Origin of the sequence: Pseudohongiella sp. SYSU M77423 (assembly GCF_029911965.1) — a bacterium.
GTDB lineage: Bacteria > Pseudomonadota > Gammaproteobacteria > Pseudomonadales > Pseudohongiellaceae > Pseudohongiella.
Genome location: NZ_JARYTH010000002.1, coordinates 609,483 through 667,153, shown reverse-complemented (window position 1 = coordinate 667,153; position 57,671 = coordinate 609,483). Strand labels below are relative to the sequence as shown.

The 57,671-nt window shown below is 56.4% G+C and carries 50 protein-coding genes and 1 tRNA gene (1 of these 51 only partly in view); 36 read left to right on the top strand and 15 right to left on the bottom strand.

The genetic code is table 11. The features are described from left to right. The 4 genes in view from bamB to QGM61_RS06855 are tightly spaced (at most 47 nt apart) and all read left to right on the top strand, a layout consistent with a single transcriptional unit that may run on beyond the window. On the top strand, positions 1-415 hold the 3' portion of the coding sequence (gene bamB / locus QGM61_RS06870; protein WP_237133694.1) for an outer membrane protein assembly factor BamB. Its footprint begins 734 nt before the window's first position; only the last 415 of its 1,149 coding nucleotides appear in the window; the start codon falls outside the window, past its left edge; its stop codon occupies positions 413-415. A gap of 47 nt (positions 416-462) precedes the next feature. Further along, positions 463-1,923 carry a ribosome biogenesis GTPase Der gene (gene der, locus QGM61_RS06865; RefSeq protein WP_237133695.1) on the top strand — a complete coding sequence of 487 codons (1,461 nt, stop codon included), beginning with the start codon at positions 463-465 and terminating at the stop codon, positions 1,921-1,923. Between the two features lie 33 nt (positions 1,924-1,956). Further along, positions 1,957-3,228: an alpha/beta hydrolase gene (locus QGM61_RS06860; protein ID WP_281132435.1), complete on the top strand. Its 1,272-nt coding sequence runs from the start codon at positions 1,957-1,959 to the stop codon at positions 3,226-3,228. Positions 3,229-3,261: 33 nt separating this feature from the next. Then, positions 3,262-4,281: an MBL fold metallo-hydrolase gene (locus tag QGM61_RS06855; RefSeq protein ID WP_281132434.1), complete on the top strand. Its 1,020-nt coding sequence runs from the start codon at positions 3,262-3,264 to the stop codon at positions 4,279-4,281. On the opposite strand, the gene QGM61_RS06850 is transcribed toward QGM61_RS06855, so the two are convergent. Further along, on the bottom strand, positions 4,278-4,718 hold the full coding sequence (locus QGM61_RS06850; RefSeq protein ID WP_281132433.1) for a DoxX family protein: 441 nt from the start codon (positions 4,716-4,718) through the stop codon (positions 4,278-4,280). The genes QGM61_RS06855 and QGM61_RS06850 overlap by 4 nt on opposite strands. A gap of 153 nt (positions 4,719-4,871) precedes the next feature. On the opposite strand from QGM61_RS06850, the gene rodA reads away from it, so the two are divergent. Together rodA and QGM61_RS06840 are read left to right on the top strand one after the other, a co-directional pair. After that, on the top strand, positions 4,872-6,017 hold the full coding sequence (gene rodA, locus QGM61_RS06845) for a rod shape-determining protein RodA (protein ID WP_281132432.1): 1,146 nt from the start codon (positions 4,872-4,874) through the stop codon (positions 6,015-6,017). 96 nt (positions 6,018-6,113) lie between these two features. Continuing rightward, on the top strand, positions 6,114-7,781 hold the full coding sequence (locus tag QGM61_RS06840; RefSeq protein ID WP_281132431.1) for a methyl-accepting chemotaxis protein: 1,668 nt from the start codon (positions 6,114-6,116) through the stop codon (positions 7,779-7,781). Between the two features lie 12 nt (positions 7,782-7,793). Here QGM61_RS06840 and QGM61_RS06835 read toward each other — a convergent pair whose 3' ends face one another. Together QGM61_RS06835 and xseA are read right to left on the bottom strand one after the other, a co-directional pair. After that, complete coding sequence (locus QGM61_RS06835; RefSeq protein WP_281132430.1) at positions 7,794-8,489, bottom strand: DsbA family protein; 696 nt, start codon at positions 8,487-8,489, stop codon at positions 7,794-7,796. Continuing rightward, positions 8,482-9,747 (bottom strand): exodeoxyribonuclease VII large subunit, encoded by a 1,266-nt coding sequence (gene xseA / locus QGM61_RS06830; RefSeq protein ID WP_281132429.1) that lies wholly within the window; start codon positions 9,745-9,747, stop codon positions 8,482-8,484. Before xseA ends, QGM61_RS06835 begins: the two co-directional genes overlap by 8 nt. Before the next feature lie 64 nt (positions 9,748-9,811). On the opposite strand from xseA, the gene guaB reads away from it, so the two are divergent. Together guaB and guaA are read left to right on the top strand one after the other, a co-directional pair. Next, positions 9,812-11,281, top strand: a complete 1,470-nt coding sequence (guaB, locus tag QGM61_RS06825) for an IMP dehydrogenase (RefSeq protein WP_237133704.1) — start codon at positions 9,812-9,814, stop codon at positions 11,279-11,281. 105 nt (positions 11,282-11,386) lie between these two features. Further along, positions 11,387-12,967: a glutamine-hydrolyzing GMP synthase gene (gene guaA, locus QGM61_RS06820; protein WP_281132428.1), complete on the top strand. Its 1,581-nt coding sequence runs from the start codon at positions 11,387-11,389 to the stop codon at positions 12,965-12,967. A gap of 95 nt (positions 12,968-13,062) precedes the next feature. Here the strand turns inward: guaA and QGM61_RS06815 are convergent, their stop codons facing one another. Next, entirely contained in the window at positions 13,063-13,503 is a 441-nt protein-coding gene (locus QGM61_RS06815) for a TerB family tellurite resistance protein (protein WP_237133706.1), read from the bottom strand. A 242-nt stretch (positions 13,504-13,745) separates the two neighbouring features. Between QGM61_RS06815 and QGM61_RS06810 the strand changes: the two genes are divergently transcribed. From QGM61_RS06810 to QGM61_RS06790, 5 genes are all read left to right on the top strand, one after another. Beyond that, positions 13,746-14,150: a hypothetical protein gene (locus QGM61_RS06810; RefSeq protein ID WP_281132427.1), complete on the top strand. Its 405-nt coding sequence runs from the start codon at positions 13,746-13,748 to the stop codon at positions 14,148-14,150. Between the two features lie 111 nt (positions 14,151-14,261). Next, positions 14,262-14,795, top strand: a complete 534-nt coding sequence (locus QGM61_RS06805) for a hypothetical protein (protein WP_281132426.1) — start codon at positions 14,262-14,264, stop codon at positions 14,793-14,795. Positions 14,796-14,958: 163 nt separating this feature from the next. Continuing rightward, positions 14,959-15,537 carry a YceI family protein gene (locus QGM61_RS06800; RefSeq protein ID WP_281132425.1) on the top strand — a complete coding sequence of 193 codons (579 nt, stop codon included), beginning with the start codon at positions 14,959-14,961 and terminating at the stop codon, positions 15,535-15,537. Positions 15,538-15,966: 429 nt separating this feature from the next. Continuing rightward, on the top strand, positions 15,967-18,099 hold the full coding sequence (locus QGM61_RS06795; RefSeq protein ID WP_281132424.1) for a TonB-dependent siderophore receptor: 2,133 nt from the start codon (positions 15,967-15,969) through the stop codon (positions 18,097-18,099). A 40-nt stretch (positions 18,100-18,139) separates the two neighbouring features. Further along, entirely contained in the window at positions 18,140-19,255 is a 1,116-nt protein-coding gene (locus QGM61_RS06790; RefSeq protein ID WP_237133710.1) for a PepSY-associated TM helix domain-containing protein, read from the top strand. Between the two features lie 15 nt (positions 19,256-19,270). Here the strand turns inward: QGM61_RS06790 and QGM61_RS06785 are convergent, their stop codons facing one another. From QGM61_RS06785 to QGM61_RS06775, 3 genes are all read right to left on the bottom strand, one after another. Next, positions 19,271-21,250 (bottom strand): hypothetical protein, encoded by a 1,980-nt coding sequence (locus QGM61_RS06785; RefSeq protein WP_237134635.1) that lies wholly within the window; start codon positions 21,248-21,250, stop codon positions 19,271-19,273. 42 nt (positions 21,251-21,292) lie between these two features. After that, positions 21,293-22,516 carry a carboxylate--amine ligase gene (locus tag QGM61_RS06780; RefSeq protein WP_237133711.1) on the bottom strand — a complete coding sequence of 408 codons (1,224 nt, stop codon included), beginning with the start codon at positions 22,514-22,516 and terminating at the stop codon, positions 21,293-21,295. A 149-nt stretch (positions 22,517-22,665) separates the two neighbouring features. Then, positions 22,666-22,983 carry a DUF3817 domain-containing protein gene (locus QGM61_RS06775; RefSeq protein ID WP_237133712.1) on the bottom strand — a complete coding sequence of 106 codons (318 nt, stop codon included), beginning with the start codon at positions 22,981-22,983 and terminating at the stop codon, positions 22,666-22,668. A gap of 184 nt (positions 22,984-23,167) precedes the next feature. Between QGM61_RS06775 and ilvD the strand changes: the two genes are divergently transcribed. Beyond that, positions 23,168-25,024, top strand: a complete 1,857-nt coding sequence (gene ilvD, locus QGM61_RS06770; RefSeq protein WP_281132423.1) for a dihydroxy-acid dehydratase — start codon at positions 23,168-23,170, stop codon at positions 25,022-25,024. Between the two features lie 76 nt (positions 25,025-25,100). After that, positions 25,101-25,919 carry a class I SAM-dependent methyltransferase gene (locus QGM61_RS06765; protein ID WP_281132422.1) on the top strand — a complete coding sequence of 273 codons (819 nt, stop codon included), beginning with the start codon at positions 25,101-25,103 and terminating at the stop codon, positions 25,917-25,919. Between the two features lie 88 nt (positions 25,920-26,007). Here QGM61_RS06765 and QGM61_RS06760 read toward each other — a convergent pair whose 3' ends face one another. Further along, positions 26,008-26,775: a MauE/DoxX family redox-associated membrane protein gene (locus QGM61_RS06760; protein WP_281132421.1), complete on the bottom strand. Its 768-nt coding sequence runs from the start codon at positions 26,773-26,775 to the stop codon at positions 26,008-26,010. Between the two features lie 130 nt (positions 26,776-26,905). Between QGM61_RS06760 and QGM61_RS06755 the strand changes: the two genes are divergently transcribed. The 4 genes from QGM61_RS06755 (at position 26,906) to QGM61_RS06740 (ending at position 33,149) form a co-directional block, all read left to right on the top strand. Continuing rightward, the gene (locus tag QGM61_RS06755; RefSeq protein WP_281132420.1) at positions 26,906-28,225 is read left to right on the top strand and encodes a DUF2254 domain-containing protein; all 1,320 of its coding nucleotides are present in this window, start codon (positions 26,906-26,908) and stop codon (positions 28,223-28,225) included. Positions 28,226-28,254: 29 nt separating this feature from the next. Beyond that, positions 28,255-28,764, top strand: coding sequence for a tRNA adenosine(34) deaminase TadA (gene tadA / locus QGM61_RS06750; protein ID WP_281132419.1), 510 nt, complete (start codon positions 28,255-28,257; stop codon positions 28,762-28,764). 153 nt (positions 28,765-28,917) lie between these two features. Further along, positions 28,918-32,838, top strand: a complete 3,921-nt coding sequence (gene purL / locus QGM61_RS06745) for a phosphoribosylformylglycinamidine synthase (RefSeq protein WP_281132418.1) — start codon at positions 28,918-28,920, stop codon at positions 32,836-32,838. Further along, positions 32,838-33,149 (top strand): YqfO family protein, encoded by a 312-nt coding sequence (locus QGM61_RS06740; RefSeq protein WP_281132417.1) that lies wholly within the window; start codon positions 32,838-32,840, stop codon positions 33,147-33,149. Before purL ends, QGM61_RS06740 begins: the two co-directional genes overlap by 1 nt. Before the next feature lie 306 nt (positions 33,150-33,455). Here QGM61_RS06740 and QGM61_RS06735 read toward each other — a convergent pair whose 3' ends face one another. From QGM61_RS06735 to pspA, 5 genes are read right to left on the bottom strand one after another with little or no spacing between them, the layout of a single operon-like run. Continuing rightward, the gene (locus tag QGM61_RS06735) at positions 33,456-34,034 is read right to left on the bottom strand and encodes an NUDIX hydrolase (protein ID WP_281132416.1); all 579 of its coding nucleotides are present in this window, start codon (positions 34,032-34,034) and stop codon (positions 33,456-33,458) included. 43 nt (positions 34,035-34,077) lie between these two features. After that, positions 34,078-34,443, bottom strand: a complete 366-nt coding sequence (locus QGM61_RS06730) for a DUF3135 domain-containing protein (RefSeq protein ID WP_281132415.1) — start codon at positions 34,441-34,443, stop codon at positions 34,078-34,080. A 6-nt stretch (positions 34,444-34,449) separates the two neighbouring features. Beyond that, complete coding sequence (locus tag QGM61_RS06725) at positions 34,450-35,196, bottom strand: PspC domain-containing protein (RefSeq protein ID WP_281132414.1); 747 nt, start codon at positions 35,194-35,196, stop codon at positions 34,450-34,452. After that, positions 35,180-35,416 carry an envelope stress response membrane protein PspB gene (gene pspB, locus QGM61_RS06720; RefSeq protein ID WP_237133722.1) on the bottom strand — a complete coding sequence of 79 codons (237 nt, stop codon included), beginning with the start codon at positions 35,414-35,416 and terminating at the stop codon, positions 35,180-35,182. Before pspB ends, QGM61_RS06725 begins: the two co-directional genes overlap by 17 nt. Before the next feature lie 12 nt (positions 35,417-35,428). Beyond that, positions 35,429-36,088: a phage shock protein PspA gene (gene pspA, locus QGM61_RS06715; protein WP_237133723.1), complete on the bottom strand. Its 660-nt coding sequence runs from the start codon at positions 36,086-36,088 to the stop codon at positions 35,429-35,431. Between the two features lie 249 nt (positions 36,089-36,337). On the opposite strand from pspA, the gene pspF reads away from it, so the two are divergent. Both pspF and QGM61_RS06705 read left to right on the top strand, forming a co-directional pair. Then, positions 36,338-37,393 (top strand): phage shock protein operon transcriptional activator, encoded by a 1,056-nt coding sequence (pspF, locus tag QGM61_RS06710; RefSeq protein ID WP_317622147.1) that lies wholly within the window; start codon positions 36,338-36,340, stop codon positions 37,391-37,393. Positions 37,394-37,442: 49 nt separating this feature from the next. Next, a complete protein-coding gene (locus QGM61_RS06705) occupies positions 37,443-38,225 on the top strand; it encodes a 4'-phosphopantetheinyl transferase family protein (RefSeq protein WP_281132413.1) in 783 nt (260 codons plus the stop codon). Between the two features lie 11 nt (positions 38,226-38,236). Here the strand turns inward: QGM61_RS06705 and QGM61_RS06700 are convergent, their stop codons facing one another. After that, positions 38,237-39,526: an HlyC/CorC family transporter gene (locus tag QGM61_RS06700; RefSeq protein ID WP_281132412.1), complete on the bottom strand. Its 1,290-nt coding sequence runs from the start codon at positions 39,524-39,526 to the stop codon at positions 38,237-38,239. A 6-nt stretch (positions 39,527-39,532) separates the two neighbouring features. Next, the gene (locus tag QGM61_RS06695) at positions 39,533-40,339 is read right to left on the bottom strand and encodes an inner membrane protein YpjD (protein WP_281132411.1); all 807 of its coding nucleotides are present in this window, start codon (positions 40,337-40,339) and stop codon (positions 39,533-39,535) included. Positions 40,340-40,567: 228 nt separating this feature from the next. Between QGM61_RS06695 and ffh the strand changes: the two genes are divergently transcribed. From ffh to QGM61_RS06620, 15 genes are all read left to right on the top strand, one after another. Beyond that, positions 40,568-41,950, top strand: a complete 1,383-nt coding sequence (gene ffh / locus QGM61_RS06690; protein ID WP_237133727.1) for a signal recognition particle protein — start codon at positions 40,568-40,570, stop codon at positions 41,948-41,950. Between the two features lie 149 nt (positions 41,951-42,099). Further along, entirely contained in the window at positions 42,100-42,360 is a 261-nt protein-coding gene (gene rpsP / locus QGM61_RS06685; protein ID WP_237133728.1) for a 30S ribosomal protein S16, read from the top strand. Between the two features lie 14 nt (positions 42,361-42,374). Then, positions 42,375-42,911 (top strand): ribosome maturation factor RimM, encoded by a 537-nt coding sequence (gene rimM, locus QGM61_RS06680; RefSeq protein ID WP_281132410.1) that lies wholly within the window; start codon positions 42,375-42,377, stop codon positions 42,909-42,911. A gap of 24 nt (positions 42,912-42,935) precedes the next feature. Then, on the top strand, positions 42,936-43,691 hold the full coding sequence (gene trmD, locus QGM61_RS06675) for a tRNA (guanosine(37)-N1)-methyltransferase TrmD (RefSeq protein WP_237133730.1): 756 nt from the start codon (positions 42,936-42,938) through the stop codon (positions 43,689-43,691). Positions 43,692-43,733: 42 nt separating this feature from the next. Then, complete coding sequence (gene rplS / locus QGM61_RS06670; RefSeq protein ID WP_237133731.1) at positions 43,734-44,099, top strand: 50S ribosomal protein L19; 366 nt, start codon at positions 43,734-43,736, stop codon at positions 44,097-44,099. Positions 44,100-44,269: 170 nt separating this feature from the next. Next, positions 44,270-45,046 (top strand): DsbC family protein, encoded by a 777-nt coding sequence (locus QGM61_RS06665; protein ID WP_237133732.1) that lies wholly within the window; start codon positions 44,270-44,272, stop codon positions 45,044-45,046. A 121-nt stretch (positions 45,047-45,167) separates the two neighbouring features. Further along, a complete protein-coding gene (locus tag QGM61_RS06660) occupies positions 45,168-46,484 on the top strand; it encodes a homoserine dehydrogenase (RefSeq protein ID WP_411268756.1) in 1,317 nt (438 codons plus the stop codon). A 1-nt stretch (position 46,485) separates the two neighbouring features. Next, positions 46,486-47,877: a threonine synthase gene (thrC, locus tag QGM61_RS06655; RefSeq protein ID WP_281132408.1), complete on the top strand. Its 1,392-nt coding sequence runs from the start codon at positions 46,486-46,488 to the stop codon at positions 47,875-47,877. Between the two features lie 49 nt (positions 47,878-47,926). After that, positions 47,927-49,654, top strand: a complete 1,728-nt coding sequence (recJ, locus tag QGM61_RS06650) for a single-stranded-DNA-specific exonuclease RecJ (RefSeq protein WP_281132407.1) — start codon at positions 47,927-47,929, stop codon at positions 49,652-49,654. A gap of 127 nt (positions 49,655-49,781) precedes the next feature. Then, the gene (locus QGM61_RS06645; RefSeq protein ID WP_281132406.1) at positions 49,782-51,956 is read left to right on the top strand and encodes a protein-disulfide reductase DsbD family protein; all 2,175 of its coding nucleotides are present in this window, start codon (positions 49,782-49,784) and stop codon (positions 51,954-51,956) included. A 69-nt stretch (positions 51,957-52,025) separates the two neighbouring features. Then, positions 52,026-53,114, top strand: a complete 1,089-nt coding sequence (locus tag QGM61_RS06640) for an AI-2E family transporter (protein ID WP_281132405.1) — start codon at positions 52,026-52,028, stop codon at positions 53,112-53,114. Positions 53,115-53,194: 80 nt separating this feature from the next. After that, on the top strand, positions 53,195-55,804 hold the full coding sequence (gene alaS, locus QGM61_RS06635) for an alanine--tRNA ligase (RefSeq protein ID WP_281132404.1): 2,610 nt from the start codon (positions 53,195-53,197) through the stop codon (positions 55,802-55,804). Between the two features lie 76 nt (positions 55,805-55,880). After that, positions 55,881-57,116, top strand: a complete 1,236-nt coding sequence (locus QGM61_RS06630) for an aspartate kinase (RefSeq protein ID WP_281132403.1) — start codon at positions 55,881-55,883, stop codon at positions 57,114-57,116. Between the two features lie 188 nt (positions 57,117-57,304). Then, positions 57,305-57,508, top strand: a complete 204-nt coding sequence (csrA, locus tag QGM61_RS06625) for a carbon storage regulator CsrA (RefSeq protein ID WP_237133740.1) — start codon at positions 57,305-57,307, stop codon at positions 57,506-57,508. A 59-nt stretch (positions 57,509-57,567) separates the two neighbouring features. Beyond that, positions 57,568-57,658: transfer RNA gene (locus QGM61_RS06620), tRNA-Ser, on the top strand. Positions 57,659-57,671 lie beyond the last annotated feature (13 nt).

Below are 57,671 nucleotides of genomic sequence, written 5' to 3'. Positions count from 1 at the left end.
TATCGTGTATGTCAGCAGCTTTCAGGGTAACCTGATGGGACTGGATGTACAGACAGGTCGTATCGTCTGGGGTATGGCAGGCTCCAGTTACAATGCACTGGCACTGGGCCTCGGCAATATTTACTGGGTCGATGCCAACAGCCATGTGTTTGCCGTACAGAACAATTCCGAGCGAACTGTCTGGGAAAACGACGATTTGCGACTGCGCAAAGTGAACAGCCCGGTAACGTTCAACAACTACCTGGCGGTCGGTGACTTTGAGGGTTACCTGCACGTGCTGTCACAGATCGATGGCCAGATAGTTGCCCGTACACGCATTGATCGATCAGGTATTCGCGGCGAAATTATCTCCGAAGGCCGCAACCTTTACGTATTTACAAACAGCGGGCGTCTTAGCGCCTTACGCCTGCCTTGATTCCAGGGCCTGTGTCTGACAGGCCCTGACTTGCATCTGGAAATCTTATGAAGCCCGTTATCGCCCTGGTGGGTCGCCCCAATGTGGGTAAGTCCACGCTGTTCAATCGACTGACTCGCAGTCGTGATGCCCTGGTTGCCGATTTTCCCGGGCTTACCCGTGATCGCAAGTACGGTGAGGGTAAAGGCGCCAGTAAACCCTATATAGTTATCGACACCGGTGGTCTGGAAGGTGGCGAGCAGGGCATCGATTTTGCCATGGCATCGCAGTCACTGCTGGCCATGGAAGAGGCCGATGTTGTGCTGTTGCTGGTGGACGGACGGGCAGGGCTGAATCCGGCTGATATTCAGATCGTCGAGCACCTGCGCAAACTCGACAAGCCAGCTTGCCTGGTGGTCAACAAGGTCGACGGCATTGACGAGAACGTAGCCCTTGGGGATTTCTACGGGCTTGGCATGGAGCAGATATATCCGGTCACTGCCTCACAGGGGCGCGGTGTCAGCAAGCTGATCGAATCGGTGCTGGAGCGTTTTCCTGAGCCTCTGTCTGAAGAAGAGCGCGTCGAAGAAGGCATCCGCATTGCCATTGCCGGACGTCCCAATGTCGGCAAGTCCACGCTGGTCAACCGCATGCTGGGTGAGGAGCGGGTGGTCGTGTTCGACATGCCTGGCACTACACGTGACAGTATTTACATTCCTTTCGAACGGCACGGTAAACGTTATACGCTGATTGATACGGCGGGTATCCGTCGCCGTGGCAGAACGCACGAAACGGTGGAAAAGTTTTCAGTCGTTAAATCGCTGACAGCTATTCAGGATGCCAATGTCGTCGTACTGGTTATTGATGCGCGAGACGGCATCGTCGAGCAGGATCTGCATTTGCTCGGTTACGTGCTGGACGCCGGGCGGGCCCTGGTGATCGCCCTGAATAAATGGGACGGCATGGACACCGAGCAGAAGGAACGCATCAAGAGTGACATCCGGCGCCGTTTCTCCTTCGTGGATTTTGCCGCCATTCATTTCATCTCTGCCCTGCATGGCACTGGAGTTGGCGATCTGTACAAGTCCATTGAAAAAGCCTACGAGTCCGCGAAACGGCAATTAAGCACCAACCAGCTGACCCGGATTCTGCAGGATGCGGTAACCGATCATGCACCGCCAATGGTCAATGGTCGTCGCATCAAAATGAAATACGCCCATGCGGGTGGTCAGAATCCGCCGATCATCGTGATTCACGGCAAGCAGACCGACAAGCTGCCTGACCATTACAAGCGCTATCTGGAGAAAACATTCCGGGAAGTGCTGAAGCTGGAGGGCACACCTGTTCGCATCGAACTGCGCAGTGATGCCAATCCATATACACAGCACGAGCAGGGTATGACCCCGCAGCAGGTTGCCCAGAAACGCCGAATTGCCAAAAACCGCGCGCAGGGCGGAACACACGCGGATGAACGCAAGACTCCGCGCCGTCGACCTGCTGGTCCCGGCGGTGGTCGAAAGAGCTCCTGATATCAAAACCCTGACGTGCGGCTGGAGCAACGCATGCCTATCAGTAAAACAGCCCGTCTGAACCTGTCAGCTGTCATATTGCTGACACTGGTCGCCTGTAGTGAGGACCCGGCGCATTTGCAGCCGACCGGCTTTTCTGTGTCGGCGCCTGAGCTTGCTACACCCTTTGATCAATACCTGGAACAAAGCCGCACACAGGTCAGTTCTGCGCTGCAGCGAACCTTTACTGAAGATCAGCTTCCGTTTGGCGAGACTTATTCGCTGGCTGAGGTGGCAGCAATGCGCAGTCCCTACCAGCTGGAGAGCCGCTCCGGCTGCGCGCCCGGACAACGCCCGATAGGGTTTTTGCTGTTGCACGGGCTCAGTGATTCACCCTATTTGCTGTCCGCGATGGCCCGCGATCTGGTCGCAGCCGATAATTGCGCCGTAGCGCGTGCGCTGCTGCTGCCCGGTCACGGGACGGCACCTGGCGATCTGGCACAGGCCACCCGGCGCGACTGGCAGCAGGCGGCACGTTATGGCGTCGAATCGTTTGCAGGCGAGGTTGATTCCTTGACTGTGGTGGGGTATTCAGCAGGCGCCACGCTGGCGATCGATCTCCTCAATCGACAACGTGAATCCGGCAATGTCATTGATCAGCAGGTCGACTCGTTGATCCTGATGTCACCAGCGCTGGGGCTGCCGGGATTTACGGTGCGGCTATCTCCGTATCTGGGCTGGCTTGTCCGTTGGACGGGCATTGAACAGGAACGCGATGCGGCCAAGTATGAATCCTTTTCCGTGCCTGCTGGCGGCCAATTCTATCGGCTTCTGCAGGAACTTGAGTGGCAGCAATGGCAGCCCCTCGACGTCCCCGTGATGATGGTCGTCAGCGATGCCGACGAAACCGTGAGTGTGCCGGATGCGGCGCAGTTTTTCTGTCAGCAGCTCAGTCCTGAATCGCGGCAGCTGCTGTGGTATGACTCGGCCGCCCTGCAGGCACCCGACTGCAGCGGTGTTACTCGAGTTGATGTCAGTGCTAATGACTATCGTGTGCGAAGCCTGTCACATGTGGGTCTGACGCTGCCGCCAGACGATCCACACTATGGTTTTCAGGGTTATTACCGCCAGTGTCTGCACTACGCGGCTGAGTCCGAACAGCGACAGCAATGCCAGCAGGATGATGACAGCAGCATCTTTGCCGAGCGGCATCTGCTCGAATCGCTGGGCATCGAACAGCCGGGTACCCTGCTGCGTCGAACCACCTTTAACCCGTTTTATGATGATATGATGAGTCGAATCCTGCGTTTCCTTGGTCAGGAATAACAGGAAACAGCAATAAACACGGGATAAAACGACATGAGTCAGTCCAGCGTCTGGCACGATTGCGGTTTCAAGATTGCCTGTATCGATACCGGGCTGTTCCGTGACGGTCTGGCAGCCTGCTATCTCATCGAACATGATGGCGAAGCAGCACTGGTGGATACCGGCACTCGCAACAGTCTGCCCAGAATCATGCAGACACTGGCTGATCACAATATCTCACCGGAGCAGGTGCGCTGGATTATGCCCACGCACGTACATCTGGATCATGCCGGTGGTGCCGGTGCGCTGATGGATGAAATGCCAGAGGCGACGCTGGTCGTTCATGAGCGCGGTGCCCGCCATATGATAACGCCGGAGAAACTGCAGGCCGGATCAATGGCCGTGTACGGCGAAGAGGCCTACGATGCCGCGTTTGGTCAGCTGGTCCCGGTGCCCGCGCAGCGAGTCTGTATTGCCGCGGATGGTGACAGTTTTGACCTTGGCTCGCGGCGATTGCAGACGCTGAACACGGCTGGCCATGCGCGCCACCATTACGTGGTATGGGATGAACACAGCAGTGGACTGTTCACCGGCGACACATTCGGCGTCAGCTATCCGGAGCTGAACACTGGCCGTGGCAGCCGTTTTATCTTTCCACCCAGTACACCAGTGCAGTTTGACCCGGCTGCCTGGCATGAATCACTGAACCGCCTGATGACCTTACCTGTCGAGCGGGTATTCCTGACGCATTTTGGGATGCACGAACAGCCCGCCGAGCTGGCAGCGCTATTGCACGAACAAATAGATGTCTATGCCAATCTGGCGCGTCAGATCGGCGCCGAATTCAGTCGCAGGCTTGATGAGGTGGATAGCGATGCTGAGGCGCTGGCCGATGCCATGCAGCGCCGCCTTCAGTCGCGTCTCATGCAGCACAGTCTGGATGAACTGGCGGCCCGTCAGTGCACGGTACCGCCGTCCGTCATCCGCCAGAAGCTGGCAGGCGATATGCAGCTCAATGCGCAGGGACTACTGCACTGGCTGGCGCAGTCAGTTCCTCACGGCTCTGGCGGCTAACGCTGGCCGCGGATCAGAGAGTCGACGCTGAGCTTGCCAGGTCCGAAAGCAAACAGAACAAAAAAGACCACGAAGTACATCGCCGCCAGTTCACCATTGTTCAGCGTCGGAAACCAGGCCGGATGGGCTGTCGCATAGGCCATGATCATCAGCAGGGCACACAGTCCTGCCGACAGACGACTGAACAGGCCCAGCACCAGCAGTGCGCCGCCGAATACCTCAATCACGCCGGCGATCCATAGCATGTTGACCATCAGGTCGATGCCGAAAAAGTCCATGCCGCCAAGCACTGGCTGCGCATTGTCGCCAAACAGTTTTGGCCAGCCATGAGTCATGAACATCAATGCCGCCAGTATCCGCATGATGGTCCACGACAGGGTCTGACAGTTATCTGCGATTGCATTAAAAAGTCTTTCCAGAGATTTGCCAATTGCCATTGTTCAGGTTCCTTGAGAGCTTGTTGTAGTCGCTGTTACTGAAGTCAACGGTGGGACATGCATGTCCCGTCCTGCTCGCAGCGAGCATAGACTTAATCCCGGCAATGGGCTACCCTTTTTCGATTGATTGACGCCTCAGGATTATCGACACGCATGGCCGAGCTGCTGCGCCGCTTTACCAATCCCCGATTTGATCTCAGCCCTCAGGAACGCACGCTGGCATGGCGTCTGCACCTGGATCTGCCGTTGCTGACCGCATTGCTGATGCTCAGCCTGCTGGGCATGGTCGTGCTGTATAGCGCCTCGGGTGAAGATATGGGTTCGGTAGTCAGGCAGGGCGTTCGTCTGGGCGTCGGCTTCACGGCATTGCTGATCATTGCGCAGTTGCCGCCCCGCACCTTCCACTACTGGGCAGTTCCGCTATTTGCTGCGGGCGTTGTGCTGCTGATTCTGGTGCTGTTTTTTGGTTCGATACGCAATGGCGCCCAGCGCTGGCTGGCCATCCCCGGGCTGGGCCTGTTTCAGCCCTCGGAGATCATGAAACTGGGCCTGCCCATCATGGTGGCCTGGTACTTCAGCAAACGCAGCCTGCCACCGCGCTATACCGATATCCTGATCGCGCTGGTAATTGTCGGTATACCCAGTGCGCTGATCGCCAACCAGCCCGACCTGGGAACAGCAATTCTGGTTGGCATGGCTGGCATCATTGTGCTGTTCTTCGCCGGTATATCCTGGCGTATCGTCTCATCGGCAGTAATCGCCGCCATGGTGGCAGCTCCATTGATGTATATGTTTGTCCTCGAACCGTATCAGCGCCGCCGCGTCGATACCCTGTTCAATCCTGAAGCTGACCCGCTGGGCGCCGGCTGGAACATTATCCAGTCAAAGATAGCCATCGGCTCTGGCGGGCTGTTTGGCAAAGGCTGGCTCAACGGCACCCAGTCACGGCTCGACTTTTTGCCGGAATCATCAACCGACTTCATCCTGGCGGTCATCGGTGAAGAGTTTGGATTCCTGGGTATCGCCATTTTGCTGGCGCTTTACATGTTCATTGTCGGGCGTAGCATGTTTATTGCCTGGCAGGCCCGCGAAACCTTCTCCAGATTGCTGGGCATCAGCCTGGGACTGACCTTCTGTATCTATGTAGTAGTGAACATGGGTATGGTGTCCGGCCTGTTGCCGGTGGTTGGTGTTCCGCTGCCGCTGGTGAGCTATGGTGGTACCTCTGCGGTGACGCTGCTGGTCGGATTCGGCATTCTGATGTCTATTCATACCCATCGCCGCCTGCTGCCTCCCTGATACTTCTTCAGGCGCTCGATTTTTCTCAAGTTTTTGTTCCCGTCTGCCGTTATGTAATTGTGACAACGATTAATTGCAGGGGAGCAAGGTGTCGTTATGATTTCGAATGTAAAGCTGCCAGCCATGCCCGTTCTGGGGCTGATGGCGATTCAGTTCGTGTTGTTTGTGTCAGGTATTTTGCTGTTTGAAGGTGGAGCTATGTGGCTGGTGCTGGCACTGGCGACACTGGGTCTGGCGCTGACCGGCATGCTGATGAGACCGGGCAGCACAGCGGTATCCGACGAATTGCTGCAGGTGTTGCGAACCGTGAACGAGGCACAGGGTGATCTGTCTCTGCGCATGCGTGAATCGGGTGATGCGCGCAGCGTTGAGACAGCGAAACTGTTCAACCAGTTTATGGAGCGATTGCGCGCTGCGCTGGAAGATCTGCGCAACCACAGTATTCGGGTAACGCTGACCTCTGCTCAGGGGCGCAAGATTGCCGAGCAGGCCAGTGTCGATGCCGGCAAGCAGGAAGACTATTCCGAGATCATCTATAACTCCAGCGAAGAAACGGCAACGGCGATCGAGCAGCTGTCCCGCTGGACAAGTAATATTGCCGATCTGAACTCGCGCAATCTGACCACTGCCAAGCAGGCTGTCGGCGAATTGCAGCAGGCGAATCGTCAGATCAGCGGCGTCGGCGACATGATGCAGCAGTTCCATGGCACCGTGGCGCAGCTGGAAAGCACATCAGAAAATATTCGTGTCATCCTTAGTACCGTTCAGGGCTTTGCTGCGCAGACCAACATGCTGGCGCTAAACGCTGCCATCGAAGCGGCCAGGGCAGGTGAACAGGGTCGAGGATTTGCAGTCGTGGCCGATGAAGTGCGGGACCTGGCCGTAAAAGTTCGGGGTTCGGCCGATGAAATTGGTGCCCTGCTTGAAGACATGATTGCCGTTGTGTCCCAGACCTCTACTGGCACCGAAAAAATGATCAGCGAGACAGCGCTGGCACGAACTTCAATCGACAAATCCGCCAATGACTTCCATCAGATGATGGACGGCTTTGAATCGAGTCAGGCTGACCTGCTGCAGGCCAGCTCCGCCGCGGGGCAACTATCCGTCAACAACAACGACATTCGTAGCCGCAGCCATGAAATACGTGATCTGGGTCATCGCATCCGCAAGGACATGGAACAGAACAACGCGCAGACACATGAACTGCTCGATTCTACCGACAAAGCGCTGCACAAATTATGTCAGTTCCGGATAGGGCGAGGTGAACTTGAGGAAGTGCTGGAGATTCTGGAACATCGACGTGACCAGATTGAACCGGCGCTGGCCACCCTGCAGCGCAGTGGCGTAGATATGTTTGACCGTGATCACAAGCCGATTGACGGCACCAATCCGATCAAATATGACGTTTCCTATGCCAGAGCTTTTCAGAAAGCATGTCAGCATTTTATCGATCAGTGGGCGAGTGAACAGGACGGTTCGCTTTACTGTCTGCCATTGGACAGCAAGGGCTATGTGGCGATTCACCGCAGTGAGCTGTCCCAGGAGCCGACAGGCGATCCGAAAATCGATCTGGCCAAGAGCCGGCATATGCGTTTCTTCCAGAATCGCGATATTCCGTACATGGGTCGTTTCCGTCTGCAGAGCTACCTGCGCGACACCGGCGAGGTGATGTTCAACCTGTCCGTGCCGATACATATTGATGGCAAGTACTGGGGCGGCCTGTTCCTGGGATTGCCGGCCGCCCGTCTGGGTCTGGATCTGTAATTTGCGTCAGCCTTACTCGCTGGCGCTGTTGACCAGGGCAATCATGTCGACCGGGTTTTGTGGTACCGGCACCTGGCGCCCATTCACAAACAGCGACGGCGTTGATCGCACACCTGCCCGGGTACCGCCGCGCTGATCATTGCGCACTTTCTGCAATAGCGTATCGTCCTGCATATCCTGGTGAGCCTGTTCGACATTCAGATCAAGCTGCTCCAGGTACCCATCAAATTCCGCCTCAACAGAAGCCAGGCCTGACCAGTAGGCCTGATTCATGAACAGCAGGTCATACATTTCCCAGAACTTGCCCTGGCGTCCGGCAGCCTCAGAGTAGAGTGCCGCAGTCCAGGCAAATGGATGCGTGGTGGTCAGTGGATAGTGCCGGAACACCAACTGTACATCGCTGGCAATTCGTGGCCAGGCCTGACTCATGACACGGTGCTCGGTGGCGCAGGCAGGACACTGAAAGTCTGCGTAGACCACCAGCGTGGTGTCGGCCTCAGGGTTGCCACGCACATGGTCTGTCGGTCCGATTTCATCTGGCGGATAGACTTCACCCTGGCCCATCAAACCGTACAACACGCCAATCAATATCAGAGGCACGAGGATAACCAGTGCCAGACGGGTCAGGTTCTTCTGCAGGGCTGCTTTTTTCTCGGCCGCCTGTTGTTTTTGTTCGCGAATCAGCCGCTGCTGTTCCCGTTTATTCATTGAGTCCTCCGTTGTCGGTATTGCGATTGACCGCTCTGGTTTCACTGATGATTTCGCCGTCTGCCAGTCGGGTTGTCAGCACGTCCCCCACAGAAACTGCTGCGACACTGGTGATCAGCGACCCGTCGTCCCGACGCGTGATGCTATAACCTCTTTGCAGGGTCTGCAATGGACTGATGGCGTCCAGATTGCGCGCCAGCATGTGCAGTGAGGTACGCTTTTGCTGCAGGAGTCGACTGATCGAGCGGCCCAGGCGATGCTCGAGCTGATCCAGACGCTGCGCCTGATCCTGCAGGCGCCGCCCGGGGTGCTGTAGACGTCGTTGCAGCCATTCCAGTTGCTGCTGGCGCTGGCTTATTTGCCCCTGCATGGTCCGCACCAGGCGGGACTGAAGATTCTGTAAGCGCTGCAGCAGCGCCTGCTGGTCGGGGCTGAGCAGTTCAGCAGCAGCCGATGGTGTCGGTGCGCGCACGTCAGCAACAAAGTCAGCAATACTGACATCGGTTTCGTGGCCAACGGCGCTGACCACGGGCAGCTCACTGCTGGCTATCGCTCTTGCCACGGCTTCGTCATTAAACGCCTGCAGGTCTTCCAGTGATCCGCCGCCGCGCGCCAGCGTAATCACATCCAGACCCAGCTCCATGGCCAGACGATTCGCATCGGCAATTGCCCTGATGATGGCAGCGGGGGCATCCTGGCCCTGCACAGGGACAGGGAACACGGTTACCTGCATGGCCGGGTAGCGGCGCTGGAACACGCTGAGAATATCGCGGATGACAGCGCCGGTCGGGGAGGTGATGACGGCAACGTGACGACAGGGTTCCGGCAGCGGGCGTTTGCGGGCACTGGCGAACAGGCCTTCCGCGTTGAGTTTGGCCTTGAGGGCATCAAAGGCTTTTTGCAGCGCGCCGGCGCCGGCATCCTGCAGTGACTCCAGAATCAGCTGATAGTCGCCACGCCCCTCGTACAGACTGACCTTGCCCTTGACGATGACCTGCATGCCATTGCTCGGCCGGAAGCGAACGCCAATATTGCGGTTGCGAAACATGGCACAACGCACCTGGGCCTGGCCGTCTTTAAGCGTAAGATACCAGTGTCCGGATGACGGCACTGACAGATTGGAGATCTCGCCTTCGACCATGACGGCCGGGAAACACTCTTCCAGCAGGCCACGCGCCAGCCGGTTGAGAGTGCTGACACTGAGCACGGTGTTATCCAGGGAAGCGGTCGGGGAGGCGTCAAAAGAGTCATTGATCATTGCCGCAGTTTACCTCAGGGACTGTGATCTGTATAATCGCGTTTTTGTGGATAGGTGAAAACTTATGTTACGCATTGCTGAAGAAGCGCTGACATTCGACGATGTACTGCTTCTGCCCGCCCACTCCTCTGTGCTCCCCAAATCGGTCAGTCTGAAAACACGATTGACGGCCAATATCGCACTGAACATTCCCCTGATGTCGGCGGCCATGGATACCGTGACCGAGGCGCGTCTGGCTATTGCCATGGCGCAGGAGGGTGGTATTGGTGTGATTCACAAGAACATGAGCATCGAGCAACAGGCCCGCGAAGTGAAGCAGGTCAAGAAGTTCGAGAGCGGCGTGGTCAAGGATCCGATTACCATTGCACCTGACGCCTCCATCAACGACCTGATCGCCCTGATGCGTGAGAATGACATCTCCGGCATGCCGGTCGTTACAGGGCGTCAGCTGGTGGGTATTGTCACCAGCCGTGATGTCCGGTTCGAGTCGAATCTGGAAGCGCGTGTTGACTCCATCATGACACCCAAGCCCAGTCTGGTGACGGTGAAGGAAGATGCCAGCCATGATCAGATAAAGGAGCTGCTGCATCAACACCGCATTGAAAAGATTCTGGTCGTCAATGACGAGTTCGAATTGCGCGGGCTGATTACGCTGAAAGATATCCGCAAGTCGGAAGATTTCCCCAACGCCTCCAAGGATCAGCAGGGCCGCCTGCGCGTAGCTGCTGCTGTGGGTACCAGTGCCGACACCGAAGATCGTGTCAGTGCCCTGGTCGAGGCAGGTGTGGATGTGATTGTCGTGGATACCGCGCACGGTCACTCCAAAGGCGTCATCGACATGGTGCGGCGCATCAAGGGTCTGTATCCGGAAGTTGGTGTCATTGGCGGTAACATCGCCACGGCCCAGGCTGCCCGTGATCTGGCTGCAGCCGGCGCAGATGCTGTCAAGGTCGGTATCGGTCCCGGTTCCATCTGTACCACCCGTATAGTCACTGGCGTGGGTGTTCCCCAGATTTCTGCCGTGTCCAATGTAGTGGATGCGCTGAAAGATACCGATGTCTGTGTTATCTCTGACGGTGGTATCCGTTTCTCTGGTGACATCGCCAAGGTCATCGCTGCTGGCGCTCATGTTGTCATGATCGGCAGTCTGCTGGCTGGCACCGAAGAGGCGCCAGGTGAAGTTGAACTCTATCAGGGTCGCAGCTACAAGGCCTATCGTGGTATGGGCTCACTGGGCGCCATGTCGCAGAGCCAGGGTTCCAGCGACCGTTACTTCCAGGATGCCGCCTCAGGTGTTGAGAAGCTGGTACCGGAAGGCATTGAGGGTCGGGTACCCTACAAAGGCACGATGTCCGGCATTGTTCATCAGTTGATGGGCGGCCTGCGTTCAAGCATGGGGTATACCGGCAGCGCCGATATCGACACCATGCGCACCAAGCCTGAATTCGTGAAAATCACGGCCTCGGGCATGCAGGAAAGCCACGTGCACGATGTCAGCATCACCAAGGAAGCACCCAACTACCGCGTGAGCTAGAGCGGTCGCGATTCTAATGAACGCTTGTATTTCATCACCGTCGTCAGAGCCCTGGCGGCGGTGTTTTACTTATCAGGCAATGCCAATTCAGGAAATCCAGTTGTCATGACCCAGCAAAACATTCACAGCCAGAAAATCCTCATTCTTGACTTTGGATCACAGTACACGCAGTTGATAGCCCGCCGCGTTCGTGAGCTGGGTGTGTATTGTGAGATATGGGACCATCAGTGCACTGAGGAAGAGGTGCGCAATTTTGCCGCGCAGGGCATCATCCTGTCCGGAGGTCCGGAAACAGCAACTCTGGCCGACTCTCCGCAGGCCGCAAAATACCTGTTTACATTAAACGTACCGTTGCTGGGTATCTGCTACGGCATGCAGACCATGGCCGAACAGCTGGGCGGCAAGGTCGAGGCGTCGGACAAGTCCGAGTTTGGTTACGCCGAAGTCAATCTGCCAGCTCCCGGTGCGTTGTTTGACGGCATCGAGGACCGCATCCTGACCGATGGCACGGCTCAACTTGATGTGTGGATGAGCCACGGCGACAAGGTTGTCAAACTGCCGCCGGACTTTGTGGTAACAGCCGAAACCAGCAGCGCGCCGATTGCCGGCATGGCGAACGAAGAGAAGCGCTTCTATGGCGTTCAGTTCCACCCGGAAGTGACGCACACCTCGCAGGGTAAGCGTATTCTGGAACGCTTTGTGCGTCAGATCTGTGGCTGTGATGCGCTGTGGACCTCTGCCAATATTATTGAAGATGCCATCCGCACTGTACGTGAACAGGTAGGCAGCGATCATGTGCTGCTGGGTCTGTCGGGTGGTGTGGATTCATCGGTTGTTGCTGCGCTGCTGCATCAGGCCATCGGTGACCAGCTGACTTGTGTATTTGTCGACAATGGCCTGCTGCGCCTGAATGAAGGTGACCAGGTTATGGCCACCTTCGCCGAAAACATGGGTGTCAAAGTCATCCGTGTGGATGCTGAGGAACAGTTCCTCAGCCGTCTGGCTGGCGTGGATGATCCCGAGAAGAAGCGCAAGATCATCGGCAACACTTTTATCGACGTATTTGATGCAGAAGCGGCCAAGATCCCCAATGTGAAGTGGCTGGCGCAGGGCACCATTTATCCGGATGTCATCGAGTCCGCCGGGTCACGCACTGGCAAGGCCCACGTGATCAAATCTCATCACAATGTCGGTGGCCTGCCCGAAGACATGGCGCTGAAACTGGTCGAGCCCCTGCGTGAACTGTTCAAGGACGAAGTTCGCCAGATCGGCCTTGAACTGGGTCTGCCCTACGACATGGTTTACCGCCACCCGTTCCCCGGCCCGGGCCTGGGTGTCCGTGTGCTTGGCGAAGTCAAACACGAGTACTGCGAAGTGTTGCGCCGGGCCGACGCAATTTTCATCGAAGAGCTGCACAAAGCTGACTGGTACCACAAGACCAGTCAGGCCTTTGCCGTGTTCCTGCCGGTCAAATCAGTGGGCGTGGTTGGCGACGGTCGTCGTTATTCCTGGGTCATTGGCCTGCGTGCAGTCGAAACCATCGACTTCATGACAGCCCGTTGGGCGCACCTGCCCTATGAGCTGCTGGAAACAGTCAGCAACCGCATCATCAATGAAATCGCGGATGTCTCGCGGGTGACTTATGACGTGTCGTCCAAGCCGCCGGCGACGATTGAGTGGGAGTAGGGGCAGGGCAGGCGACTTGATTAATAGCGGCCATAAACCGCTATTAATCGGTGCCTTGTTGTTCAGGGCTCAGGTTCAAGCCTTGTTCATGCTGCTCAGAGGTCGTCAGCAGAGAGCAGGCCAGCGATTTCCGCCGGGGTAGCGCGAAGGGCCATGACGACCTGATTGAAGAAATCTACTTCACCGTAGCGGATCTCATCGTCACTGCGGATGACATCAGCCAGTGAGCTGATAATCGCCACGCGTTCACTTTCGGTCAGTTTCTTGGTGGCCTTGGACAGATAGCGTACCAGGGGCTGCGATTCAAAAAGCTCTGAAGAGGCTGCGGTGAGGATGTCGGCGCGGCTGAATTCCTCGCCGATCTGTTCTTTGAGCACCGATTTCACTTTTGCTATCTCTACAGACTCGATGTTGGAGTCAACACGAATAGCCCGCGCCAGGACCATGAGCAGGACTTCCTGAAAGAGTTCTTGCTTTTGACTGGAACTTCCATTACTGATCAGGTTGCGAATGGAATCAAAATTGATAATGCTCATGCTGGCTCCGTCTGGATCTTGTTTTTAATTAATTAAGTACCTTCTGACATGGGGCTTGCCTGCTCCATGGAAAACAGCAGACTAATAAGAATCTGCGCTGCTGTCCATATTAAGCCTTTCTTGAAAAGCGTTCCAGTTGGGAGTTGAGCGCAATTTTTTACACTTCATCCCGCAGCCCATACTAATTCCTCTGCCACAGTTGTAGAGTCTTGCTTCCAATACCGAATTGTTTAGGGGGATGTATGTTAAGAAGAAGCATGGCAGTCCGGCTAAATCACGTGCTGGCCGCACTGGGATTGGTAGCCTTGTCCCACACGGCCTCGGCCGCAGATGTACTTGGTGTCACCTGCCAGACGCCGCCACCGGTGCATTGCGCCGACGGTGACTGTGCCAGCAAAACGGCAGTGCCTGGCAATGTCATCGAGACTGACAGCGGCAGGGAATACTTTCTCGATTATCCATGCGACCTGCAGCCAGGGGAAGAAGTCACGTTCATCCTGAATATTCATGGTGCCGGTTCCATCGGCAACTGGCAGCGCCATTACTTCCCGGCCATGGACTACAAAGATTCCCATCGTCTTGTGGTAGCCACGCCTACTGCCGCTGGTTCGGCAAACATGGGTGGCGGCAGTGGCGTGCGGGTATAGGCACCACAAACGGATGATGCTCACCTGCAGGCCATCACCGAGCAGGTCATTGAAGCCTTTGGCGCCGAGAACATCCGCGCCTTCTGGCTGGCCGGCCACAGCCAGGGCGGTATGACCTCGCGTCGCCTTGTCTGCACCGACTTCTTTGCGGACAAAGTCGACGGCATGCTCAGTCTGTCGGGTGGCCGTATCGGCCAGGCACCCTTTGTGGATAACTTTGGACCTCCGATGGCAGACGGTACACCTCCACCTTCACGCCCACGTGGAATGGCGGAAGAGACGCTGCCCAACTGCGACTTCTCCCATATTTTTGCGATTGGAGAGTATGAGATTGAATCGCTGCCCGACAGCTCGCCCTGGGCACAGCGCTATCAGTGTGATGCCCGTGAGCAAACGCAGGTCATTGATACCGAACCAGGCTGGGTCTATGACAGCGGACGCGCTGGCTTCCCTGTATGGGGCATGGAGGCACGTCCAGGGACAGCGGCTGTTTACGAATACCCGAATTGCGAGGATGGCCGGGTGGTTGCCGATGTGGTGCGGCTGGACAAAGGTCACACCGAAGGGCTCGAGCCAAATGTCACTGAGCGCATTGTTGAGCTGATTGTTTCAGCCAGTGGTGGCAAGATCCAGTCATCGCAATAACTGCTCTCTGACACCGGCGCGGCTGATGTCTGTTCGGCACCAGCCGCGCCAGACCGTTCAGATTCTCCTTTTTGCCGAAACCGCTCGTGTCCGCAGGTCGTAATAAGGTAACCTTCGCCATGCGAATGATACCCAAATGACCTTAATGCAGAAGGAGAACACCATGCTTCGTCAATCGCTCTCGGCTATCGTACTGTTGGCCGGATTGCTTATTGGCTCCTCAGCCATGGCCCAGTGGACACTGGACAACGACCAGTCCAGGCTGAGCTTTGTAACCATCAAGGCCGACCATGTCGCCGAAGTTCACACCTTTGATCGGCTCGCCGGCAGCATCAATGCCTCGGGCGAAGTCAGCATTACCATCGAGCTGGCCAGCATCAATTCCCTGATCCCTATCCGTGACGAGCGCATGCAGGCCATGCTGTTCGAAACCAATCTGTTCCCTGAAGCCATGGTCAGTGGCTCGGTTGATATCGCCGATCTGCGCGCGATGGAGCCGGGTGAATCCCGCGCCTTGACGCTGGATGTGTCGCTTGATCTGCGTGGCGACGCCCGTGACTATCCAGCGGAAATTCTGGTGACGCGAACCCAGAACGGTGTTGTGGCTTCAACACTGAAACCAATTCTGGTGACAGCGGATAATCATACCCTGGCTGCCGGTGTTGAAGCTCTGCGCGAAATCGCAGGTCTGCCCAGCATTTCCCGGGCAGTGCCGGTGAGCTTTACCGTCGTATTTGAATAAGCTGCTTTAATCCGGAGTTTCCTCCGCAGCAGGACTGCTGCGGAGGCGATACATCCATTGTGCTTGCCGATAGCGCTAGTACCATCCCTGTTCATGAATCAGTCCGATCGCGGTCGTGCAGGGTTGTCACCAGATCGGAATCAAACACCCGAGACGTTAAGAACGTTTCATGACGACCTCCTTCATTTCTTTTCGCTTCCTGGCTTGGATTTCAGCCGCCACTCGCCGCAACCATGCGACGGCAGGTGGAGGATTTTCTGACACGCTTGCTTTGGTTAGCAGGGAACAGGCGGCCAAGTTTCCTGGGCTCAGCGCATTTGCTTGTGAAAATACAAATGAGAATGATTCGCTTTACAGTTAATGTTTGTGCTGCTATATTTCGCGACATTCTTGTTCATGTATTAATCGTTACTCAGGTGTGTCGCCTCAATGAAAACTATCTCTGCCAACCGAACTGCAGCTCTCATTCCTTTGCTCAGCGGATTTTCCCTGCTGCCCCTTCACTCGGCCATAGCGGCTCAGGATGAGCCTGCATTCCAGGAAGAAATCATCATCACCAGCATCCGTGCCGACCGTAACAGCCGCGGCGCCACCGGTCTGGATCTGGATGTGGCAGAGACGCCGCAGTCACTGACCATTCTGGATACCGAGACGCTGGAGAGCTTTGGTCTGGAAGACATCAACAGCATGCTGAAGCTGACGACTGGCGTGAATGTGGATTCATCCGAGACAGATCGTACCTATTACAACGCGCGTGGATTCGATATCACCAGCATGCACGTGGATGGCGTCGGTATGCCGTTTGGTGAACTGGTGGTGGGTGATATTGATACCGCAATCTATGAAAAAGTCGAAATCATCCGTGGTTCCAACGGACTGATTACCGGGCTTGGCAACCCGTCAGGCACCATCAATTATGTCCGCAAGCGTCCAGGCAATGAATTTGCCATGAGCACACGCCTGACAGTAGGGCGCTGGGATACCCGACGTGCCGAGTTGGATATTTCTACGCCGCTGGTCGAATCCGGGCGCTGGGCCGCCCGTTTTGTGGGTGTCGCCCAGGATGGCGAAAGCTGGCTGAACAACTATGCCAATGACCGCGCGGTGGGTTCGCTGGTCATTGACGGTCAGATTGGCAATTCAGTCACAGTAGCGCTGGGTTATACGCGCCAGGACAACAACAGCGACGCACCGTTGTGGGGTGCATCGCCGATGATCTACAGCAATGGCCAGCAACTGGATTTTGATGTTTCGACCTCAACTGCCATGGAATGGTCCTACTGGGACACTTTGTCAGAGCGTTCCTTTGTCGAACTCGGCTGGCAGCTGGCTGATGACTGGCGTGTCGAAAGTTCAGTGACGCATATTGATTACGCTGACAATTCCGAAGTGTTCTACGTCTACTCCAACACTGGCCTGGATGCCGACACCGGGCTGGGCATGCTCAGCTACCCCGGCAAGTTCGACGCCAGCGAAGAGTCATTGATCTGGGATACCTCACTGCAGGGCAGTTTTCAGGCCTTCGACCGCGAGCACGAACTAAATCTGGGTGTCAGCTTGGCTGACCAGGATTCAGGTTCCCTGGACCATACTGCACTAAGCGGTTTCCAGGCCATGCCGGCATTCCCTGGCTGGCAGGGTAACGAAGTGGCGCGCCCAAGCTGGGATACGCCCTATCAGGCGGCTGAGGAAGACACTCAACTGAACCGGCTCTACGGCTCGCTGCTGCTGTCGATGACAGATCGCTTCAAAGTGATTCTGGGCGTGAACGTGGTGGACTATGAAAATCGTGGCGTCAGCTGGGGTGTTTCCACAGACTCTGACGAAGATGGCAGCAGCCCTTACGTCGGATTCACCTGGGAACTGCTGGAAAGCCTGAATCTTTACGCCAGCTACAGTGACATATACCAGCCGCAGTATTACCTGGACATGGATCTGCAGCCGCTGGGTTCAGCGGAAGGTAAAAGTTATGAGGCGGGCCTGAAAAAGCAGTTTGATTCCTCATGGCTTGCCACGGTGGCAGTATTCAAGACTGAGCAGGAAAACCTGCAGGAATTCGTCCGTTACGGCGACGGTGACGGTATCGACGATACTGATTACAGCGACGATTTTGATTTTGCCATGTATCGCGGTATCAGCGTCGACTCCACCGGTATCGAGCTGGAAGTTTCCGGTGAAGTGGCAGAGGGACTTCGGCTGCAGGCCGGTTATACCTATCTGCAGCTGGAAGATCCCAATGGCGATGAGACGCGCACATTCATTCCGCGCAATACCTTCAAGATGCTGGCCGACTGGCGTCCGGTATGGCAACAGCGCCTGGCGCTTGGACTGTCCGCGCGCTGGCAGGATGACATCTATTTTGACTCTGCCTACGGGCGCATCAGTCAGGATGCCTATGCGGTCATTGGCGGCTATGCGCGCTATGACGTGAGCGAGTCGCTGGCGGTCTCTCTGAACGTCGACAATGCCCTGGATGAAAAGTATCTGAGCTCGGTCAAGTTTGAGCAGTCATATTACGCAGCACCGCAGAAATACAGTGTTTCGCTGGATTGGCAATTCTGACAAACCGGCCCTGATAGCATATTAAGCGGAGTGCATTGACGTGAACAAACTTCTATTCAAAGTACACAGTTACCTGGCGCTTCTCGCCGTCGTGCCAATTCTCATTGTTTGTGTGACCGGCAGTATTCTGGTCTTCAAACATGAAATTGATTCTCTGCTTAGAGGGGAGCTTGTTCGCGTCGAGCCTCAGTCGCAGCGCATGCCACTGGATTCGCTGCTGGCGTCGGTCAATCAGGCGCACCCTGACTACGAAGCGGTTGGCTGGACCCTGTTCCAGGATCCTGGCCGCGCCGATCAGATGTACGTCATGGAAAAAGGCACCAGCGACTGGTCGTATGTTTTCCTCAACCAGTACACAGGTCAGGTGCTGCAGGAACCGCAGCTCTACGATCAGTTTCTGACCGACTGGCTGCTGGAGCTGCACTTTAATTTTCTGCTCCATGATGCCGGGATGCTGGTGACATCGTTCTTCGCTGCCATTTTAATGCTGTTGGGTTTGACGGGGCTTTACCTGCACCGCAAATTCTGGAAGAACTTCTTTACGCTGCGCTGGAAAAGCCGGCTGGTTGTTTACTTCAGTGACATGCACAAACTGGTCGGTGTCATCGCATCGCCGGTGCTGATCATACTGGCCTTCACCGGTATCTGGTGGAACGTCGTGGCATATCTGTATGAGATGCAGGAGCATGCGGACGGCAGTGAGCACCACGTCATGGTTGACCGTCTCTATGGGGAGCAGGTCTCATTTGATGCGATTGTTGCATCAGCTGAGCAACGGATAGCTGGTTTTGAGGCAACCTATCTGACCCTGCCGTACGAGCCCGGCGTTGATATCCAGGTCTGGGGTGACGTGCCTACCGGCAATATTCTTACCAGTGAGTATGCCAGTGTGGTGACCTTTGATGAGCTCAGTGGCGATTGGCTGTCTACCTATGACATCCGTGAAGCCACCACCGGCGCGGTCATTGTCGACAGTTACCGGCGACTGCATTTCGGCGACTTTGCAGGCCTGCTGTCAAAAGCGCTGTGGGCATTGCTGGGTCTGTCGCCGGTACTGTTGTCAGTTACCGGTCTGACCCTGTGGTGGAAACGTCGCAGCCAGCGTCAGCGCGCCCGTGAAAAGCGACGTGAGAAACTCGAGCTGGCAAACGCCTGAGAACAGAATGCAATCTCAGTTTGAGAGAGCTGCCTGAATACCTGGTTCGGGGCGCCGTGAGGCGCCCCAACTGCTTTCCACCATCGATATCACATCGTTCAGCTCCTGCTCGCTGACATCTGCCAACGCCCCGTGTTCGAGTGGATCGTAATGGAAGATGTAGAGGCGTGACGCAAACTCGGCAAACGACAGCGATGACTCGCCAAACCGCTCCCCGTGACCGGCCGTGCTGACCTTCACACCATTACCCCAGTCCTGTCCGCTGTCATTATTCGGATTAAAAAAGTACACCCGCGTTGTTCCCTGGGGATCCACGGTAGCCCGAATGATGGTGATGGCATGCCAGCCAATGAATCGCGCGGCGCTGTCGGTGACGGCAATGCCAGCAGGTTGCGGATGAATCAGCGGCTGATTGCCGTTGTACCCGGGGTGGTAGTGCGCGTAAAAGTGTCGATAGAAACTTTCCAGCTCATGCAGATGGCCGGTGCCGACATCAACATTGATTCGGAAACCGCGTCCGGTCCACCAGCCGTGGAACTCGGGATTGATCCACTGGTGCGGATCACCATCGCGACCAATGCAGTGGCGGCCCATTTCCGCGTATATCCTGTCCAGGTGTGGTACCACAAGCAGAGAAACAGGATCGAGGTCCAGCGGCAGCGTCTGCGCGACACCACTCAGGCTCTCGCGTGATGAAATGGATTTACCCTCAAAGTGCATGACAATTTCATCATCGCGGGCAGCCCAGGTCACCATCTGCAGTAGATAGTCCGGATCGTTGTATGACCACATCGACAGGGCGCGCGCTGACTGGCAGGTGGGGTTGTTACCCTGCCCAACACCCAGCGGCAGGCCCAGCATACAAAGCACTCCTTCCATCAGCCGGGCCCGATGCGGAACCGCGTCGCCAAACGCTGCTGACAGACGCGCCTTCGACCATGGCGCGAGTTCCAGACCCAGCTGACGCCACAAGGCGGGTGCTACCGGTGGCTGATAGAAAATACCGCGCTCCAGCGTCAGTGCCAGTCCATAGATACCCTGGGCAGTTTCTGGAAACAGGCAGTCGTCAATAATGCTGTGCACCAGGTCACGAAAACACAGCAGGCAGTCGCGCCCAGTTGCAGAAAGACCCAGGGCTTCGGCAAGTAACTGATCGCCATGCTGGGCCACCTGTTTCAATAGGACAGCGTGATAGGGCGATACCAGTCCGGTGTCGTGCATGGCACGGGCAAAACCGGTTGCCTCATACTGCAAGGCCGTGGTGTCCATGGATTCCAGTCGTTGCTGATACACTTCGACGCCAGGATCTTCATGACAGGCCTGCGTCGGGCCGAACAGTGCGCTGACCAGGCGGTTGGCACCCTGGCCGCTGCTGCCCAGATCTATGTCGGGGTTGGCCTGGCACAGGCTGATCTGCGTGATCATCTGTTTGACAGGATCGACCTGAATAGGTCGCTGCTGAAGGATGCGCCAGATTTCGTTGATCAGCTCATCGATGATGTGTTCAAAGCCGATGCGAGACGCCAGATGCTGCAGCAGCAGGCTGGGAATCAGCGCCAGACGACCCTGTGTTTCGCGCTCGGACTCGCCGACTGAACCGAACAGAATAGGCAGGTTCAGGGCCAGGACCTGGGTCAGAAAATGCTTTGCAGCCACCGCGCTCAAGGAGGAGTGCTGGTAGCGCGATTTGGCCACAGCCAGCATGCGCAGTTCGCTCAAGGCCTCAATGACCAGCAGAGTGGCATCACTGCCACGCAGTGACTGCCCACTCAGTGAAGGTACCAGGATCGCCGGCTGCGCCCAGTCCGAGCCTTCAAACACACCAGCCTCTTCCAGTGCTTCGGCACGCTCCTCGATCGCCGCGCAGCCACCTGGTTGCTGCAACACGCGACGCGCAAGGTCGATGACCGGCTGTAGCCGTGTGGGTTTGGAAAAATCCGGAGCGCGCGCCAGTTGTAGGATGGCCGCATCCAGTTTTTGCAGCAAACCTGTCATTAAATCGTCCGACAAGTCGATATCTCCCGCGGGTCCTGCCTGCTAGATGTAATAGTCAAGCTCTTCCTGAGCCTTCAGTGTGTCATGCAGCTTCTGTGCATCCTCACCCCGAAAGTACACCAGTCCCCAGTGTGTGCCAAACGCTGTGCGCTTGGTGACGGTTTCTTCCAACGGTGGTGTCAGCTCGTGAGACTCAAAGTAGGGGTTGTTGTCCACCTCTTCGGGGATGACCAGCTGGCTGACCACGCGTCGTCGTGGATAGACACCAAAACAGCCGGCGTAACCATCGGCGTCCTCGACTTCTTTCGGGAAAAACGCCTTAACTTCTTCTGCGGTGGTCTTGGGGTCGAATACCAGCATGCTGGCCTGATAGGCGTTGAAGCCATACACGCGTTCAAGCAGTTCGAATACCTTGAAACCCGGTGGGCGGTAAGCCACCTCGCCAAAGTACATTTCGCCATCACTGGTGACGAAGTATTCCGGGTGAATCAGGCCAAATTCAATGTCGAAGGCCTTGATCAGCTTCTCGATCTGGGCGCGAATCTGTGGACGGTATTTCTCGAGTTCCGGTGAGGCTGGCACAAATACCGAGTAGCCAAGTGTCACATACTCAGAGATGTTCAGGAATACGATCTTGCCGTTGTGGATCCAGGCCTCAACCGCAAACTCCCAGCCATCCAGATGGGATTCCATCAACACCGGAAATTCCTCATCGGGAATAGAGTCGACTTCATCGGGGGTACGAATCACACGATGCCCCAGGCAGCCTGCCTTGTCGAAAGCTTTTAAGTGAATCGGATCGTTGGGGTCGCCGTCCAGTTTCAGCAGAGTCTGATTGACGCGTTTCAGAAAACGAACCACATCTTCCTTGTCGTGTGCCTCTTCGAAAATGCCGACGCGAATGCCGCCCAGCTGCGCCCTGCGTTTCATCAGTGCCTTGTCACGTAGCAGCAGAGACTGTCCATACAGGCGCGGGTTGTCCAGCAGTACCGAGTTTATGGCGCCCGCCCACTCGACAGTTTCCTCATACAGGGGGATGGCAATATCGACACCCATTTCCTTCAGAGTCTCAGCGATCTCCATGGATCGGTCATTTAGTCTTTCAAAGTTCCAGGACAGATAGGGAATATTGTGTTTCTCACAGTATTCCTCGGCCCAGTCAGGAGCGACCACGACATAGCGGCGATCAAACGTTTCTGCCGCCTCTACAGCGTTCAGGCTCCAACCCAGTAGCGCGATATACCCTTTGTTTGGGTCTTTCTTCATGCCAATACCTTACCCTTTATGCCAGCAGCTGCCGGCATTTCACTTTGAATTTCAATGATTTCGGAAACCACTGTACCTTAGTTGGCAGTCAGTTGCACGGTGCCTGGTGGCACAGATAAGCCCAGAATCAGGCGAAGCTTGGGTAGAAGTTAGCGCGTTGACAGCAGTCCGCGGCGACGAAACCAGATTTCCAAAGGCAGTGTCACCAGGGGGGGAATGGCCGCGAGCAGGGCGAGCAGACTCATCTGCCAGGACCAGCGCAGGCGCGCGCTGCAGTAGACACATACGATCACATAGATGATGAACGCACCGCCATGCAGGCGGCCAAACAGCCACACTCCCAGGTCGGTGGTTTCGGTGACGTATTTCAGAAACATGCCCACCAGCAGACCGGCCCAGGTGAGGGCCTCAAAAAGTGCGACGACTGAAAACAGTCTGCCTGCCGGGGACAATGGAAGATGGGTCATGAGGGCTGATACTCAGAATGCGGAAACAAGCGCGCCATTATGCCGGTGCGTGCTTGCCGGATCAACGCCGCCTGACAGCAGGCAAAGAACTGGCCGGCACCCGTAACTACTGCACACAGGCCGCTCCTGACGGTATAATCGCCGGCTTTTAAGCACGGACGAGATATCAGCCAGGAGTTCAGTCATGCCCGCTTACCGTTCCAAGACCTCAACCGCCGGCCGCAACATGGCAGGTGCCCGTTCGCTCTGGCGTGCCACCGGCATGAAAGACGAGGACTTCAGCAAACCCATTATTGCGATTGCAAACTCCTTTACGCAGTTTGTACCGGGGCACGTGCATCTGAAGGATCTGGGCCAGCTGGTGGCGCGTGAGATCGAAGCGGCGGGTGGTGTCGCGAAAGAATTCAATACCATCGCGGTCGACGATGGCATCGCCATGGGGCACGATGGCATGCTGTATTCACTGCCCAGTCGCGACATCATTGCCGATTCGGTGGAGTACATGGTCAACGCCCACTGCGCCGATGCTCTGGTATGTATCTCGAACTGCGACAAGATCACCCCCGGCATGCTGATGGCCGCCATGCGTCTGAACATCCCAGTGATTTTTGTGTCCGGTGGACCGATGGAGGCCGGCAAGGTGCAGCTGGCACGTCCGGAAACCCAGACCATCGAGATCCGTAAACTGGACCTGATTGACGCCATGGTCATGGCCGCCGACGACAAAGTGTCGGATGCCGAACTGGCAGAAGTCGAACGCTCTGCCTGTCCGACCTGCGGCTCCTGTTCAGGCATGTTCACTGCCAATTCCATGAACTGTCTGACTGAAGCACTGGGCTTGTCCCTGCCTGGCAATGGCACAGTGGTGGCTACGCATGCTGACCGAGAAAAACTGTTCCGCCAGGCAGGTCGCCAGGTTGTGGAACTGTGCCGCAAGTACTACGAGCAGGAGGACGCCTCTGTGCTGCCGCGCTCTGTTGGTTTCAAGGCCTTCGAAAATGCCATCGCGCTGGATATTGCCATGGGCGGTTCCACCAATACCATTCTGCACCTGCTGGCGATTGCGCAGGAAGCCGAAATTGATTTCACCATGGCGGATATCGATCGCATGTCGCGTGATCTGCCGCAGCTGTGCAAAGTGGCGCCGAATACCAACAAGTACCACATTGAGGATGTTCACCGTGCCGGTGGTATCATGGCCATCCTGGGCGAGCTTGACCGTGCAGGTAAACTGCACACCGATGTGCCAACTGTCCACGCGCCTACCATGAAGGATGCGCTGGATCAGTGGGATATCGCCCGCAACCCCAGTGAAGAAGTGAAAACCTTTTATATGGCAGGACCGGGTGGCATTCCGACCCAGGTCGCCTTCAGTCAGGACGCGCGCTGGGAGAGTCTGGACACTGACAGAGCCCTGGGCTGTATCCGTTCCTACGAGAATGCCTTCAGCAAAGAAGGGGGACTGGCGGTTCTTTTTGGCAACCTGGCAGAGAACGGCTGTGTGGTCAAAACGGCTGGCGTCGATGACAGCCTGATGGTATTCGAAGGGCCGGCTCATGTGGTGGAAAGCCAGGATGAGGCGGTACGCAACATCCTCGATGACAAGGTCAAAGCCGGTGACGTGGTTGTGGTTCGCTACGAGGGTCCAAAAGGCGGGCCTGGCATGCAGGAAATGCTGTACCCGACCAGCTACATCAAGTCCAAGGGCCTCGGCAAAGCCTGCGCACTGCTGACCGATGGGCGCTTCTCCGGGGGTACATCCGGTCTGTCTATAGGCCACTGTTCGCCTGAGGCTGCGGCCGGCGGCAATATTGGTCTGGTGCGCAACGGTGATCGTATCCGCATTGACATCCCCAACCGGCGCATCGACATGCTGGTCAGTGATGAGGATCTGGCGGCACGCCGCGCCGAACAGGACACGCTGGGCTGGAAACCCGCCGAGCCGCGGCCGCGCAAGGTCTCGGCGGCGCTGAAGGCCTACGCCATGCTGGCGACCAGTGCTGACCGTGGGGCTGTCCGTAATCTGGAGCTGCTCGACTGAGCAGGCCGTATTGGTGACAGACATGCCTGGCTGCGCTAAGGTGTCAGGCCCATACTTGATGTATCAGGAGTGGATTATGCGTTTGCAGACATTGAATTTGACCGCCGCTGTTTCGCTGGCACTGTTTTCGGTATCAGCCGTTCAGGCCGATGACGCACAGCGGCTGCAGGAACTGATTACCGCAGATCATCGCGACCCGGCGAATATAGAGCGCAATCAGTACCGAAACCCGGTTGAGACGCTGCAGTTCTTCGGCATCGAATCCGACATGACAGTTGTTGAGGTATTGCCGGGCGGCGGCTGGTACACAGAAATTCTGGCACCGTTTCTGAAAGAGAACGGTACTTACTACGCAGCCCATTTCTCACCGACCTCGGGAATTTCCTATCAGCCACCCATGCTGGAGCGCTACCGCCAGAAACTGGCCAATCACAATGAGATCTACGATGAAGTTATTGTGACCCGGCTGCATCCACCAGCTGATACCGAAATCGCTCCGGCGGGCTCGGCAGACATGGTGCTGACCTTCCGCAATGTGCACAACTGGATCATGGCCGGGACGCAGGAAGAGCACTTCGAAGCCTTTTATCGGGCCCTCAAACCGGGCGGTGTTCTGGGTGTGGTTGAGCACCGCGCGCCAGAAGGCAGTGGCATGGATGTGATGGAAACCACCGGTTATGTGACCGAGGCGTATACCATCGAGCTGGCACAGGCAGCGGGTTTCTATCTGGAAGAAAAATCGGAAATCAATGCCAACCCGCTTGATACTGCAGACCATCCAGCTGGCGTCTGGACCCTGCCGCCAACGCTGCGGCTGGGTGATGAGAACCGTGATACTTACCTGGCGATTGGCGAAAGCGATCGTATGACGCTGAAATTCAGAAAGCCGGAGTAATACCGAAATTGAAAAAGCCCGCCAACCTGGCGGGCTTTTTTTTTGCCAACTGAATTTGTAGCCAGCGCCAACATAGCAGTTTCAGTAATTAAACATTGTGCAAAGCAGCGCGGGCAATCATCCAGATACCCATGCCCATCATCATGAGATTTTCGGTCAATGAAACAAAGCCAAGTGGCACCTTGCTGTCCCCGCCAACGCAGGCGCACTTAAGGGACCGCTTGTCGATATACACGGCTTTAAAAACTGAGGCGGCGCCAACACTACCGATAAACAGCGCGACCGGTGCTGAAATCCAGACCAGCGCCCCTGCAATCATCAGCAAACCAGCCAGCGTTTCCCCAAAAGGGTAGAGGTAGGCGTATCCAACATAACGCTGCGCCAATAAATCATAATTGAGAAACATGCTGGAGAAGGCTTCGAAATCCTTGAGTTTTTGGAGTCCCAGCAGCGTCATTGCGCCTGCCACAAACCATTCAAGTGTTCGTCCGGTAATCACAGAACCTGCTGTGGCCCAGCTGATGGATAATGCCATCAGTGCGGCGACGAGAAAGAGCGCGATGACTGGCCGGTAGCTGAGCCCCTCGTCTTCGGCAGATGCTTTGCCAAAATACTGGCGCAGGGATTCATAACCGCCGATGCGTTCTCCATCGATGAAGGTCTGTGGTGTGGTATCCACATCGTGTTTCTTTTTAAACGATTCAACTTCCTGTCGTGATCGCAGTTTGTGATCCTCTACCTGGTAACCCTGGCGTCGTAACAGATAACGGGATTTCAATCCAAATGGGCACAAGTGCCCGGGCATGTCCATGCGATACAGTGTTGCACTTCTATTGGCAGTCGTTTCGTTTGTCATGGCACCTCATAAAACTAATTGGGTACTCTTGTGACTGTCATACAGTCAATGAGTTCCACCAGGTTTCTTGCTCCTTCACTCTTTTTGACATACCTTCAGCATTATTCACAAAAATTCAGGCTGATAGCTTATGCCACGTTGGCAATGGGTGCTGATGCACCTTATCAGGCGGCTTTGGGTGCGGGCTACTCTGCTTGGCGGGCTGGGTGTGGCAGCGGCGATGATTGCCACCACAGCTGATACGCTCATCCCCTTCAGTTTTCCGTTCACCATCGAGGCGGAATCGATTGATCGCATACTCAATATCCTTGCGACCAGCATGCTGGCGGTTACGACATTTTCGTTGAGTGTCATGGTGAGCGCCTATGGAGCCGCATCCACCAATGTCACACCACGGGCCATAAAACTGCTGACTGAGGACCATACCACGCAGAATGTCCTGTCTGCGTTTGTAGGCTCATTCCTTTTCAGCGTTGTGGGCATTATTGCGCTGCAGGTTGGCGCCTACGGCGATCAGGGCCGTATTCTGCTGTTTGCCGTCACGCTGGGTGTGCTGGCACTGGTCGTCATTTCGCTGTTGCGCTGGATCGATCACCTGACAAGGTTCGGGCGTGTTGGCGAAACTACTGCGCAGGTCGAGCAGGCAACGCGACGTGCCATGGATGAGTATCTGCGCGAGCCCTGCCTGGGAGGACAGCCGCGCATTGATGCAGATCTCGCCGACGTCGATACGGCTGTGCAGGTGTGCGCTGCACGCATTGGATATGTCCAGCATATCGACATGTCGGCGTTAACCGAATGCTGCGAAAAAATGTCCGTCAGAATTTTCCTGTCCGTTGTTCCAGGTGCCTTTGTTTACAAAGGTGCTGTTCTGGGCTGGTTTGAGTGTGACAACAGCAGCGAAGTTGACTCCGCTGCGCTGAGCGCTGCCATCTGTGATGCAATAACTATTGACGATGATCGCAGCTTTGATCAGGATCCCCGGTTTGGTCTGGCGGTGCTCAGCGAAATTGCCTGTCGCGCTCTGTCGCCCGGCGTCAACGACCCTGGCACCGCGATTGATGTTATTGGACGGCAGACGCGGCTACTGTCACGGTGGGCCGAAGGGTCATCGTCGACAGACACTGGCTCAGCCAGTGCCAGGTCACCAAGATATCCCCGCGTCTACATTCCGACGCTTGACACAGCAGACCTGTTTGAAGACTCGTTCATGCTGATTGCCCGCGACGGTGCGGCGCATGTCGAGATCCAGTTGCGCCTGCAAAAAGCCTTGCGGGCGCTGGGAGAACTGGGCGATGCCCCGTTTCGGGAAGCGGCCAGCAAACAGTCTCTGCTCGCGCGTGATCGCGCCATTCAGGCACTGACGCTGGAGGCTGATCGCGAACGGGTTCTGGCCGTGCTTGAAACGCCCGCCGAGCATGGGCAGCCATCGGCACACGATAAACAGTGAAACAAACGATGCAGGCAGCAGGGGGCGCCATGGCAGAAAACAGCGATCCAGATAAGCAGGCAGCCATAGAGTTGCTGGCGCCAGCGCAGCGCGAAGATCATTTCTGGATGGAGCAGGCTCTGCTGCTGGCTGACCAGGCTGCTCAGGTGGACGAAGTGCCGGTTGGAGCGGTTGTGGTGTATCAGGGTGCGATTATAGGGCACGGCTTCAACCAGCCCCGGCGCAGTCACGATCCCACCGCTCATGCGGAGATCATGGCCCTGCGTGAAGCCAGTCGCAGACTTGGTAACTATCGTCTGCCTGACTGTAGCCTCTATGTGACAATCGAGCCCTGTACCATGTGCTTCGGCGCCATTATTCATGCTCGCATAGCGCGGCTTGTATACGGAGCCGAGGAGCCTCGCTATGGCGCCGTTGTCAGTGGTCAGCGCCTGCTGGCGCAGGGTCAGTACAACCACAAGTTAGCGGTGACAGCAGGGGTACTTGCTGAGCCCAGCGCCGAGCGGATGCGCCGGTTTTTCCGCGAGCGCCGTCGCTAAGCCCTGCGATTAGCCAGTCCAGAAGCCACCATATGGTGACAATAGTCTGATTTTTCAGGGCGACTCCTGTATAATCGTCGCACCCGAATGCCGGCGCGTCTGTGTCCGGTAACCTGCATCCCTGACCACCAACTTGTAAGGCTATCTGACACAATGCTAGTTCTTCCCGGCAGCACCGCTCATTCCGACTTCAGACTTCGCAAACTGCTCCGCGGCGTTCAGCAGGACCTGCCAGCAGTAACGGCAATTCACTCGCGATTTGTCCATCTGGTTGACTGCGACGCACCCATGGCAAGCGAGCAGCTGGAGATTCTGGGACAGTTACTTGCTTATGGCGACATGGCAGAAGAAACGCAGGGCAGTGCCCAGGGCGTGTACCGGCTGGTTGTGCCGCGCCCGGGCACCATCTCGCCCTGGTCGAGCAAGGCGACTGACATTGTCCGCAATTGTGGTCTGACAGACGTTGCCCGCCTGGAGCGCGGCATTGAGTGGCATGTCACGGTCGAAGGCTCGCTGAGCGATGATGAGCTGATACTGCTTGATACCCACCTGCACGACAAGATGACCCAGGCCGTCCTGAATGAAGTGGAGCAGGCCGCTCAGCTGTTTACCCATGCCGAGCCGGCCGCCATGGCGCAGGTTGATGTGCTGGGCAAGGGCCGTCAGGCGCTGGTGAGCGCCAACCGTGAGCTCGGTCTGGCGCTGGCCGATGATGAAATCGATTATCTGGTGGATGCCTTCACCAGGCTTGGCCGAAATCCCAACGATGTAGAGCTGATGATGTTTGCTCAGGCCAATTCCGAGCATTGCCGGCACAAGATATTTAACGCCAGCTGGACTATCGATGGCATAGATCAGGATCTGTCGCTGTTTGCCATGATCCGCAACACGCACGCCAAATCTCCGGACAACGTTCTGTCTGCCTACAAGGACAATGCGGCTGTCATGAGTGGCAGCGTTGCGGGGCGTTTTTTCCCGCAGCCGCTCACGCATGAATACACCTACACAGAGGAACCCATCCACATTCTGATGAAGGTGGAGACACATAATCACCCGACCGCCATCGCGCCGTTCCCTGGCGCGGCAACCGGCAGCGGTGGTGAAATCCGTGACGAAGGTGCTACCGGCACAGGCGCCAAACCCAAAGCGGGTCTGTGCGGTTTCAGTGTGTCCAATTTGCGCATACCGGCATTGCCACAGCCCTGGGAGGAAGATTTCGGTCGCCCGGCGCACATCGTCTCGGCACTGGATATCATGCTTGAAGGACCGATTGGTGCGGCTGCCTTCAATAACGAATTTGGCCGGCCCAATCTCTGCGGTTATTTCCGTACCTATGAGGAGTCGGTGCCTGCGGTAGATGGCAATGAAGTGCGTGGTTACCACAAGCCCATCATGATTGCTGGTGGTATCGGCAATATTCGTGAGTCGCATGTGCAGAAGCAGCCCTTTGCGCCGGGCGCCAGACTGATCGTGCTGGGCGGTCCGGCCATGCTGATCGGGCTCGGTGGCGGTGCGGCCTCGTCGATGGCAGCCGGATCTGGCAGTGCCGATCTGGATTTTGCCTCTGTACAGCGCGAAAACCCGGAAATCGAACGTCGCTGCCAGGAAGTTATCGATCGCTGCTGGCAGATGGGCGACAACAATCCGATTGCCTTCATTCACGACGTCGGTGCCGGTGGCCTGTCCAACGCGCTGCCCGAGCTGGTTAAAGACGGCGAGCGTGGTGGTCGATTTGATCTGCGTCAGGTGCCGAATGCGGAGTCGGGCATGTCGCCACTGGAAATCTGGTGTAACGAAGCACAGGAGCGTTATGTGCTGGCGGTTATGCCCGATCGTCTGGCCGACTTCGAAGCCATCTGCAAACGTGAGCGTTGCCCCTTCGCGGTAGTGGGTGAGGCGACTGAAGAGAAACATATTGCGCTGGACGACAGCCACTTCGGCAACCGTCCGATTGACCTGCCGATGTCAGTGCTGTTTGGCAAACCCCCGCGTATGCACCGCGATGTGCGCAGCGAGACGGTACGCACCGTGGGACTGGATACGGCCCAGATTGAGCTCGATGATGCGCTTGAGCGGGTGCTGAGTCTGCCAGCAGTCGCCAGCAAGAATTTCCTGATTACCATTGGTGACCGCACCGTAACCGGTCTGGTGTCACGCGACCAGATGGTTGGGCCGTGGCAGGTACCGGTGGCTGATGCCGCCGTGACAGCCGCCTCTTTCGACAGCTATGCCGGTGAAGCCATGGCCATGGGCGAGCGAACGCCGATCGCACTGCTGGATGCGCCCGCATCAGGTCGCATGGCGGTTGCTGAAGCCATCACCAATATCGCCTCGGCCAGCATCAGGGACATACGTGATATCAAACTGTCGGCAAACTGGATGGTGGCGGCTGGTCACACCGGAGAGGATGCGCGCCTGTACGAGACCGTTCGCGCGGTAGGTATGGAGCTGTGCCCGGCGCTGGGTATCTGTATTCCGGTCGGCAAGGACTCTATGTCCATGCGCACGGTCTGGAAGGAGAACGGTGAGGCAAAGAGCAACACCGCACCGTTGTCATTGATAGTGTCGGCCTTTGCACCGGTTCAGGATGTACGCAGGACCATCACCCCACAGCTGCGGCTGGAGCGGGGCGATACCGAGCTGCTGTTGCTGGATCTGGGACGTGGCCGCAACCGCATGGGCGGCTCGGCGCTGGCGCAGGTTTACCGCGAGCTCGGTGAAACACCAGCCGACCTGGACAGTCCTGAAGATCTGAAAAACTTCTTTGGTCTGATCCAGCAGCTTAACGCCGACGGCCTGCTGCTGGCCTATCATGACCGCTCTGATGGCGGTCTGATCACGACATTGCTGGAGATGGCGTTTGCGGGACACTGTGGTCTGGATATCCAGCTGGCGGAACTGCTCTCCTCGGATCAGGACGTTCAGCCTACGGAGATAGACGTGCTGTTCAACGAAGAACCAGGCGCCGTGCTGCAGGTGTCTTCGGCGCAGCTGAACCAGGTTATCAGCCTGGTCGAAGAGTTTGGCCTGTCCGACTGTGCCTGTGCACTCGGCCGGCCAGTAGCTGGCGACCAGATTCGCATTTTCAATTCAGGGCGCCTGCTGCTCGACACCACACGCACACATTGCCAGCAGGTCTGGGCCCGCACCAGTTACGAAATGCAGGCCTTGCGGGACAATCCGGAGTGTGCCGAGCAGGAATACGAACGCCTTGCTGACAAAAAAGACCCGGGCCTGCATGCGCGCCTCAGCTTTGATGTGAACGAGAATATTTCTGCGCCGTACATAAATACCGGCGTACGTCCCGCCGTAGCCGTCCTGCGTGAGCAGGGCGTAAATGGTCATGTGGAAATGGCAGCGGCGTTTGATCGAGCCGGTTTCAAGGCTGTTGATGTGCACATGAGCGATCTGCTCAGCGGCGCCGTTGCTCTGGATGCGTTCAACGTACTGGCCGCCTGTGGCGGCTTCTCTTACGGCGACGTGCTGGGGGCCGGCGGTGGCTGGGCCAAGTCTGTGCTGTTTAATGAACCACTGCGACGCCAGTTTGAGGCCTTCTTCAAACGAGAGAACACGCTGTCGCTGGGCATCTGCAATGGCTGCCAGATGATGTCATTGCTGCACGAGCTGATTCCCGGCGCTGAAAACTGGCCGCGCTTCGAACGCAATCGCTCTGAGCAGTTTGAGGCTCGTGTCAGTCTGCTGAAGGTACCGGATTCACCCTCGGTGTTTTTCGCCGGCATGAAAGACTCTGTATTCCCGGTCGCCGTGGCGCATGGAGAAGGGCGGGCGCAGTTCGCTGACGCCACCCAGCGCGCACAGCTGAAGGCCGCATCAGGCATCGCTGCTGCTTACGTGGACAACTATGGTGAAGTGACGGAGCATTACCCGGAGAATCCCAATGGTTCGCCAGCCGGTATTGCCGGGGTCTGCAGCCGCGATGGACGCGTGACCATCATGATGCCGCACCCGGAGCGTGTGTTCCGTGCCGTACAGAACTCATGGCATCCGGCGGAGTGGCAGGAAGATGCCCCGACGCTGAGAATGTTCCGTAACGCCCGAGCCTGGTTGAAGTAATGCTGAAACTGACTTTTTACGTGCCCGAGTCCCATCTTGAACCGGTCAAGCAGGCTGTGTTCGAGGCGGGTGCGGGCCGTATTGGCGATTATGACAGCTGTTGCTGGCAGATCGCCGGTCAGGGCCAGTTCCGGCCACTGGATGGTGCCAATCCCTTTATTGGTTCTCAGGGTGCGCTGGAGACGGTCAGTGAGTACCGTGTGGAGATGGTTTGTACGGAAACCTGTATCGAGGCGGTCATCCAGGCACTGAAAGCGTCTCACCCCTACGAAGAGCCCGCCTACGACGTTGTGGCGCTGTTGCCATACTGATCAATTAGCTGAATACATTCATCCCCATCTTATGACGCTTTGTCGCAGTTGCGACACAATTTATTGCAGATTCTAAGTTGGGTGACGTATGATCGGCCCCGAGTAGCGACAAGACTACCATCAAGGGAACGCAAGCCGAGCCAGGTATGAAATGCGCCAAGCGAGGCAAAGCCCGCGATGCAGGGAGCTCAAGGATAAAGAGCGGTTCTTCCGGCCGCTGGGTAAATGGATATTACACGCAGGATGCGAGCAGGACGCAAACGGCCGCGCAGGGACGCAAAGGCCAACTGCCTGGAATACAATCTTTCAGCTCTGGCTGATCAACTGAATATCCGCCTTTCTCTCTGGCGAATACCTCACATCAAACATTCTCACCGGATAGTGCTGTTTGCGTCTATCCTCGAAGTACAGCTCCAGCGTCTTTCGAACGACGGCAAAGGCTATGTTGTCCCAGGGCACTTCGTGCTCTCTGAACAGTTTAACTTCAAGGCTTTCCTCACCGGGGTCGAAGTCCAGGCTGGCCAGGTCCGCGCGGAAAAACACATACACCTGATTGATGACCGGCAGATTAAACAGCGCATACAGGCTGTCTGAGGGCAGTTGCAGCCTGGCACCAGCTTCCTCGTGGGTTTCCCGGATAGCGCCTTCCAGAGTCGTCTCACCATTCTCCAGAAAGCCGGCAGGTAGCGTCCAGTAGCCTTTGCGGGGTTCTATGGCCCGACGGCACAACAGAACCTGATCCTGCCACACTGGCAGTGTTCCCACGACATTGTTGGGGTTCTGATAATAAACCTTGTCACAGGGGAGGCAGCAATAACGCAGCTTGTCATCGCCGGGCGGTATGTGATGAGTTATCGGGCCGGCACATTGAGGGCAAAATTTCATGAAATATCAGGCAGTAACCGTTGACGCTGAATTGGCGGCACGCTCAGTGTCTGGTAGGCGTGCCGGGTGTATCGTCTTGCTTTCTGGCAGCAGAATCGAGTGGCAGAATATCAGCTTTCGGGCCGTTCTGTCTTGCTTTGACGGCATCGATTGGGTTGTTGAGGCAGAAGTTAAGCTCGGAGAATGAGTCCTGCATCATGTTGGAAAGTTTCAGGAAGGCGGCAGTCGGGTTGCCAGCGCGGCGCAGCTCCATGTTGATTCTGAACTGCAGTCCCGCCAGGCGACGCTGAGTGTCGGAAGAGGCCGAAGCGACCAGTTCCGAGGTCAGCTTGTTGCGCAACCGGTCCAGTGCATCGGGGTCGTCCCGATGCATGGCCAGCAAGGTATCGAAGTCCGGCAGTTTTGCCATGGTCGATCAGATCCTGTTGATTTCACAATGCAACCGGAACTGCTTGGATGTGATAAACGCTTCAACTTCCTGTAAGCGCTGCTCTGTGGCTCGCAGATTGTTGACACAATCATCAACGTTGGCTTTGTACTGCGCAGCTTCTGCGGCTCTATCCTGAGTTCTCTGGGTGCTCTGAGTTCCTTTTTTACTTACTTTGGGCTCCTTGTCAAGCACAATCCAGAGGATCACATATGCCCAGAGCGTCAAACCACCCACGATAAACAGCGACAGGAAGGTAATCAGGCGCACCAGGAAGGTACTGATACCCAGGTAATCTGCGATCCCTGCACAGACACCGGCAATGCGTACATTGCGTCGACTGCGGTAGAACGGACGCTTCAGATTGAACCGACCTGTCCCTGTTGCCTCCTCCGCGGGCTCGCTTTCTACCCTGTCGTCAGCGGGCCTGTAGCCCGCTTCGCGTTCAGCTTCGCGCATGACTGATTCCGTGTCATCGCGCTTGCGGGAGATGGCCGCCTTCAGGCGGGCAGGTCGCTCCTCATCTTCGATCAGCCAGTACAGCAGGAAGTAGGCGATCAGCAGAATCGGAGAGACCAGGCAGGCAATCAGGTAGATGACACGAACCAGTGCCGCCGGTACTTCCAGGTATCGTGCAAATCCCGCGCAGACACCCAGCAGTTTTCGGTTTTCCCGGTCCAGCGCCAGTTTCGGGCGAGGGCGGGTGAAGGTGCCTTGTTCATTTTGATTGCTCATGCTGTTCCCTCCAGCCCGGCACCTCAGCGTCGAGTATCGCTTCCAGCGTGTCGATACGCTGATTCATCGTATCCGCCAACTTACTCAGCTCATTCAGTGTGTAGGTCTGAGCGGCAGCCGGCAATTGCTTCTCCTTGCGCCGGTACAGCAGAACCACCCAGATTGTCACGAATGTGCCGCCGATGGAGACGAGCGCTATGACAAATTCAAAGAATTCCATGACCGGGGTCCTTTACTGTTTGTTCAGTTTGGCTTTGATGCTTTCCAGCTCCTGATCGATCTTTTCCCGATTTGCCAGCTCTTCAAACTCGTCGGCAAGGCCACGCTGTTTGATGTTCATGCTGTCTACCTGGCCTTCCATCAGGTCGATCTTGCGCTCGTAATACTCGAACTTGTTCATGGCGCTGTCAATACTGGTGCTGTGCAGCTTCTGATTGATATCAACGCGTGACTGAGCGGCACTGGTGCGCATCAGCAGAGTCTTCTGACGAGCGCGGGCATCAGTCAGTTTGGCCTGCAGCTGTTCAATCTCAGTGCTGAGCTTGTCCAGCGTGTCATCCAGCTTGACCAGTTCGCTTTCCAGCATCGTGATCGTTGTGTGAACAGAGGACTTTTCGACCAGTGCCGCCCGGGCCAGATCTTCACGATCCTTGCCCAGTGCCAATTCGGCCTTGGCTTCCCAGTCGGCGGCCTGACGACGCAACTGCTCTATACGACGATTGACGGTTTTCTTTTCGGCGATCACTTTGGCGGTGTTGCTGCGCACCTCCACCAAGGTCTCTTCCATTTCCTGAATCATCATGCGGATCATTTTCTCCGGATTCTCAGCCTTATCCAGAATGGCGCTGATGTTGGAGTTAATGATGTCGCTCAAGCGTGAGAAGATACCCATATTGTCTTACCTCTGAAATAGTGTTGGTGTTTCAGTGCATCCTTGGGTGCGACTGTGTTCCACACTGTGGTGAGCAGGTTCTGTGCCAGTTTTTGAAAATAATCATAATGCATTGAAAAATAACGAAATAAACATTTGCTGCTGCTACTAAGTCGTTTGCTCTATTGGTTGTTTGAGTCAATAAGTGGTATTTTTCGCGACATGTTGGTCTGAGCTTGATTTCAGGCCATAAGAAACAGGAGAGTTTCGGTGTCTGACGATATTTCCCTTCCGCGTATGATAGGCGAATCTGCCTGTTTTCTGGAAATGCAGGAGCACGTCTCGCAGGTTGCGCCGCTTAATAAGCCGGTTTTGATCGTGGGTGAGCGGGGCACAGGTAAGGAGCTGATTGCAGCGCGTCTGCACTATCTCTCCAGCCGCTGGCAAAACAACTTCCTTAAAATCAATTGTGCGGCCCTCAGTGAGTCATTACTCGAGGCGCAGCTGTTTGGTCACGAAAGTGGCGCCTTTACGGGTGCCACCGGTCAGCGCAAAGGTTTTTTCGAGCGTGCTGATGGCGGCACACTGTTCCTCGACGAGCTGGCGAATACCTCGATGATGGTCCAGGAGAAGATCCTCCGGGTGATCGAATACGGCGAGTTTGAGCGCCTTGGTGGCAATCAGACCCTGACCGTGGACGTGCGGCTGATAGCAGCCACCAATGAGGACCTTCCGGCACTGGGCCGGGCCGGCAAATTCCGTGAAGACCTGATCGATCGTCTGTCATTCGATGTCATCACCTTGCCGCCGCTGCGTGCCCGGTCAGACGATATCATCGTGCTGGCCGAACACTTTGCGGTAGCCATGGTAAAAGAGCTGGGGCTGGACTACTTTGCCGGTTTCACTGACAGCGTCATTCAGCAGATGCTCAAATACAGCTGGCCCGGCAATATCCGCGAGCTGAAAAACGTTGTTGAGCGTGCGGTCTATCAGCATCCCGGGAAAACGGTCAGCCGTCTGGTATTCAACCCCTTTGAATCTCCTTACCGACCCACGGTGTCGCCAGTGCGGGCGGCACAATCCAGTGGTGATGAATCCATGCCGGCTGTGACGGACAACGCGTCAGCGCCTGCACCAGCAGCAAACATTGCCGGCTGGAATGCTGAGCCGCTGGATTTCAGGCAGCACATGCAGGACTACGAGACAGACATGCTGAAAAAAGCGCTGGAACACTGCCAGTTTAATCAGCGCAAGACAGCAGAGTTTCTTAACCTGAGCTATCACCAGTTGCGCGGTTATCTCAGGAAGTACGATCTGATTTCCTGAAAGTTAAGGCGGTAAAAAATGAGGGTTCAGTTGCAGGCCGGATTGCAGAATGTCTATTGATCTGTGGCTTGTTCCTGAGCCGGACATGACACTGCAGCAGTTGCAGGTGATGTCGGCCGGCCTGCTCAGCGAAGATGAGCAAAAGCGTTTTGACAGTCAGCGGCTACCCAAAGGACAGTTCACCTTTCTGCATACGCGGGTGGCACTGCGCAAATTACTGAGTCACTACTGGCCCGCTGTTGAGCCGGGTGCCTGGCGATTCAGGCGCTCACATCACGGTAAACCCTTTGTATCCGCACCGCCCGGTGTTGTCCCGGCCGCCGGCTCCTACAATCTGACCCACGCCGACGGCATGCTGGCCATTGCGGTATGCGACCGTGGCGAAGTGGGGGTTGATATCGAGCCGCAAACACGCGAGGTGGATGCGCTGGCACTGGCAAAGCGCTTTTTTACTGATGAAGAATTTCAGCTGCTCAACAGCAGTGCGGCCGACATCAGGCAGTCACTTTTTCTGGAAATCTGGACACTCAAGGAAGCCTGCGTGAAAGCCTGTGGCATGGGGCTGGCACATGCGCTGCGACACTTTTCCTTTGACCCGCTTGCGGCGCAAGGTCTGGCCATGACTCTGCACAGGCCGATACAGCCGGCGGCTGAATCAGGCGCGGATCACTGGCAGGTATGGTCTGGGATACATGGCGCTTTTCGCCTGAGTCTGGCGTGTCAGATGGGCGCGGTTGACAGCAGCCCGCAGTCGCTGACAGTGCAGGGTTTCGATATTGTCTCTGGTGTACACACCGCGCAGTGGCAGCAGCTGCGAAGCACCAGTATCTGAAGTCAGACAGCTCAGCCGTCTGTCTCGTTGGCTTGCTCGGCTGGTTCGGCTCGCCACATGCGTACCGTCTTGATCACATTGTCCTTGACCTGAACGATCTCCGCAAAATACTCACCAATCTGGATACCAATGGCTGAATCCGGGATGGACTCCAGCGTCTCCATCAACAGGCCGTTCAGCGTCTTGGCATTGGTGGTGTCCAGTTCCCAGCCAAGAATGCGATTGATATCGCGCAGCGTGGCCGTGCCGTCTATCAGATAGGTGCCGTCGTCCTGCGGGTGAACGTCCTGGCTGCTGTCGGCCACATCAGTCGTGAATTCACCCACAATTTCTTCCAGAATATCTTCCAGGGTAATGATGCCTTTTACGTCACCATACTCATCCACAACAAAGGCCATGCGTTTGCGATGACGCTGAAAGTTGAACAGCTGTGTATGCAGTGGTGTGCTTTCCGGAATGAAGTAGGCCGCGTCCAGTTCATTGCTGATATCGTCCTTGGTGATTTCATTGGACTGCGCCAGTCGGGCAATGCTGCGCATATGCAGCACGCCAATGACATTGTCGATCTCTTTGCGGTATACCGGCAGCCGGGTGTGCTGCGCGGTGCCAATCAGCAGCAGGATGTCGTCCAGGTCATCATCCATGTCGATGCCGGTGATCTCACTGCGGGGCACCAGAATGTCGTTCACGGTGACCTTCTCCAGGTCCAGCACATTCAGCAGCATGCCCTGGCCCTGGGCCGGAATCAGCTGTGCTGATTCGTGCACCACGGTGCGCAGCTCTTCCGGGCTGAGCTGGTGATCGGCGGAGGATTCGGGTTTGATGCCGAATGCGCGAATCAGCAGGTGGGACACGCGGTTGGCCATCCACACAAGCGGATACAGCACCTTCAACAGCAGCACCAGCAGCAGACTGGACGGATAGGCAATGCGCTCCGGGTGCAGGGCGGCGATGGTTTTTGGTGTGATTTCGGCAAAAATCAGGATCAACAGAGTCATGACAATCGTCGTCAGCACGGTTTCCGGATTGCCGAACAATTGAATGGCAATGGATGTGGCAATCGAGGCGGACAGCAGATTGACAAAATTGTTGCCGATCAGGATAACGCCCAGCAGTTTGTCGGGCGCCTCCAGCAGACGGCTGACCCGCTGCGCGCCAGCGTGTTTTTGCCGCACCAGGTGCTTCAGTCGATAACGGTTCAGCGACATCATGCTCGTTTCCGAGCTTGAGAAGTAAGCTGAAGCGAAAATCAGAAAAACGAGCAGACCAGTGAGAATGGGAACCGATGAGTCTCCGTCCATCAGTGCCTAACCTCCAAGGATGAATTCGATGACAATCTTTGAGCCATAAAAGCCCAGCAGCAGCAGGGCAAACCCGGCCAGGGTGCCCTTGATGGCGGTATTGCCGCGCCAGCCAAGACGATACCGGCCCCACAGCAGCACCGAGAATACCGTCCACGCCAGCAGCGAGAAGACTGTCTTGTGTGGCAGTCCCTGAGCCATCAGGTCATCAACAAACATGAAGCCTGCTGCAATGGCTAGCGTCAGCAGTATCTGGGCAATCCACAACAACTCAAACAGCAGCTTTTCCATGTCCTGCAGTGGCGGGAATCGACGCATCACAGCTGATGCATGCTGGTGACGCAGATTGTAATTCTGGTAGGCCAGAAAAGCCGCCTGCAGTGACGCCAGTGCAAACAGGCTGTAAGCCAGAACCGATAACAGGACATGCGCGGCCAGGCCGGCGTTCAGTTGCTGCGTGGGGTAGTCGCTATCTATAAGCAGGGACAGCAACAGTGCCAGTGCTGCCAGCGGGAAGACCCACAGCACAATGATGGCCAGCGGTCTGCGCAGGTTGGTGATCATGGCCAGCAGGGCGATGGCAGCCAGAATCAGAGTGCTCACCTGCACTATGCCAAAATGGTAACCGTCTGGACGCACAACCAGCAGCCACGCACTGATGCCATGCAGCGCTATTGCCGCGAGCCCGGTAGCGGCCACAGCCGGGCCGGCCTTGATGCGGGCGTTCTGGGTCCGGATGGCGTGACTCTGAAAGCTCAGGCTGGCAATGTACAGCACGATGGCAGCAATGCCTGACAGCGTCGAAATGGGCATGAAAGCAGACAAATCCTTGTTATTGGTTATCGCTCAAGCGGGCGGGTCAGAAGGGCTCAGCCCGCATGTTGTCGGCAGAGTGTCGCATAACTGTCCAAGGCGTTGAAGCATTTTTTGGCTTGCCACGTGAGCCCGGAGCTCTGCCTGACGGCTATTGTAGCGGGCGCGCATCAAGGGGATAATACGCGGCATTATTTACGATGTACGAGTTTCCGAGGTCTATTGACTATGTTTGACAGCTTAACCGAACGGCTCTCCGGTGCCCTGCGCAAGATCAGTGGCAAGGCGACGCTGACGGAAAACAACATTGAAGAGGCGCTGCGTGAGGTAAGACGTGCGCTGCTTGAGGCGGATGTTGCGCTGCCGGTGGTCAAGGACTTCATCGAGCGGGTCAAACTGCGCGCTGTCGGTCAGGAGGTCTCCAAGAGCCTGAGTCCGGGTCAGGCCTTCATCAAGATCGTTCAGGCCGAGCTGGAAGCGGTCATGGGCGTGGCCAACGAAAAGCTGGACCTGTCTGCGCAGCCGCCCGCCATCGTACTGATGGCAGGTCTGCAGGGTGCGGGTAAAACCACTACCGTCGCCAAACTGGCGCGCCTGCTGAAAAACGACCAGAAAAAATCGGTAATGGTGGTCAGTGCCGACGTTTATCGTCCCGCCGCGATTGCACAGCTGGAGACCCTGGCCAAAGAGGTTGGCGTCAAGTTCTTCCCGTCAGATATCTCACAGAAGCCGGAAGACATTGCCCAGGCAGCGGTCAAGGAAGCGCGCAAGGCATTTGTTGATGTGCTGCTGGTGGATACCGCTGGCCGCCTCGCCATCGACGGCGAGATGATGGACGAGATCAGTCGTCTGCACCGCACACTGAACCCGATTGAAACCCTGTTTGTGGTTGATGCCATGACCGGTCAGGATGCGGCGGTCACAGCCAAGGCCTTCAGCGACGCGCTGCCACTGACCGGTGTGGTGCTGACCAAGGCAGACGGTGATTCCCGCGGTGGTGCCGCGCTGTCCGTACGCCAGGTCACCGGCAAGCCGATCAAGTTTATCGGTATGGGCGAAAAGATTGACGCGCTGGAGCCGTTCTATCCGGACCGTATCGCCTCGCGCATCCTGGGCATGGGTGACCTGCTGTCGCTGATCGAAGAAGCTGAGCGCAAGGTCGACCGCAGCAAGGCAGAGAAGCTGGCTGGCAAATTCCAGAAGGGCAAGGGTTTCGACCTTGAGGATTTCCGCGAACAGCTGCAGCAGATGAAGAATATGGGTGGCATGGCAAGCATCATGGACAAGATGCCTGGCATGGGCGCCTTGCCGCCTGGCGCAGCCGCCAAGGTGGATGAAAAGCAGTTTAGCCGCATGGAGGCCATCATCAACTCCATGACGCCCAAGGAGCGGCGCAACCCGGATGCCCTCAATGGATCGCGTAAGCGGCGTATCTGTCAGGGCTCTGGCACACAGATTCAGGATCTGAACCGTCTGCTGAAGCAGCACAAACAAATGCAGAAAATGATGAAGAAAATGAAGAGCGGCGCGCTGGCCAATATGATGCGTGGCCTGGGCGGTATGCGGGGGCCAGGAGGCTTCCCGGGTGCTGGTGGTCCGCCGCGATTCTGACAACTGATCCAACAGTCTGGCCGCAGTGTGAAAAAAACCAAAGTTTTCTTCCCTCTGGCGGCCAATTCGCTTAGAATACCGCACTTTTTCCGGCACTGTGTCGGGAATACTCTGTTTTCGTACGAAGCTAACATTAGGAAATGTAGTCTATGGTCACAATCCGACTGGCTCGCGGCGGCGCCAAGAAAAAGCCTTTTTATCACATCACGGTAACTGATTCGCGCAATGCGCGTGACGGCCGTTTCATCGAGCGCGTTGGGTTCTTCAACCCGGTAGCGCGTGGTAACGAGGAGCGTCTGCGTATCGATCTGGACCGTGTAAAGCACTGGGAAGGCCAGGGCGCACAGGCCAGCGAGCGTGTAGCTGAGCTGATCAAGCAGGCGAGCGCGGCCGCCAGCACTCAGGCCTGATAGCCGGAGTTGCATTGGCAGCGTTATCTGCAGACCGGATCTGTCTGGGGCGCATCGGTGCGCCCTATGGCATCAAGGGTTGGGTCAAGCTGATTTCATTTACTCAGCCACGCGATAACCTGCTTGAGTACAAAACGTTTTACGTAACATGTCAGGGGCTTGAGAAACAGCTCGACATGGATGCTGGTAAACCGCACGGCAAAGGGCTGGTAGGGCACTTTGTTGGTTACGACACGCCGGAAGCGGCGCGTGAGCTGACCAATATCGAGCTCTATGTGCAGGCCGATGCCTTGCCGGATCTGTCAGAAGACGATTATTACTGGCACGAATTGATAGGCCTGCGGGTTGAGAATACGGCGGGGCAGTGCCTCGGCAAAGTCAGCAACCTGCTGGAGACCGGCGCCAACGACGTGCTGGTGGTAGATGCCAGCGCTGACAGCATAGATGATGTGCAGCGACTGATTCCCTGGCTGCCCGACAACGTTGTGGTTAAGGTGGATCGCACGGCTGGCGTCATTGTGGTGGAGTGGGGCGCTGACTACCTGCTTTAAGAGTGCCACCGGGAAGGCGTCGCCATGAAAGTTGCAATCGTGACACTGTTTCCGGACATGTTCACCGCGGTGACCGACTACGGCATCACCGGCCGCGCCTGTCGCAACGGGCTGCTGGACCTGAAGTGCTGGAATCCACGTGATTTCACCACCGACAGGCACCGCACAGTTGATGACAAGCCGTTTGGCGGCGGCGCCGGCATGTTGATGAAAACCGAGCCGCTGTGTCAGGCCATCGACGCAGCCACGGCCTGGCATGACAGTCGGCCGACGGTGATCTACCTGTCGCCCCAGGGGCGCAGGCTGGACCAGGCAGGTGTTGAATCACTGGCTGGTCGGACGAATTTGATATTGGTTTGCGGGCGCTATCAGGGCATCGATGAGCGAGTACTGCAAACCCGGATTGACGAGGAATGGTCGGTAGGCGACTACGTCCTCAGTGGCGGTGAGTTACCCGCCATGGTGATGCTGGACGCAGTGATCCGGTATCTGCCGGGAGCCCTTGGCAACGAGGACTCTGCAGGTCTGGATTCATTTGCTGCGGTTGAGGGTGGGGCCGGATTGCTGGACTGTCCGCGCTACACCAGGCCACAGGCCTTTGCCGGGATGGATGTTCCGGCGGTGCTGACCGGCGGCAATCACCAGGAAATTCGACGCTGGCAGTTAAAACAGCGTCTGGGAAGAACATGGTTGAAGCGGCCTGATCTGCTCGAATCGCGGCAATTGACCGACGAGCAGCGGGTTTTGTTAAACGAATTTATCAGTGAATCTGGTGCCTGACTGCCGTGACGGTAGCAAGGTATCAATAATGGGAGTGCGGCAATGAGCAACAGCAAATACATTGAAATGATCGAAAAAGAGCAAATGAACAAGGAAATCCCGGAATTCAGCCCGGGTGATACCGTTGTTGTTCAGGTAAAGATCAAGGAAGGCGATCGTGAGCGTCTGCAGGCTTTTGAAGGCGTTGTCATCGGTATCCGTAACCGTGGTCTGAACTCTGCCTTCACTGTCCGCAAGATCTCTCACGGCGTGGGCGTTGAGCGTACATTCCAGACTTACAGCCCGCTGGTAGACAGCATTGCCGTCAAGCGTCGTGGTGACGTTCGTCAGGCCAAACTGTACTACTTGCGCGAACTGTCTGGTCGTGCTGCCCGTATTACAGAAAAGCTGGACAAAAAAGTCAGCTGATCTCTGCCGGCCAGCGCGCCGATCTGCCGGGTGTCACAGCCTGTGGCACAAAGATGCAGAAAAATGCAGAAAAAAGGGGCTTTCGAGCCCCTTTTTTTTGGCCCATAGTGCCGCTCATGGTAAAGTCTTGTGTATCTGTTACTAGCTCTAAATGGCTGTGGAGAATCTCTATGAAGTTGTCATCTAAGCTGAATGGCGCACTGCGTTGGGCACAGCTGGCGGCTGTGTCTTTGACCTTTGTCGCTGGCAGCGCCACGGCTGCGGAAACCCCGGACTGGGCTGTCGAGCTGACCAATACCCTGAATACCAGCCTTGGCGCTGTCAGCCAGGGCCAATTGCAGGTCCGCCAGGTCAACGAGACGCCGATGGAAGGCATCTACGAAGTCATCATGAGTTCGGGTGAGATTCTGCATACCAACCGCTCCGGGCAGTTCCTGATGACCGGTGAGCTGTATATGACCCGACCCGAGGGTCTGGTCAATCTGACTGCAGAGACGCGCAAAGGCCAAACGGCGGACCTGATCGCCAATATGGCTGAAGAGGACATGATCATCTTCAGCCCGGAGAGTGACCCGCTCGCGACCATTACCGTGTTCACAGATGTTGATTGCACTTTCTGCCGTCGCCTGCATGGTGATATCGAGGCGATCAATGAGCGTGGCATTGAGGTGCGCTATGTAGCCTATCCGCGCGGCGGACGCCAGTCGGAAGCCTACCCCAAGATGATTTCGGTGTGGTGTGCCAGTGATCGCAAGCGGGCGCTGACGCAGGCCAAAAACGGACAGAATCTGCCGGCGCTGGAATGTCAGAACCCGGTGATCAGCCAGCACACGATTGGCAACCAGATCGGTATCTCAGGAACGCCTGCGATTGTGCTGCAGGATGGCACCGTGATCCCTGGTTATATGGAAGTTGACCGTCTCGCGGCTACCGTTCTGGGCCAGTAATACGTCACGTACAATCGACGTATCATTTATACAGATACATTTGTTTTACCCGACACGAACTGGATTCGTGTCTTTTTTTTGATGTGAGGAAATTGTGAGTCAGGATACGAAGAATCAACAGTTGCGAATCGGTATCTGCGGACTGGGTACTGTCGGTGGTGGCACGTATCACTTGTTGCAGGCCAAGAGAAAGGAAATCACGCGCCGTGTTGGCATGGACCTGGATATCATCCACGTTGCAACTCGCAATCCTGATCCGGCATTAAAAAAAGACAACATCAATGTCAGCAAGGATGTGTTCGACGTTGCCAAAAACCCCGACGTCGACATCGTTGTGGAGTTGATCGGTGGTTTCGATCCAGCGCTGGAACTGGTGCTTTACGCCATCGAGAATGGCAAACACGTGGTAACAGCCAACAAGGCGCTGATCGCCGTGCACGGAAACACCATTTTTGAAGCAGCCCGTAAGAAGGGCGTGGTTGTTGCCTATGAAAGCGCTGTTGCCGGTGGCATTCCCATAATCAAGGCGCTGCGTGAAGGTCTCGCGGCCAACTCCATTCAGTGGCTGGCCGGTATCATCAACGGCACCAGCAACTTTATTCTCACCGAAATGGGAGAGCGCAAGCGCGACTTCCCTGAAGTGTTGAAAGAAGCACAACAGCTTGGTTATGCCGAAGCCGATCCGACCTTCGACATCGAAGGTATCGACGCCGCACACAAGCTGGCCATTCTGGCCTCCAATGCCTTTGGTATCGCCCTGGAGTTCGATCGTGTTTTCACTGAGGGCATCAGTCACATCACGACCGCAGACATTGAGTACGCAGATGAGCTGGGTTACCGCATCAAGCACCTGGGCATAACACGTATCACAGAGAGTGGCGTAGAGTTGCGCGTCCATCCAACCCTGATCTCCCAGGATACCCTGATTGCCAATGTAAACGGCGTCATGAATGCTGTTGTGGTCAAGGGCGATTCCTCCGGCAGCACGCTTTATTACGGTGCCGGCGCCGGCGCCGAAGCCACTGCCTCATCGGTAGTGGCTGACATCATTGATATTGCACGCGCATGGCGCGAGGAACGTTCGAGCTCAGTGGTGCCACCGCTGGCCTTCAACAATCTGCGCAATGATCTGCGCATACTCGACATCAGCGAGATCGAGTCCGAGTACTACCTGCGCATTCCTGCACGTGACAAAGTGGGTGTGATGGCCAAGATATCCCAGGTACTGACCAACTACGGCATCAATATCGAGGCAGTCATCCAGAAGGAACCACATGGCGAGGATGCCGAGAAAGGAATAGTGCCGGTTGTCATTCTGACCAGCCGCATCAAGGAAGAAGTGATGGACGTCGCCCAGGGTGTTATTGAAGGGCTGGATGAAGTGGGTGCAAAAATTATCCGCATCCGCGTAGAACAATTTGATGGCGAGAACAACTGACATGAAATACATCAGCACCCGCGGTAAGTCTCCCGCCTGCACTTTTGAACAAGTGCTGCTGACTGGTCTGGCACCTGATGGTGGACTTTATGTGCCGGAAACACTGCCAGTATTCAGCCATGAGGAAATCGCCTCCTGGGCTGGTCTGAGCTACGACAAACTGGCTTTTAAGGTCATCAAACCGTTTGTGAATGGCGAGATACCCGACGACGTGCTGCAGGACATCATCGAGCAGAGTTATGCCGGTTTCTCCCACAAGGCGATCGCGCCGCTGCGTATGCTGGGCGTCAATGAGTGGGTCCTGGAACTCTACTGCGGTCCGACGCTGGCCTTTAAGGATTTTGCCCTGCAATTGCTGGGCAGACTGCTGGATCATGTGCTGACCCGCGATAACAAAAAAGTGGCTGTTCTGGGTGCGACCTCGGGTGATACCGGTTCCGCCGCACTGGAAGGCTGCCGCCACTGCGCCAATATCGACCTGTTCATTCTGCACCCGCATCAGCGCGTGTCAGAAGTGCAGCGCCGGCAGATGACCACCATCCCCGGCGAGAATGTGCACAATATTGCCGTCAAAGGTAATTTTGATGACTGCCAGCGCATCGTCAAGGCAGCCTTTGGCAATCAGTCCTTCCTGCCCGATGGCCGTCAGCTGGTGGCGGTGAACTCCATCAACTGGGCGCGCATCATGGCGCAGATCGTCTACTACTTCTATGCCTCGCTGAATCTGGGTGGTCCACTGCGTCCGGTATCGTTCTCGGTACCAACCGGCAACTTTGGTGACATTTACGCGGGCTACCTGGCACGCCAGATGGGTCTGCCAGTCAATCAGCTGATCATTGCCACCAACCGCAATGACATCCTGCACCGTCTTATCAGTGACAACGAATACTCGCTGGGCGAGCTGGAACATACGCTGTCCCCGAGCATGGATATCATGGTTTCAAGCAACTTTGAACGGTATCTGTTTGATCTGTTCGATCGGGATGCCGAGGCAGTCAGCGAGTTTGTCACCAGTCTGGGGAAAAAGCCGCAGCATCTGGACCAGGCAAAATGGCAGAAGGCCCGCGAACTGTTCTCCAGTCTTGGCGTTGATGACCAGACCACCTGTCAGGTGATTGCCCAGGTGTTTGAGGAAACAGAATTCCTCATCGACCCGCATACCGCCATCGGTGTACATGCGGCGCGCGTGTGCAATAAGGATACGTCCGTACCGATGGTTACATTGGCCACCGCACACCCGGTGAAGTTTGCCGAGGCGGTGGAAAAAGCAGGCCTGCAGACGCCGCAGCTGCCTGCGCACATGCAGGATCTGTTTGAGCGTGATGAACGTTACTCAGTACTGGATAACGATATCAACGCGGTCACACAGTTCATGCAGCAGCACCTGGGCTGAGCGCAACTGCTCAGCCTCCTGATCCCCGTTCCATGCATGTAAGGATTTCATGATTATAGAAAGGCGTCAGGTACCCGCAGTGGCAGCCTTGCATGGCAAGGTGCCGCCTTTGCTTGAGCGTATCTACGCGGCGCGTCAGATTACCGATGCTGAAGAGCTGGAGTTAAAACTCTCCCGGGTGCTGCCTCCAGACACGTTAAAAGGCATGCCCGAGGCGAGCCATCTGCTGTACCAGTTACTGCAGCGCCAGGGCAGGGTGCTGATTGTTTCGGATTTTGATGCCGATGGTGCCACCAGTTGCGCACTGGTCGTGCGTGCGCTGGGCAAAATGGGTTTTCAGCACGTTGATTACATAGTCCCCGATCGCTTTGCCTACGGTTACGGGCTGAGTCCCGAGATTGCCGAACTGGCTCTTGAGCGTCGACCGGATCTGGTGATTACCGTGGACAACGGCATCTCCAGTCTTGAAGGCGTTGAGCGCCTGAAGGCCGAGGGCATTGCCGTACTGATTACCGATCATCACCTGCCCGGTGATCAACTCCCCGATGCTGATGCCATCGTCAATCCCAATCAGCCTGATTGCAGGTTTGCCAGCAAGGCGCTGGCTGGCGTCGGCGTGGCATTCTATGTGATGCTGGGTCTGCGAGCCCTGCTGCGTCAGCAGGGATGGTTTGACCGCGCGGGTATTCAGGAGCCCAATCTGGCAGAACTGCTGGATCTGGTGGCATTGGGCACGGTGGCAGACCTGGTCCCACTGGATCGTAACAATCGAATTCTGGTCAACGAAGGCCTGCGTCGTATGCGCCAGGGGCGAGCCTGTCCCGGCATTTATGCCTTGCTGTCGGTCGCCGGTCGCGCCACGCACTCATTGACAGCCTCCGACATGGGCTTTGCCGTGGCACCACGCCTGAATGCAGCAGGGCGCCTGGAAGACATGTCCATCGGTATTGCCTGCCTGCTCACTGACGATCCCGCGAGTGCGGAGCGCCATGCCCGCGAACTGGATCGCCTGAATCAGGAACGTCGTCGTATCGAGGATGAAATGCGCGAGCAGGCCGACCAGGCGCTGCAGAAAATGCTCGGCGAGCTGGAGCAGCGTGAACTGCCAGCTGCGCTGTGTCTGTACGATGCAGGCTGGCACCCGGGAGTGGTCGGTATTCTCGCCTCGCGACTGAAAGAACAATTACACCGACCGGTCTTCATTTTTGCCAAAGCCGATGAGCAGGAGCTAAAAGGCTCGGCCCGTTCGATAGAGGGGCTGCATATTCGTGACCTGCTGGCGGACATTGCTACACGCTATCCCGGCGTCATTACCCGCTTTGGTGGTCACGCCATGGCAGCGGGACTGAGCCTGCCGCCAGAGCAGTTGCCGGCATTTCAGGATGCCCTGCAGCGCTGTGCCGAGTCTGTACTGAAAAGTGACTCGCTGCAGCGCCGCCTGCTGACTGACGGCGAATTGCCGATCGAGGCGCACAGCCTGGAATCCGCCCGTATACTGCGCGATGCCGGGCCCTGGGGTCAGGGTTTCCCGGAGCCGGTGTTCGATGGCCGATTTCGAGTGATCCAGCAACGCCTGGTTGGCGAAAAGCATTTAAAAATGGTGCTGTCGGCCGATGGTGGTGTCACCCTGATAGACGCCATTGCCTTTAATGTGGATAGAGGTATGTGGCCCGACGCCTCTATTCGTGAGGTGTCTGTCGTCTACCGGCTGGATGTAAATGAGTTTCGGGGAGTCAGCCAGGCGCAACTTCTTGTGTTGCATCTGGAACCCGTGTGAAAAATGTTACTTTTTATCACAAAGGGGACTGCCATCCGCCTGACTTAGACGCTACAATCGGGCCATTCAAGAAATTGATATAAAAGAAAATATTGCTATATTCAAGCACTTGAGACGGGGAGCTGTGATGCGACAGGGGTTGGTACAGAAGTTATTGCTGCTGATGCTGGCGGTCTTTTCCACAGTAGCGAGCGCGGAAGTATTCGTCGGTGAAGAGATCGAAGTCGAACTGGTCTCCGAGTCTGCCAATGTAGTGCCCGGTGAGACTCTTTGGACTGCTGTGCGCCTGAAGCCCACCGAGGGCTGGCATACCTATTCCAAATGGCCGGGTGACAGCGGCGACGCCACCATGATTCATGAGTGGCAGCTGCCTGAAGGCGCCTCGGCAGGAGACATCCACTGGCCGGTACCCAGCTGGCTGCCATTCCCCGGCACCGACCTGGTCACATTCTCCTACAAGGAAGAAGTGCTGCTGATGGTGCCCATTCAGGTGCCTGCTGACCTGAGCGGTGATCAGTTTAATGCTACTGCCCACGTTGAATGGCAAGTGTGCGACCTGATCTGTCTGATCGGTGATGCTGAAGTCAGCCTGACGCTGCCAGTTGATCGCGATGGCGGGCTGCAGCCAGATCCCCAGTGGGCAGACGCTTTTGCCGAAACCCGCGAACTGCTTCCGGTCGAAGAACACAAACTGGACAGCATGTTTGCCATCGCTGGTGACCGTGTCAGCTTCTCCGTCTCTTCCAATGAGCGCGAGTTCGACGACGTCGAAGAAGCCTGGTTCTTCCCGGAACAGCGCCGCATCCTGTCGCCGGGTCCCCTGCGTGACGTCACGGTCTACCCCGGTCTGGTGCAGATCACCCACGGGCAGCCGCGTCGCATGCTGACCGACCTGACAGAAATTGGTGGCATGCTGGCCGTGCAGCGCAGCAACGGCGAGATTGATGGGTTTGTCATCAATGCCACCGAATCGACGCCCGAAGGCCTGGCCGCGCTGGCCACGGTGGCTGCCGAGCAGTCCATGGACAATTCAGGTCCCGGGTCGATGGCAGGGGATCAGAGTCTGCTGCTGATTCTGGCGTTCGCGCTGATGGGTGGTGTCATCCTGAATCTGATGCCCTGTGTGTTCCCGGTGCTGTCCCTGAAAGTGGTCAATCTGACGTCAAAGGCCGGCGCCTCAACGGGAACACATCGCATGCACGGCGTTGTTTACGCCGCCGGTATCATCGTGTCATTCATGATTCTGGCTACCATACTGCTGGCACTGCGGGCCGGTGGGCAGGCGGTTGGCTGGGCCTTCCAGCTGCAGTCGCCATGGTTTGTGGGGGCGCTGTCACTGCTGTTTTTTGTCATCGGTCTCAACCTGTCAGGTGTATTTGAGTTTGGTACACGGCTGATGGGGCTGGGCAGCAACCTGGGCACGGGTAACGGTTATCGCTCTTCTTTCCTGACCGGTGTGCTGGCCACTGTCGTCGCCAGCCCCTGCACGGCGCCGTTCATGGGTGCGGCACTGGGCTTTGCCCTGTCGCAGTCCTGGGTCGTCGCGATGCTGGTATTCGGCTTCCTGGGTCTGGGTATGGCGCTGCCATTCCTGATTCTCACCTTCGTCCCAGGTCTGATGAAACGCATGCCAAAACCCGGCCCCTGGATGGAAACCTTCAAGCAGTTCATGGCCTTCCCGATGTACGCCGCTGCACTGTGGCTGCTGTGGGTGCTGGGTCTGCAGGTAGGTGTTGATGGCATGACTGCCGTTGCGTCTGCCGGCCTGATGGTTGCTCTGGCTGTCTGGCTGCTGCAGAAATCGGCAGGTCACAGCGGCGCCAGGACACTGGTCGGTCGCGTTGCAGGTGTGGCGTTGATCATCGGCGGCCTGTCCTTCCTGTGGACACCCATGCTGGTGCCGGGCAATGGCGCAGGTGGTGATACCGGCATCGACATGACCGGCGATGACTATATGGCTGAGTTCGAGCCTTTTGCCAGCGCCCGCATCGACGAGCTGCGTGCGCAGGGCAAGCCGGTTCTACTGAACATGACGGCGGCCTGGTGTATCACCTGTCTGGCGAATGAGCGGACTACCCTGGGTACCGAACGTGTCCAACAGGCACTGGTCGACAATGGTGTCACCTACATGAAGGGCGACTGGACCAATCAGGATCCAGAGATCACCAAAGTGCTGGATGCCTTCAATCGACCCAGCGTCCCGTTGTATATTCTGTATCCTGGCGACCCGGCTCTGGAGCCGGTAATACTGCCGCAACTGCTGACACCTTCGATTGTCATCGACGCTGTTGCCAGTTTATGATCCAGCACCCTGCACGACGGACACGTAGCAGGTTAGCTTAATAGTTTGTCTGCGTGCCGGGAGCGCGGAATGAGTGTCAGGCAACAAACACCGCTGGTGAACTTCGCGCTGAGCGCCCTGATTGTGGCGCTCAGCATCTATCTGCTGGTGGTCGGGCAGCAACTCTTCCTGCCACTGGTCATCGCTATCGTCTTCTGGTTTCTGATCAATTTTGTCGCCAATCTGGTGGCACGAATTCCTCTGGGCCGCTGGCACATTCCGCGTCCATTGTGCTTTCTGGCTGCGATACTGATCTGGATAACCGTGGTAACTGTCATCGTCCAGTTTGTCAGCGGCAGTCTTAATGATCTGGGCAGCGTCGCGCGCGTCTACGAAGCCAATCTGCGTGATTACTGGCAGTCACTGCCATTTACCGCCCAGTTCCCGGCCGGCGGATTCACCCAGGTTGTGACTGAATGGCTGGATATCTCCTCCATGGTCACAGCACTGGCGCTGACATTTACCGGCCTGGCGGCCGACAGCATATTGATAGTCATCTATGTGGGTTTCCTGCTGCTGGAGCAGGGCAATTTCAACAATAAACTTTCGGCACTGATCGGTGATCCTGCGCGAGAGCGACGAGTGCGCCGAATCATCAATAAGGTGCGTGGTGACATCCAGAAATACATGACCATCAAGATGCTGACCAGCGCCATAACAGGCACGCTGGGCTACGTCATTTTGCGCCTGCTGGGCGTCAATTTTCCCGAAGTCTGGGGCACCTTGATCTTTCTGCTGAATTTCATTCCTACCGTGGGCTCCATCATCGCAACGATTTTTCCCGCCATGATTGCTCTGGCGCAGTCGACTGATGACGGCCTGTACCTGGCACTGCTGGTGCTGATGATGATCGGCGCCTTGCAGGTGACAATCGGCAATATTATTGAGCCCCGCCTGATGGGTACTTCGCTGAACCTGAGCCCGGTGGTTATTCTGTTTAATCTGGCCCTGTGGGGTTATATCTGGGGTGTGGCAGGCATGTTCCTGTGCGTTCCGTTCCTGATTATCACAACAATCGTTTTATCGCATTTTCCTAAAACGCGACCGATTGCTATCCTGTTGTCCAGCAACGGCCAGATAGATCTGCCGGTCGATCAGGACACTCCTGCACAATCCTAGTGTCCTGACGACAGGACACTTACATCGGCGTATAATCAGCCGCCAACAAACAGCGCCACCATTCAATATTGGACAGTTAGATGAAAAGTAATGATATTCGCCAGTCGTTCCTGAACTATTTCAAGTCGAAAGGGCATGAGATTGTCCCCAGCAGTTCGCTGGTGCCGGGCAACGACCCAACACTGTTGTTCACCAACGCGGGCATGGTGCAATTCAAGGATCTGTTCCTGGGCTCCGAAGTACGCAGCTACACGCGCGCCGTCAGTTCGCAGCGCTGTGTGCGTGCCGGTGGCAAACACAACGATCTTGAGAACGTGGGTTATACCGCGCGCCATCACACCTTTTTTGAGATGCTGGGCAACTTCAGTTTTGGTGACTACTTCAAGGAAGACGCCATCCGGTATGCCTGGGAATTTTTGACTGAATCATTGCAGCTGCCGCGCGAAAAGTTGTGGGTGACCGTGTTTCAGGATGACGACGAGGCCGCCGAAATCTGGACCAGCAAAATTGGCGTGCCAGCCGATCGTGTGGTTCGTCTGGGAGAAAAATCGAACTTCTGGCAGATGGGCGACACCGGCCCCTGCGGTCCCTGTTCCGAAATATTCTATGACCACGGCCCGGAAGTCGCTGGTGGCCCTCCCGGCAGCCCGGACGAAGATGGCGATCGCTACATTGAAATCTGGAACCTGGTGTTCATGCAGTTTGACCGTCAGCCCAGCGGCGAGCTGGTGCCACTGCCCAAGCCTTCCGTGGATACCGGCATGGGTCTGGAACGTCTGGCTGCGGTGCTGCAGCACGTGCACAGCAACTATGAGATCGACCTGTTCCAGAACCTCCTGAAGGCGGCCGCAGAGATCACCGGGGTTGCTGACACCACCAACACCTCATTGCGTGTAATCGCCGACCACATCCGCTCCTGTGCCTTTCTGGTGCTCGACGGTGTGACGCCTTCCAATGAAGGCCGGGGATATGTATTGCGTCGCATTATCCGTCGTGCCGTTCGTCACGGCTATCAGCTGGGTGTCAAAGACGTGTTTTTCTACCGTCTGGTCGCCGCACTGGTCACTGAGATGGGCGAGGCCTACCCGGCACTGAAAAAAGATCAGGCGCGCGTGGAACGCGTGTTGCGTGAAGAAGAACAACAGTTTGCCCGTACCCTGGAAAACGGCATGCAGATTCTGGAGCAGGCCATCTCCCAGCTGAAAGGCGAGGTGCTGCCCGGCGATACCGTATTCCGTCTTTACGATACTTACGGGTTCCCGGTCGACCTGACTGCGGATGTGGCACGCGAACACAATCTGACACTGGACATGGCAGGCTTTGAACAGGCCATGGAAGGACAGCGTCAGCAGGCACGTGCCGCCAGCCAGTTCAATGCCGTGGAAAAACTGAGCATCGAAGGCGCTGCTGCCACCGAATTTGTGGGTTACGACACTCTGCGTGAGGACGCCCGCGTGCTGGCCATCTATCAGGATGGCAAAGCGGTGCAGAATCTGATCGGAAATACCGAAGCCGTCGTACTGCTCGACATCAGCCCGTTCTACGGTGAATCAGGTGGTCAGGCGGGTGACCGCGGCGCGCTTGAAGTGCGTCAGAACGGTGCCATCAGCGCGCTGTTCGACGTGCAGGACACCCAGAAGCAGGGTGAACATGTACTGCACAAAGGTACCCTGCGCCAGGGCCGTCTGTCGGTCGGCGATAGCCTGACCGCAGCTGTCGAAGAACAGAATCGACATGCCACCATGCTCAACCACTCGGCGACGCACCTGTTGCACGCCGCGCTGCGCACAGTGCTGGGTGAGCATGTGACACAGAAGGGCTCACTGGTGACGGCAGATCGCCTTCGCTTCGACTTTTCCCACAACAGCCCGCTGACGGCAGAGGAAGTGTCGAAGATTGAACGACTGGTCAATGTGGAAATACTGCGCAACGAGCCGGTTCACAAAGAAGTCATGAGCATGGACCAGGCCATGGAAAAAGGTGCGCTGGCCCTGTTTGGTGAAAAATACGGCGACAAGGTCAGAGTAGTCACCATGGGTGATTTTTCGACTGAACTGTGTGGCGGCACGCACGTGGATCGCACCGGTGACATCGGTCTGTTCAAACTGGTTGCCGAAAGCGGTATCGCCGCCGGCGTACGCCGCGTTGAGGCCGTCACGGGTCTTGGCGCTTTGCAATACGTCGAACGCGAAGAGCAGGTATTGCGGCAGGTCTGTGAAACCCTGCGCAGCAGCGCCGATGGCGTGGCCGAGCGGGTTCAGCAGGTGGTTGCCAATCTGCGCAGCACCGAAAAAGAACTGGAGCAGCTCAAAGGCAAGCTGGCCAGTGCGGCTGGCAGTGACATTGCTTCCAGTGCCGTTGAGGTTAATGGCATCAAGGTGCTGGCTCAGCAGGTCGAGGGTTTTGACAGCAAGGCGCTGCGTGAGACCGTCGACAAGCTGAAGAACAAGCTGGGCAGCGCAGTGGTTGTGCTGGGCTGTGCCGACGGTGGCAAAGTGGCCCTGGTCGCCGGCGTCACCCAGGACCTGACCGACCGCATCAAGGCGGGCGATATCGTTAACTCGGTAGCGCAGCAGGTAGGCGGTAAAGGTGGCGGACGCGCTGACATGGCAATGGCCGGCGGCAGCGATGCGGCAGCCCTGCCAGCGGCCCTGGCGTCTGTGATTGAAACTGTGAAGCAGATCACATGAAGCTGCGTAAGTTATTGACTTGCCAAGATCTTAATAAGTCTGTTTTAATCACAGTCAATGTCGGTGAAGCAATTATATGGCGTTAATAGTCAAGAAGTTTGGTGGTACCTCGGTAGGTAGTGTTGAGCGCATAGAAGCGGTCGCCGACAAGATTATTGCCAGCCGCAGCAACGGCGACGACATCGTTGTTGTGGTTTCTGCGATGAGCGGCGAAACCAACAGGCTCATCGCACTGGCCGAAAAAATACAGGAACAGCCAAGTCCGCGGGAACTGGACGTACTGGTGTCGACCGGCGAGCAGGTGACAGTGGCATTACTGGCCATGGCTCTGCACAAGCGCGGTTGCGGCGCCCGATCGTTTACCGGATCGCAGGTCCGGATCCTGACTGACAGCGCGCATACGCGGGCACGAATCCAGGAGATCGATTCCCAGCGTATAAAGAACGAACTGGATCAGGGCCACGTAGTAGTGGTGGCAGGATTCCAGGGTGTTGATGGTGATGGCAACATCACCACGCTGGGTCGGGGCGGCTCGGATACCTCGGCGGTGGCACTGGCGGCGGCGCTCGATGCTGACGAATGTCAGATCTATACCGACGTAAAAGGCGTCTACACCACCGACCCGCGCGTCGTTGAAGATGCCCGGTTGTTACGAACGATTACATTCGAGGAAATGCTGGAGCTTGCAAGCCTGGGGGCAAAGGTACTACAAATACGCTCCGTGGAGTTTGCCGGCAAGTACAAGGTGCCATTGCGCGTCCTGTCCAGCTTTGAAGATGATCCCGGCACACTGATTACACTTGAGGACAACACTGAAATGGAAGCACCGATCATCTCTGGCATTGCATTCACCCGTGACGAGGCAAAAGTGACTGTCTCCGGTGTGCCGGACGTGCCTGGTGTCGCCTATCAGGTCCTGGGCCCGGTCAGCGATGCGGGTATCGAAGTCGACGTGATCGTGCAGAACGTGTCCGCTGATGGTACAACTGACATAACGTTTACCGTCAAGCGCCAGGACAGCGAGCAGACCCGCAAACTGGTCACTGCAGTGGCGCAGCAGGTAGGCGCTCGTGATGTCAGCGTAGACAACAGGATTGCCAAGGTGTCTCTGGTGGGGGTCGGCATGCGATCTCACGCCGGTATCGCCAGCCAGATGTTCAAAACACTGGCCGACGAGTCAATCAATATTCAGATAATAACGACCTCCGAAATCAAGATATCGGTGGTTATAGAAGAGAAATACCTGGAGCTGGCTGTGCGATCGTTGCACTCCGCATTCGGGTTAGGGGAAGAGACCGCACTGGCTGGATGATCAGGGGGAGCGAGCTCGAAAAGTCAGGCGTAGACCTGGCCGTGATTTGTTTTGGGGAGACGTGACTGCATTTGGTTTGTTATCCGGTCTACTGAGTAACCGCGCAGTCTGGAACAATTCCGTGAATACTTTTCAGGCCGCTGAAAGGGATGTTGCATGGATTTCATGAATGGGAAAGGAGATACATCATGTTGATCTTAACTCGCCGGATTGGTGAGACTCTGATGGTAGGCGATGATGTAACAGTCACCGTCCTCGGTGTAAAAGGCAATCAGGTACGAATCGGCGTCAATGCCCCAAAGGACGTTGCAGTACATCGCGAAGAAATATATCAACGTATCCAAAAAGAAAAGGACGGCGGCACTGATACAGGCAACCATTCCGATCAGTGAATTTCTTGGCATTCAAGCCTGCCATTTCTCCAAAGTTATGCTATGATGGCGCCCGTTTTGGAGAGATGGCCGAGTGGCTGAAGGCGCGCCCCTGCTAAGGGCGTATAGGTTAATCCCCTATCGAGGGTTCGAATCCCTCTCTCTCCGCCATACGCCTTATCCA

What these genes read in the sequence shown, in the direction of transcription:
- QGM61_RS06755 (WP_281132420.1), top strand. Translation starts at nt 26,906, where the DNA reads ATGCCACGTTGGCAATGGGTGCTGATGCACCTTATCAGGCGGCTTTGG.
- alaS (WP_281132404.1), top strand. Translation starts at nt 53,195, where the DNA reads ATGAAAAGTAATGATATTCGCCAGTCGTTCCTGAACTATTTCAAGTCG.
- guaB (WP_237133704.1), top strand. Translation starts at nt 9,812, where the DNA reads ATGTTACGCATTGCTGAAGAAGCGCTGACATTCGACGATGTACTGCTT.
- QGM61_RS06760 (WP_281132421.1), bottom strand. Translation starts at nt 26,775, where the DNA reads ATGACAAACGAAACGACTGCCAATAGAAGTGCAACACTGTATCGCATG.
- QGM61_RS06835 (WP_281132430.1), bottom strand. Translation starts at nt 8,489, where the DNA reads ATGAATAAACGGGAACAGCAGCGGCTGATTCGCGAACAAAAACAACAG.
- QGM61_RS06775 (WP_237133712.1), bottom strand. Translation starts at nt 22,983, where the DNA reads ATGACCCATCTTCCATTGTCCCCGGCAGGCAGACTGTTTTCAGTCGTC.
- purL (WP_281132418.1), top strand. Translation starts at nt 28,918, where the DNA reads ATGCTAGTTCTTCCCGGCAGCACCGCTCATTCCGACTTCAGACTTCGC.
- QGM61_RS06810 (WP_281132427.1), top strand. Translation starts at nt 13,746, where the DNA reads ATGTTAAGAAGAAGCATGGCAGTCCGGCTAAATCACGTGCTGGCCGCA.
- thrC (WP_281132408.1), top strand. Translation starts at nt 46,486, where the DNA reads ATGAAATACATCAGCACCCGCGGTAAGTCTCCCGCCTGCACTTTTGAA.
- QGM61_RS06705 (WP_281132413.1), top strand. Translation starts at nt 37,443, where the DNA reads ATGTCTATTGATCTGTGGCTTGTTCCTGAGCCGGACATGACACTGCAG.
- QGM61_RS06735 (WP_281132416.1), bottom strand. Translation starts at nt 34,034, where the DNA reads ATGAAATTTTGCCCTCAATGTGCCGGCCCGATAACTCATCACATACCG.
- pspB (WP_237133722.1), bottom strand. Translation starts at nt 35,416, where the DNA reads ATGGAATTCTTTGAATTTGTCATAGCGCTCGTCTCCATCGGCGGCACA.
- QGM61_RS06855 (WP_281132434.1), top strand. Translation starts at nt 3,262, where the DNA reads ATGAGTCAGTCCAGCGTCTGGCACGATTGCGGTTTCAAGATTGCCTGT.
- QGM61_RS06640 (WP_281132405.1), top strand. Translation starts at nt 52,026, where the DNA reads ATGAGTGTCAGGCAACAAACACCGCTGGTGAACTTCGCGCTGAGCGCC.
- QGM61_RS06850 (WP_281132433.1), bottom strand. Translation starts at nt 4,718, where the DNA reads ATGGCAATTGGCAAATCTCTGGAAAGACTTTTTAATGCAATCGCAGAT.
- recJ (WP_281132407.1), top strand. Translation starts at nt 47,927, where the DNA reads ATGATTATAGAAAGGCGTCAGGTACCCGCAGTGGCAGCCTTGCATGGC.
- QGM61_RS06630 (WP_281132403.1), top strand. Translation starts at nt 55,881, where the DNA reads ATGGCGTTAATAGTCAAGAAGTTTGGTGGTACCTCGGTAGGTAGTGTT.
- pspA (WP_237133723.1), bottom strand. Translation starts at nt 36,088, where the DNA reads ATGGGTATCTTCTCACGCTTGAGCGACATCATTAACTCCAACATCAGC.
- QGM61_RS06800 (WP_281132425.1), top strand. Translation starts at nt 14,959, where the DNA reads ATGCTTCGTCAATCGCTCTCGGCTATCGTACTGTTGGCCGGATTGCTT.
- tadA (WP_281132419.1), top strand. Translation starts at nt 28,255, where the DNA reads ATGGCAGAAAACAGCGATCCAGATAAGCAGGCAGCCATAGAGTTGCTG.
- csrA (WP_237133740.1), top strand. Translation starts at nt 57,305, where the DNA reads ATGTTGATCTTAACTCGCCGGATTGGTGAGACTCTGATGGTAGGCGAT.
- rodA (WP_281132432.1), top strand. Translation starts at nt 4,872, where the DNA reads ATGGCCGAGCTGCTGCGCCGCTTTACCAATCCCCGATTTGATCTCAGC.
- QGM61_RS06815 (WP_237133706.1), bottom strand. Translation starts at nt 13,503, where the DNA reads ATGAGCATTATCAATTTTGATTCCATTCGCAACCTGATCAGTAATGGA.
- QGM61_RS06785 (WP_237134635.1), bottom strand. Translation starts at nt 21,250, where the DNA reads ATGACAGGTTTGCTGCAAAAACTGGATGCGGCCATCCTACAACTGGCG.
- QGM61_RS06740 (WP_281132417.1), top strand. Translation starts at nt 32,838, where the DNA reads ATGCTGAAACTGACTTTTTACGTGCCCGAGTCCCATCTTGAACCGGTC.
- trmD (WP_237133730.1), top strand. Translation starts at nt 42,936, where the DNA reads ATGAAAGTTGCAATCGTGACACTGTTTCCGGACATGTTCACCGCGGTG.
- rpsP (WP_237133728.1), top strand. Translation starts at nt 42,100, where the DNA reads ATGGTCACAATCCGACTGGCTCGCGGCGGCGCCAAGAAAAAGCCTTTT.
- ilvD (WP_281132423.1), top strand. Translation starts at nt 23,168, where the DNA reads ATGCCCGCTTACCGTTCCAAGACCTCAACCGCCGGCCGCAACATGGCA.
- der (WP_237133695.1), top strand. Translation starts at nt 463, where the DNA reads ATGAAGCCCGTTATCGCCCTGGTGGGTCGCCCCAATGTGGGTAAGTCC.
- QGM61_RS06725 (WP_281132414.1), bottom strand. Translation starts at nt 35,196, where the DNA reads ATGAGCAATCAAAATGAACAAGGCACCTTCACCCGCCCTCGCCCGAAA.
- QGM61_RS06780 (WP_237133711.1), bottom strand. Translation starts at nt 22,516, where the DNA reads ATGAAGAAAGACCCAAACAAAGGGTATATCGCGCTACTGGGTTGGAGC.
- QGM61_RS06765 (WP_281132422.1), top strand. Translation starts at nt 25,101, where the DNA reads ATGCGTTTGCAGACATTGAATTTGACCGCCGCTGTTTCGCTGGCACTG.
- QGM61_RS06645 (WP_281132406.1), top strand. Translation starts at nt 49,782, where the DNA reads ATGCGACAGGGGTTGGTACAGAAGTTATTGCTGCTGATGCTGGCGGTC.
- QGM61_RS06695 (WP_281132411.1), bottom strand. Translation starts at nt 40,339, where the DNA reads ATGCCCATTTCGACGCTGTCAGGCATTGCTGCCATCGTGCTGTACATT.
- QGM61_RS06730 (WP_281132415.1), bottom strand. Translation starts at nt 34,443, where the DNA reads ATGGCAAAACTGCCGGACTTCGATACCTTGCTGGCCATGCATCGGGAC.
- QGM61_RS06805 (WP_281132426.1), top strand. Translation starts at nt 14,262, where the DNA reads ATGACCTCGCGTCGCCTTGTCTGCACCGACTTCTTTGCGGACAAAGTC.
- xseA (WP_281132429.1), bottom strand. Translation starts at nt 9,747, where the DNA reads ATGATCAATGACTCTTTTGACGCCTCCCCGACCGCTTCCCTGGATAAC.
- QGM61_RS06860 (WP_281132435.1), top strand. Translation starts at nt 1,957, where the DNA reads ATGCCTATCAGTAAAACAGCCCGTCTGAACCTGTCAGCTGTCATATTG.
- QGM61_RS06795 (WP_281132424.1), top strand. Translation starts at nt 15,967, where the DNA reads ATGAAAACTATCTCTGCCAACCGAACTGCAGCTCTCATTCCTTTGCTC.
- QGM61_RS06665 (WP_237133732.1), top strand. Translation starts at nt 44,270, where the DNA reads ATGAAGTTGTCATCTAAGCTGAATGGCGCACTGCGTTGGGCACAGCTG.
- ffh (WP_237133727.1), top strand. Translation starts at nt 40,568, where the DNA reads ATGTTTGACAGCTTAACCGAACGGCTCTCCGGTGCCCTGCGCAAGATC.
- QGM61_RS06700 (WP_281132412.1), bottom strand. Translation starts at nt 39,526, where the DNA reads ATGGACGGAGACTCATCGGTTCCCATTCTCACTGGTCTGCTCGTTTTT.
- guaA (WP_281132428.1), top strand. Translation starts at nt 11,387, where the DNA reads ATGACCCAGCAAAACATTCACAGCCAGAAAATCCTCATTCTTGACTTT.
- QGM61_RS06840 (WP_281132431.1), top strand. Translation starts at nt 6,114, where the DNA reads ATGATTTCGAATGTAAAGCTGCCAGCCATGCCCGTTCTGGGGCTGATG.
- rplS (WP_237133731.1), top strand. Translation starts at nt 43,734, where the DNA reads ATGAGCAACAGCAAATACATTGAAATGATCGAAAAAGAGCAAATGAAC.